Origin of the sequence: Lentzea pudingi (assembly GCF_014646255.1) — a bacterium.
Taxonomy (GTDB): Bacteria; Actinomycetota; Actinomycetes; order Mycobacteriales; family Pseudonocardiaceae; genus Lentzea; species Lentzea pudingi.
On the sequence record NZ_BMNC01000021.1, the window covers coordinates 1 to 57671 of the forward strand.

The following is a 57671-nucleotide window of genomic DNA, read 5'->3' on the forward strand; positions in this document are numbered from 1 at the left end:
TCATTCCAAGATCATCCGACTACGTGTCGAACCGTTCGCAACCTCAGTGGTCAGTACACCTAGTGCTCGGCCGGCTCTTCGATCTTGTAGGGCGGAGTGGAGATGCCGCCGACCCGGTAGCGGCCCCACGGGTCCTGGTCGGTGAGCGTCCCCTCCGCCTGTCCGGTGGGGGTGCGCAGCAACGCGGTCCGCGCGCCTCCCTCGACCCGGGTCGTGACGTCGTCGTTCTTCTTCACTCGGCCGTACCAGTGGTAGCGGCCGTCGATCGGCTGGAAGTAGCCGCGCAGGTCGACCTCGACGGCCACCTCGTCCTCCCCGAACACCAGGGTGGCGGCGCCGCGGTAGCCCTCTTCGTCGTGCTCGTGCTCGCTCATCAATCCACCAATCGGAGAGGGGTCAGGGGCGTTGCGGGATCGATCTCGACCCCTGCCGACCGCAGCAGTCCGTCGAGGGCGTGCCAGATGATCGTGGCGAGGTAGTCGCTCAGGTTCGCGCGGGACATGGTCTGGCGGTCGAGCCACCAGTCGCCCGCGTTCTGCACCATGCCGACGAGCGCGTGCGCCCACGGCTCGGCGCCGCCGGAGTCCATGTCGAACGCGCGCAGGTAGTCGCCGATGATGCGGGCCAGGGTCGCGGCGATGAGGTTCTTGTCCTCCGCCACGACGTCCTTCTCCACCGGGCGGTCCGCGAAGGACCCCTTCACGACGAACCGGTAGAGGTTCGGGTTCTCCTCGATGACGGACAGGTAGGCGTCCACGATCCGTTCGATCCGGTCGCGGATCGAGCCGTCCGCGGCGAGCGCGGGGCCCATCCGGTCCATCAGCACCTCGGTGGCCTTCTGGCCGACTGCCAGGTACAGGTCCGCCTTGTCGGTGAAGTGCCGGTACAGCACGGGTTTGCTGACGCCGGCCTCCGCCGCCACGTCGTCCATGCCGACGTCCGGGCCCTTCTTGGCCACGGCGGCGATCGTGGCGTCCACGAACTCCGCCCTGCGCTGCTCGCGGTGACCCTTCCACCGCTCACGTCGCGCGTCCGGCCCCTTGACAGTGCGTGCCATGTGACGCACGCTACCAGAAGTAACCGTTACCTCAAGTAACACTTACCGGGGAGGGCAACCGATGAGGGTCGCCGATCGGGAGAAGACCGCGGAACGGCTGCTCAAGTCGTCCGCCGAGAAGTTCTACGACCCCGAGGTGGACATCGACTGGTCCGCACCTCTGGTGGACGGGCTCTTCTACATCCCTGAGCAGCGCATCTCGCTCTACGGCACGCCGCTGTACGACTCGCTGACGCAGGAGCAGCGCATCGAGCTGTCGAAGCACGAGCTGGCGTCGATCGCGTCCGTCGGCCTGTGGTTCGAGCTGCTGCTCATGCAGATGCTGGTGAAGGTCGTCTACAACACCGACCCGACGTCGCGGCACGCCCAGTACGCGCTGACCGAGGTCGCCGACGAGTGCCGGCACTCGACGATGTTCGCGCGGCTGGTCGAACGGGTCGGCTGCCCGGCGTACGGGCCGAGGAAGCACACGCACCGCCTGGGCAAGCTGCTGCCGACCATCGGGTACGGCCCCGCGATGTACGGCTCGATCCTGGTCGCCGAGGAGATCCTCGACCGCCTGCAGCGCGAGGCGATGAACGACGAGACCGTGCAGCCGCTCGTGCGGATGGTGAACCGCATCCACGTGCTGGAGGAGGCCCGTCACGTCCGCTTCGCCCGCGAGGAGCTGACGCGCGGCATGGAAGGCCTGCGCGGGTTCGAGAAGCCGTACCAGAAGTGGCTCATCGCGACCGTGTCGATGATGATCACCCGCACGATCATCCACCCCGAGGTGTACGCGGCCGTCGGTCTCGACGTTCGCGAGGCCCACCGCCAGGCGCTGGGGAACCCCCGGTTCCAGGAGACCATCCGCTGGTCGGGCGAACGGATCATGTCGTTCCTGGAAGAGGCCGGACTCGTCGGGAAGCCGGGGATGCACGCATGGCGTCGCTCGTTCTTGATCGGCTGAACGTCGTCACGTCGGGGCCTTCGTCCGCCGGCGTGACCGCCGTTCTGCTGCACGGCTGGACCATGGACCTCACGACGTGGGACCGCGTCGCCGCCGCACTGCCCGGCCGGGTGGTGCGGTACGACGTGCGTGGCCACGGCCTGTCGTCGGGCACGGGCACCGGCACGATCTCGGACCTCGCCGACGACCTGGCGGCCGTGCTGGACAAGCACGTGCCCACCGGGCGGATCGTGCTGGCCGGCCACTCGCTGGGCGGCATGACGATCATGGCGCTGGCCGAGCAGCGGCCGGAGTTGTTCGCCCGCGTGTCCGGGGTGGCGCTGATCGCCACGTCGTGCGGGAACCTGCCCGGGCAGAGCGGTGTGGAGCGGCTCGCGGGGAAGTGGCTGGTGAACCGGCCGAAGGTCGGGTTCGGCCGGTTGATCGCGCCGGGGCTCAGGGTGACGTTCGGGCGTCGTCCGCGCTGGGCCGACGTGCGGGCCGCGGCGGCGATGGCCGGCAACACGTCCGGTGAGGCGTTCGTCGGGATCCGGGAGGAGCTCACGCTGCACCAGCGGCGGGAGGCCCTCGCGGTGCTCTCGGACATCCCCACCGTCGTCATGGCAGGGTCGTGGGACCTGCTCACGCCCATGCGGCACTCACGGGTGCTGGCGGAGGCGTTGCCGAGCGCGCAGTTCGTGATCTACCCGAAGACCGGGCACATGTTGCCGCTCGAACGCTCCGAGGACGTCGCCAGGCGGATAGCGGCGCTGATGCAGCAGTGTTGATCTCACGAAAAAGGGCCCGCACTCGCGGGCCCTTTTTCGTCGAGGTCAGTGCTGGAGCGGGAAACCGCCACCGATGCCGCGCCACGCCAGGTTCGAGATCAACGCGACCGCCTCCTCCTTCGGCACGCGGCGGTTGTCCGCGAGCCAGGAGCGCGCGGTCACCTGCGACAGCCCCACGAGGCCGACGGCCAGCAGGCGGGCGCGTTCCTCGTCGAGGCCGGCGTCCGCCGTGATGGTCTCGGTGATGGCGTCGACGGAGTCCGTGGTCGCGCGCTCGACGGCGGACTGCACGGACGGCTCGGAGCGCAGGTCCGACTCGAACACCATGCGGAACGCCTGGCCCTCGCCGTCCACGAAGTCGTAGAAGGCGGCCACGGCGGCGCGCACGCGGAGCTTGTTGTCGTTCGTGGAGCCGATGGCGGTGCGGACCCTGCCGACCAGCTCGTCCACATGGGACTCCAGCAGCGCCATGTACAGCTCGAGCTTGCCGGGGAAGTGTTGGTACAGCACCGGCTTGGACACGCCCGCGCGTTCGGCGATCTCGTCCATCGCCGCGGCGTGGTAGCCGTTGGAAACGAACACGTCCTGCGCCGCCGCCAGCAGTTGCGCACGTCGGGCGGTGCGCGGCAGTCGAACGCCCCTGCCTGCGGGTGCGCTCTGCGCCGTCTCCGTCATGGTGCCTCCAGCACGAGTGATCCGGCCGTCGGAGAGGGGTTGCCAGACCGAGGCTTGTGCGCAACCTTACTCGCTGGTAGCCCACATCCGGGAACCATCTTGACGTTCTTTCCCGCATCCTGGTCCGGTGAGCACGTTGAAAACCGCCCCGTTGTCCACCGTCGAACTGCCGCCCCTGGACAAGACCCAGACGCCGTGGCCCGGCGAGTTCTGCCAGGTGGACGGCCATGAGGTGCACGTCAGGGTCACGCCGGGAGACGGTCCGACGGCCGTCTACGTGCACGGTCTTGGCGGGTCCGCGACGAACTGGACAGATCTCGCGGCCCAGCTCCAGGGGCACGTGCGCGGCTACTCGATCGACCTGCCGGGGTTCGGGCGCTCGGAGCCTATTCCCGGCTACGACTTCAGTCTGGCCACGCACGCCCGCACAGTGATCAAGTACTTGGAAACGCTCTCACAGCCGGTGCACCTGTTCGGCAACTCCATGGGCGGCGCGATCTCGGTCATCGTCGCCGCGAGCAGGCCGGACCTCGTGAAGACGCTCACACTCGTCTCGCCCGCCGTGCCGGACCTGAGGCCGCGCCTCGACCGCATGTCCGACCCGCGGATGGCGCTCGCCGTCCTGCCGGTCATCGGGTCCAGGGTCCGCCGCGAGCTCGCGAAGCTGACCGCGCACGAACGCACCAAGCAGATGCTCACCCTCTGCTTCGCCGACCCGAGCGTGGTGCCCGACCACCGCATCGAGGAGTCGATCAAGGAGAACGAGGAACGAGCCCGGCAGAAGTGGGCGGGCTCGGCGCTCAACCGCAGCACGTTCGGCCTGATGCAGAGCTGGTTCACGCCCGGCCCGAAGTCGCTGTGGCGGCTGCTGCCGCTGGTCAAGGCGCCGACGCTGGTGCTCTGGGGCGAGAACGACCGGCTCGTCAGCGTGCGCAAGGGCCCCCGGACGGCGCGGCTGCTGCCGCAGGGGCGGCTGCTGGTGCTCCCCAGGACCGGCCACGTCGCCCAGATGGAGCGGCCCGCCACCGTGGCGAGGGCCGTCCTGGGCATGTGGGAGGCAGTCGACCGGCACTCATGGTGACGAACGACGGCCGTCCGAGGGATGTGGGACCCTGGAGCACGTGAATCGCGCCCCCGAGCGAGGACGTTCCGCACCGCCCTCCGACCGCTACCGCCGTGGCGAGCGGCGGACCAGCGCGGAACCGCTCGCGGCCGCCTGGGAACCGGACGCCACCCGGGCGATGCGCCGGCCCCGCAAGGCCCGCGGCGTGAAGAGGCTGGTCGGGAACTACGGGTGGCGGATCTACGCGATCCCGGTGCTGCTCGTGCTGACCGCGCTGGTGGTGCTCGACACGGTCCAGCCCAAGACGCCCGCGATCGGCGGCACCGGCGCGAACACGAACGCCGCCGAGACGCCGGTGAGCACGCCGGAGCCACCCGCGTCCGAGGTGCCCGGCAAGAAGCCGGTCCTGAACATCCCGACCGCCGAACTGCCGGGCGGCCCCGCCTTCTCCGAGGACGGCGTCGGCACGTTCAAGGCCATCCCCGGCGCCGGCGGGCGGATCGGTGACGCGGGTGCGCAGAAGTTCCGCAAGTACTCGATCGCGATCGAGGACGGTGTGAAGCCCGCCGACTACAACGACGACGCGACGGCGTTCGCGCGCACGATCGACGGAATCCTGGCCGACCCGCGCAGCTGGATCGGCACGAAGCAGGTCGCGTTGCAGCGCGTCGAGGCGAACCAGAACCCGGACTTCACCGTGACGCTGACCACGACGAAGACCACGCACACGCTCTGCGGCAAGGACATACCGTTCGAGACCTCCTGCTACAACCCCGGCCAGAAGCGCGTGATCATCAACGTCGCCCGCTGGATCCGCGGCGCCATGGTCTACGGCTCCGACCTGGCCGGATACCGGACCTACGTGATCAACCACGAGGTCGGCCACGCGCTGGGCAGCGGCCACGCGGCCTGCGCGGAGAACGGCGCGCCGGCCCCCGTGATGATGCAGCAGACGTTCGGCGTCTCGAACAACTTCGTCTCGCAGCTCAACGCGGGCCAGGACGTCGTCCCCGCGGACGGCAAGGTGTGCGTCCCGAACGCGTTTCCCGCAGGCTGAGACAGCTTTCCAACCGGGAAGAGTCGAGGCAGGGTAGACGTTGTCTCGGACACGGAGACATTCGTCGAGGAGGACCAGCATGGCGCTTCCGCCGCTCGTTGAGCCAGCCGCGGAGCTGACCAAGGAAGAAGTCGCGCGCTACAGCCGGCACCTGATCATCCCGGACGTGGGGGTGGACGGGCAGAAGCGGCTGAAGAACGCGAAGGTGCTCGTCGTCGGCGCGGGCGGCCTGGGCAGCCCGGCACTGCTGTACCTGGCCGCGGCCGGGGTCGGCACGCTCGGCGTCGTCGACTTCGACGTCGTGGACGAGTCGAACCTGCAGCGCCAGGTGATCCACGGCCAGTCCGACGTCGGCCGCCCGAAGGCGGAGTCCGCACGCGACTCGGTCGCCGAGATCAACCCGTTCGTCAAGGTGGTCCTGCACCAGACGCACCTCAACTCCGAGAACGCGCTGGAGATCTTCCGCGACTACGACCTGATCCTCGACGGCACCGACAACTTCGCCACCAGGTACCTGGTGAACGACGCCGCGGTGCTGCTGGGCAAGCCGTACGTGTGGGGTTCGATCTTCCGGTTCGAGGGGCAGGTCAGCGTCTTCTGGGAGGACGCCCCGAACGGCCAGGGCCTCAACTACCGCGACCTCTACCCGGAGCCGCCGCCTCCCGGCATGGTCCCGTCGTGCGCCGAGGGCGGCGTGCTGGGCGTGCTGTGCGCGTCGATCGGCTCGATCATGGTGACCGAGGCGATCAAGCTGCTCACGGGCATCGGCGACCCGCTGCTGGGCCGCCTGATGGTCTACGACGCGCTCGAGATGTCGTACCGGACCATCAAGATCCGCAAGGACCCGGAGTCGCCGAAGATCACCGAGCTGATCGACTACGAGGCGTTCTGCGGTGTCGTGTCCACGGACGCGCAGCAGGCGGCCGCGGGCAACACGATCACGCCGCTCGAGCTCAAGCACAAGCAGGAGTCCGGTGAGGACTTCCTGCTGGTGGACGTCCGCGAGCCGCACGAGTACGAGATCGTGAAGATCCCGGGTTCGGTGCTGATCCCGAAGGACAAGATCCTCTCGGGTGAGGCGTTCTCGGAGCTGCCGCAGGACAAGCCGCTCGTGCTGCACTGCAAGTCCGGCGCTCGCTCGGCGGAGGCCCTCGCGGCGCTGCACAAGGCGGGCTTCAAGGACGCCGTGCACGTGGGTGGCGGTGTGCTGGCGTGGGCCCGCGAAGTGGACCCGAGCCTGCCGACGTACTAGTGGTGGTGGGTGCGTTCGGTTGCTTCGGCACTCGAACGCACCCGTCACCCGCTCGGCTTTTCGGGTGGCGGCACGAATCACGCTGTGCCGCCTTCCACCACCCGGACGGCCCAAGCAGGTAGCGTGCCCGACCGTGACCCGGTCCCCCGAACCGCCCCCAGCGCACGTGCGTGCGGCGTTCGGGGCACGTGACGCCGAACCCGAGCTCATCGACGGTGGCCCGGCGTGGCGCTGTGGTGACGCCACGATCAGGCCCGCGCCCAAGCCCGCCGAGGCCACCTGGATCGCCAAGACCCTGGACGGCCTCGACGTCCACCACCTGCGCATCGGCAGACCGCTCAGATCGACCGACGGCCGGTACGTCGTCGGCGGCTGGTCCGCCACCAAGTTCCTCGCCGGACGGGCCGAGGCGCGCCACGACGAGGTCATCGCCGTCGCCCAGCGCCTGCACCAGGGCACCGCCGAGCTGGCCAAGCCCCGTTTCCTGGACACGCGCACGGACGTGTTCGCCGTCGCCGACCGCAAGGCGTGGGGCGAGGAGGACGTGCCGCTGGAGGCCGACCTCGGCGGGCGGCTGTTCGACCTCCTGAAGGAGCTGCGGAAGCCCCTCAACCTGAAGCCGCAGGTCGTGCACGGTGATCTGTTCGGCAACGTGCTGTTCGCGGGCAACGCGCCGCCGGCCGTGATCGACTTCACCGCCTACTGGCGTCCCGCCGAGTGGGCCGCCGCCGTCGTCGCGGTGGACGCCGTCGCGTGGGGCGGCGCGGACCCCGGGCTGTTCCACCGGTGGAGCCACCAGGCCGAGTGGGAGCAGGCGCTGTTGCGCGCGACGTTGTTCCGCGTGGCAGTGCACGCTCTTCACCCGTTGTCAACGCCACAGTCCTTTGCGGGCTTGGAAAGAGCTGCTCACTTCGTCACAGCGTTGCTCTGAGCGGGTCATTTTCCACCGACGAAACATTGCGTCGCTTTGGGTTAACGCTCGCTTCGCTAGCGTCGGACGCGTGACCCATTGCCCTTACTGCGCGCTGCAGTGCTCCATGAGCGTCATCGACGGCCAGGTGACCCCTGGTCCCGGTGGGCTGTGCCAGAAGGGCTGGACGGCGGGGGAGTTGCTGCGCCATCCCGGCCGGCTCACCACGCCACTTCTGCACGGTTCACCGGTGTCCTGGGACGAGGCGCTGGACTTCGTGGCGTCGCGGATCACCTCCTACGAGCCCGACGAGGTCGCCGTGTTCGGCGGCGGCGGGCTGACGAACGAGAAGGCTTACGCGCTCGGCAAGTTCGCACGCGTGGCGTTGAAGACCTCGCAGATCGACTACAACGGCCGGTTCTGCATGTCGTCGGCCGCCGCCGCGGGCAACAAGGCGTTCGGCCTGGACCGCGGGCTGCCGTTCCCGCTCACGGACCTCCGCGGCGCGGACACCGTGCTGCTGGCCGGCTCGAACCCGGCCGAGACCATGCCGCCGTTCCTGCGGCACCTGGAGGGCGCGCGGCTGATCGTCATCGACCCGCGGCGCACGCCGACCGCCGAGCGCGCGACGTTGCACCTGCAGCCCGCGCCCGGCACGGACCTGGCGCTGGCACTGGGACTGCTGCACACCGCAGTCATCGAGGGCGTGATCGACAAGGAGTACATCTCCTCGCGCACCTCGGGTTTCGACGACGCGTGGCGGGTGGCCGCGGCGTGGTGGCCCGAGCAGGTCGAACGCGTCACCGGTGTCTCCGCCGCTGACCAGCGCGCTGCCGTGCACATGCTGGCCGGGCGGTCGTACGTGCTGACCGGGCGCGGCACCGAGCAGCACGCGTCGGGCACCGACAACGTCTCGGCGTGGATCAACCTGGCGCTGGCGCTGGGACTGCCCGGCCGCGCGGGATCCGGTTACGGCTGCCTGACCGGGCAGGGCAACGGGCAGGGCGGGCGCGAGCACGGCCAGAAGGCCGACCAGCTGCCGGGCTACCGCAAGATCGACGATCCCGTTGCGCGGCAGCACATCATGGACGTCTGGGGTGTGTCGTCGTTACCCGGGCCGGGGCGCAGCGCGTACGAGCTGCTCGTCGCGGACGACATCAAGGCGATGCTCGTGTTCGGCAGCAACCCGGTGGTGTCGGCGCCGCGGGCGTCCGGTGTCGTCGACCGGTTCAAGGCGCTGGACCTGTTGGTGGTGGCGGACTTCGTGATGTCGGAGACCGCCGCGATGGCCGACGTCGTGTTCCCGGTCACGCAGTGGGCCGAGGAGGACGGCACGATGACCAACCTCGAAGGCCGGATCATCAGGCGCCGCAAGGCACTCGACCCACCAGACGGGGTGCGCAGCGACCTGGAGCTGTTGCAGGGCCTCGCTTCCCGGCTCGGCGTCGGCGAGAAGTTCCCGGTGCGGCCGGTCGAGGTCTTCGAGGAACTGCGCCGCGCGTCTGCGGGCGGTCTCTCCGACTACTCCGGCATCACCTACGAGCGGCTGGAGTCCGAGCAGCTGCACTGGCCGGTGCCGTCGGTCGACCACCCCGGTACGCCGAGGCTGTTCCTCGACGAGTTCGCGCACCCCGACGGCCTGGCGCGGTTCATCGCCGTCGACCACCGCGGCCCCGCCGAGCCGCCGGACGAGGAGTTCCCGTTGCAGGCCACCACCGGCCGCGTCCTGCAGCACTACCAGTCGGGGGCGCAGACGCGGCGGATCGACGAGCTGCTGAAGGCCGTCCCCGAGATGTACGTGGAGGTCCACCCGGACACGGCCGCGCGTTCCGGGCTTGCCCCCGGCGAGCCCGCGCACGTCGTGTCCCGGCGGGGAACGGTGACGGCGGTCGTGCGGTGCGTGCCGACCATGCGCGCCGACGCGGTGTTCCTGCCGTTCCACTTCCCCGGTGACGGGCGGGCCAACCTGCTCACCAACCCCGCGCTCGATCCCACGAGCCGGATGCCCGAGTTCAAGGTCTGCGCGGTTCGATTGGAGCGGGCATGAGACGAGTCGTGATCGTCGGGTACGGCATGGCGGGTGCGAGGCTGGCGGACGAGCTGCGCCGCCGTGACACCGGTATCTCCATCACCGTCGTGGGTGCGGAACCGCACGCCGCGTACAACAGGGTGCTGCTGTCGACCGTGGTGGCGGGCACGATGACGCCGGAGTCGACCCGGCTGCACGACGAGAAGTGGGCCGCGGAGCACGACATCGACCTGCACCTGGGCTGCGAGGTGCGGGAGGTCGACCGGGCCTCGCGGACCGTCGTGCTCGGCTCCGGCGAGTCCGTTCCCTACGACGCACTCGTCCTCGCCACCGGCAGCGTCCCCTGGGTCCCGCCGGCCGAGGGCCTCCTGGAGGACGGCGAGCTCGCGCCCGGCGTCGTCGCCTTCCGCACCCTCGACGACTGCGCCCGGATCGAGGCCAAGGCGCAGAAGGGCATGCCCGTGGCCGTCCTCGGCGGCGGCCTGCTCGGCATCGAGGCCGCTCGCGGCCTCGCCGGACGCGGCTGCCTGGTCACGGTCGTGCACCCCGTCGGCCACCTCATGGAACGCCAGCTCGACCCCGGCGCCGGCAGTGTCCTCGCCCGCACGCTCGGCAAGCTCGGCATCGAGTTCCGCCTGAACGCGCTGGCCGCCAAGTACCTCCCCGGCGACGGTCTCGTCCTCGACGACGGCAGCCACGTGCCCGCCGAGCTCGTCGTGGTCTCCGCCGGCGTGCGCGCCGAGACGTCGCTCGCGGTCGCGGCGGGCCTGACCGTCGACCGCGGCATCGTCGTGGACGACGCGTTGCGCACGAACGATCCGCGCATCCACGCGATCGGCGACTGCGCGCAGCACCCCGGCACGGTGTCCGGCCTGGTGCAGCCCGCGTGGGACCAGGCCGCCGTGCTCGCGGACCGCCTGACCGGCGTGAACCCGGCCGCGCGGTACAGCGGGACCTCCGTCGTGACGCGGTTGAAAGCGCGGGACGTCGACCTCGCGGCACTGGGTGACGTGCACACCGATGTGGACTGCCCGGACTCGGAAGTCCTGTGCTTCCAGGAACCTTCGCGCGGCCGGTACGCCAAGCTCGTGCTGCGCGACGACCGGGTGACGGGCGCGATCGTGCTCGGTGCGCCGGACGCGGCGGCCACGATCACCCAGCTCTACGACCGCGGGATTCCCGCACCGACCGACCGCCTGGCGTTGTTGCTGGGACGGGCGTTGCCCGCCGAGGCCGCGTCACCGGCGGATCTGCCGTCCAGCGCGGTGATCTGCCGGTGCAACACCGTCTCGAAGGGACAGATCGTGTCGGCCTGGCGGGCGGGCGCGGAGTCGTTGCCGCAGCTCGCGGAGGCGACGCGCGCGACCACCGGCTGCGGTGGTTGCAAGGACGCGGTGTGCGGGTTGCTCGACTGGCTCGGGGCCTCACAGCCCGCGTCGGCCTGATGTGCGGTGGAGTTGCCGTCACCGTCATAGGCCAGAACCCCCTGGTAACGCACGGTTTCTAGGTTTTTGACAACAGCCGAAGCCGCGGAGGACGTACATGAGCTGGATCGACCACTGGGAGCCGGAGAAGCCCGAGTTCTGGGAGTCCACCGGCAAGCGGATCGCCCGCAAGAACCTGGCACTCTCGATCTTCGCGGAGAACCTCGGGTTCAGCGTGTGGGTGCTGATGAGCATCGTGGTGGTGAGCCTCGGCTCGGTGGGCTTCGACTTCAGCGTCGGTCAGCAGTTCTGGCTGCTGATCGTGCCCAACCTCGTCGGCGCCGTGCTGCGGGTGCCGTACACGTTCGCGGTGCCCCGGTTCGGTGGCCGGCTGTGGACGACGATCAGCGCCGGGTTGCTGCTGATCCCGTGCACGATGCTGGCCTACGCCGTGTCGACGCCGGGCACGCCGTACTGGTTCTTCCTGCTCACCTCGGCCGCGATGGGCCTGGGCGGCGGCAACTTCTCGTCGTCGATGGCGAACATCTCGTTCTTCTACCCGGAGGGCAAGAAGGGCCTGGCGCTCGGCATGAACGCGGCCGGCGGCAACCTCGGCGTCGCGATCACGCAGCTCGTCGTGCCGTTCGTGATCACCTTCGGCACCGGGATCAACCTGGCCTACGCGGCGTTGATCTGGATGCCGTTCGTCGTCGTCGCCACGGCCCTCGCGTGGCTGTTCATGGACAGCCTGACGCAGGCCAAGCCGGACGGGCAGTCCTACAAGCTGGCGCTGTCGAACCAGCACACGTGGGTGATGTCGTTCCTGTACATCGGCACGTTCGGGTCGTTCATCGGGTACTCGTTCGCGTTCCCGTCGCTGATCAAGCTGAGCTTCGTGGACTACAAGGGCTGGGTGGCGCTCGCGTTCCTGGGCGCGCTGATCGGCTCGGTGGCCCGGCCGTTCGGTGGCTGGCTCGCGGACCGCGTCGGTGGCGCGAAGGTGACGCTCGGGACGTTCGTCGGGCTCGCCGTCGGCACGATCGGTGTGATGGTCAGCGTCGACTCGCGGAACTTCGCGTTGTTCTTCGGTTCGTTCATCGCGCTGTTCGTGCTGGCGGGCGTGGGCAACGGGTCGACGTACCGGATGATCCCGGCGATCTTCCGGACGCAGTCCGCCGACGACAAGTCCGCCAAGCGGCAGGCCGCCGCGGTGGTCGGCATCGCCGGTGCCATCGGCGCCGCCGGTGGTGTGCTGGTCAACCTGGTGTTCAAGTTCTCGCTCGAGGGGTCGAAGACGCTGACGCCCGCGCTGACCGCGATCCTCGTGTTCTACGGGCTCTGCCTGGGCACGACGTGGTGGTTCTACCTGCGGCGCAACGTGTTCGCGGCGCGTCCGTCGCTCGCGTACGCGGGCGTGTGACGCACACCGCTCTGATCTGCGGCGAGAGTTTCCTTTAACACCCGCGCAATGTCGCGGACCTTGGGATGACACGCCGCCCGGTGAGCATACGGGCGGAAGGAGGTATGCCCGATGACTTCGTTGAGCAGCAGGACCCTGGTCGTGATCGGCAACGGCATGGTCGGCCACCGGCTCGTCGAGATCCTCCGTGACTCGTCCTGGCGGATCGTCGTGTTCGGCGAGGAGTCCCGTCCCGCCTACGACCGCGTCGCCCTGTCGTCCTACGTGGACAGCTGGGACTCCGCGGACCTGGAGCTGCCCGCGCTGAGCGGATGTGAGCTCAGGCTCGGCGAGAAGGCCGTGTCCGTGGACCGCGACCGCAAGGTCGTCGTGGGCGCCTCCGGTGTCGAGATCTCCTACGACGCCCTGGTGCTGGCCACCGGCTCGGTACCGTTCGTACCGCCCGTACCCGGCCGTGACCTGCCCGGTTGCCACGTCTACCGGACAATCGACGACCTGGACGAGATCCGGGCGACGGTGGAGGCGGCCTCCCGCCCCGGCCGGCGTTCCGGGATGGTGCTCGGCGGCGGTCTGCTCGGGCTCGAGGCGGCCAACGCGTTGCGCGGCATGGGAGTCTCGCCGCACGTCGTCGAACTGGCGCCGCGGCTCATGCCGATCCAGGTCGACGACGGCGGTGCGGCGCTGCTCAAGCGGCTCGTCGAGAAGCTCGACCTGACCGTGCACACCGGTACGTCCGCCTCCTCGATCGAACGCGACGGGACGCGGTTGATCGCCAAGCTGGCCTCCGGTCTCGAGCTCGACCTGGACGTGGTGGTGTTCAGCGCCGGCATCCGGCCGCGCACCGACCTCGACCTGGGGCTGGAGCTGGGGCCGCGCGGCGGGTACCTGGTCGACGCGGCCTGCCGGACCTCCGATCCGCACGTGTTCGCGATCGGTGAGTGCGCCGCCGTCGAGGGTGTGACGTACGGGCTCGTCGCTCCCGGCTACTCGATGGCCGAGGTGGTCGCCGACCAGATCTCCGGTGGTGCGCGGGCGTTCCCCGGTGCCGACGTGTCCACGAAGCTGAAGCTGCTCGGGGTGGACGTCGCGTCGTTCGGCGATGCGCACGCCGCCACCGAGGGCGCGCTGGAAGTCGTCGTCAACAACGCCGTTGCCGGCACTTACAGCAAGCTCGTGGTGTCGGACGACGCGCGGATCCTGCTGGGTGGCGTGCTCGTCGGGGACGCCTCGTCCTACCTGTCGCTCCGGCCGTTGGTGGGCAAGGAAGTTCCGGCCGCACTGCTGCAGCCCGGTGGTGCTGTGGACGTGGAGATGCCTGCGGACGCACAGGTCTGCTCCTGCCTCGCGGTGACCAAGCAGACCATCACCGACGCGATCCAGTCCGGTGTGGCGTGCGACGTCGCCGAGCTGAAGGCGTGCACCAAGGCCGGCACGGGGTGCGGTTCGTGCGTGCCGATGTTGAAGAAGCTGCTGACCGAGTGCGGTGTCGAGCAGTCCAAGGCGTTGTGCGAGCACTTCACCTACTCCCGCGCGGAGCTGTTCGAGATCATCCGGGCGACGCGCGTGACGACGTTCTCCGCGTTGGTCGAGAAGCACGGCACCGGACGCGGGTGCGACATCTGCAAGCCCGCGGTGGCGTCGATCCTGGCGTCGCTGGGCAACGGGCACATCCTGGGCGAGGCGCAGGTCTCGTTGCAGGACACCAACGACAAGTTCCTGGCGAACCTCCAGCGCAACGGCACGTACTCGGTCGTGCCGCGCATCCCCGGCGGGGAGATCACGCCGGAGAAGCTGATCGTCATCGGCGAGGTGGCCCGCGACTACGGGCTCTACACGAAGATCACCGGCGGCCAGCGCATCGACCTGTTCGGCGCGACCGTCGACCAGTTGCCGGAGATCTGGCGGCGGCTCGTCGACGCGGGCTTCGAGTCCGGGCACGCGTACGGCAAGTCGTTGCGCACGGTGAAGTCCTGCGTCGGTACGACCTGGTGTCGTTACGGCGTGCAGGACTCCGTCGGTCTCGCGATCGAGCTGGAGCTGCGCTACCGGGGACTGCGGTCGCCGCACAAGCTCAAGTCGGCGGTCTCCGGGTGCGCGCGCGAGTGCGCCGAGGCGCGTGGCAAGGACTTCGGCGTGATCGCCACGGAGAACGGCTGGAACCTCTACGTGGGTGGCAACGGTGGCTTCACGCCTCGCCACGCCGATCTCCTGGTGTCCGATGTGGACACCGAGGAGCTGATCCGGATCATCGACCGGTTCCTGATGTTCTACATCCGCACGGCGGACCGGCTGCAGCGCACCTCGGTGTGGCTGGAAGGGCTCGACGGCGGGCTCGACCACCTGCGCGAGGTCGTCGTCGACGACAAGCTCGGCATCTGCGCGGAACTGGAGACCGCGATGGAGTCGCACGTCTCCGACTACGCCGACGAGTGGCGCGGAGTGCTGGAGGACCCGGAGAAGCTGGCCCGGTTCACGTCGTTCGTGAACGCTCCTGGCGTGCCGGACCCCTCGATCTCGTTCCGCGCTGAACGCGGTCAGCGCGTCCCCGTCTCCCTCGGCATCCCGGAGGTCGTCAGGTGATCGTCTGTGACTTCGACGTGTTGCGTCCGGAACAGGGCGTCGCGGCTTTGCTGCCCGACGGCTCGCAGGTGGCGGTGTTCCTGACCGCGGAGGGTTCTCTGCACGCCCTGGACAACATCGACCCGTTCAGCGGCGCCGCGGTGCTATCGCGCGGCATCGTGGGCGACCGCGGCGGCGTGCCGGTCGTGGTGTCACCGGTCTACAAGCAGGCGTTCGAGCTGGCGACGGGCAAGTGCCTGGAGGAGCCGTCCGTGTCCGTTGCGGTGCATCAGGTGCGCGTGCGTGACGGTGTTGTGGAGCTGACATGACGGGCCCGTTGGCGGGCTTCACGATCGGCGTCACCGCGGCTCGCCGCGCCGACGAGCTCATCGCGATGCTGGAGCGCAAGGGCGCGTCCGTCGTGCACGGGCCGGCTTTGCGGATCGTGCCGTTGCCCGACGACGCGACTCTGCACGCGGCGACGCTGGAGCTCGTGTCCTCTCCGGTGGACGTCGTCGTCGCCACCACCGCCATCGGGTTCCGCGGGTGGTTCGAGGCTGCCGAGGGGTGGGGGCTGGCCGCGCGGTTGCACCGTGCGTTGGAGGGCGCTGTCGTGTTGCCGCGCGGGCCCAAGGCGAAGGGTGCGGTTCGGGCCGCCGGACTGGTCGAGGCGTGGTCGCCCTCGTCCGAGTCGAACGCCGAGTTGTTGCAGTACCTGTTGCGGATGGGGGTGTCCGGGAAGCGGGTGGCCGTGCAGCTGCACGGGGAGCCGTTGCCGGACTTCGTGAACACCCTTGCCGCCGCTGGGGCCGATGTCGTCGAGATCCCTGTCTACCGGTGGGAGCCGCCGGCTGATGTCGGGCCGTTGTTGCGGTTGATCGACGCTGTGGTGGCCGGTCAGGTGGACGCCTTGACGTTCACCTCGGCGCCCGCCGCTTCCTCGGTGTTGCGGACGGCTCCGGATTCCGGCGCCCTGATTTCCTGTTTGCGGCGGGATGTCCTGGTTGTCGGCGTAGGCGCCATCACCGCTGGGCCGTTGGTCGCCGCTGGAATTCCTGTGGTGCAGCCCGCTCGGTCCCGGATCGGGTCGATGGTGCGGGAGTTGGCCGTGGAGCTGCCCGCTCGGGCGTTGCGGCTGCGGATTGCCTCGCGGGACATGGAGATGCGTGCTCAGGCCGTGGTGATCGACGGTGAGCTGCGGCCCGTCGCGCCTGCGCCGATGGCGGTGTTGCGGACGTTGGTCGCGGCTCGGGGGCGTGTGGTGTCACGGCAGGAACTGTTGGCTGCCTTGCCCTCTGGAGGGGAGGAGCACGCCGTCGAGACGGCCATCGGGCGGTTGCGGACCGCTTTGGGGTCGCCGCAGATGGTGTGCACGGTTGTGAAGCGTGGGTACCGGCTAGCTATGGAGCCTGCATGAAGCTCGTGTTGGCGTTTCACGGGACGCGGGATCCTCGTGGGCCTGTGGTGTGCGCGGAGATCGCTGCCGCGGTTCAGGCTTTGGTGGACGTGCCGGTGGTCGTGGCCTACGCGGATGTCCGGGAACCGTCCGTCCGGTCCGTTGTGGACGGACCTTGTGTCGTGGTGCCGGTGTTCCTGGCCGCCGGCTACCACGTCCGGGTGGACATTCCGGAGCAGATCGGTGGCCGTCCCGACGTCGTGCTGACCTCGCCGGTGGCGCTGGACGCGGTGCCGGCGGTGCGCGACAGGTTGCGGGAGGCAGGTTTCCGCCGCGGCGACGCAGTCGTGCTCGCCGCGGCGGGTTCGTCCGACGCCCGGGCTCTGGCCACGGTGCGGCGTGCGGCCGCGTTGCTCGGCGCGTCCGCGGTGGGGTACGTGGCCACCGCCACGCCTCGGGTGCCCGACGTGGTGGCCGGGATGCGCGGGCGCAGAGTGGCCGTCGCGTCGTGGTTGCTGGCACCCGGTGTGTTCCACGGCTCGCTCGCCGCCTGTGGCGCGGACGTCGTCGCCGAACCCGTCGGGGCGCATCCGCTCCTGGTCGACGTGCTGGTGCGCAGGTACTACGAGGCCCGGTTGTCGCGCACCGCGTGACGGCTACCAGAGACCGGGTGGCTCGGCCGCCTCGTCCTTGCGGACGTCCTCCCAGCGGTGGTCCCGCAGGTTCACCTTGCCGTCGAGGTTGGGAACGCCCTCCTCGTGCAGGAGCTGCAGCTGGGTCTCGCGCAGGTGCGGGGCGCAGGTGCCGTCGGCCTTCAGCACCCGTTGCCACGGCAGGTCTCGGCCGTCCTCGTTGAGGATTCGGCCCACCAGCCGTGGCGACGGGGCCTTCGCCAGATCCGCGATGTCGCCGTAGGTGGCGACTCGTCCGCGAGGGATGGCCTTGATCATGTCGCGGATTCGCTCGTGGATCTCTTCGTCCATGCGGTGATTCTAGTGGCGTGACTCAGAACGCTGGCGGCGTATCCGCGCTCAGCAGGGCGCCTCGCGGCACCGCCCCCACACCCCCGTACAACCAGTACGAGGACGTGGGGGCGGCACCACGATGCACCCGTCTGACCACGAATACACCGGCAACGTTCTGAGCCACACCACTAGCTAGATCGTCCTCGCCCACTGGGCGACGGCGGCGTGGTAGTCGGGGGCGTTCGGCGCGTAGTTGATCGAGTGGCCGTAACCGTTGAGGACGTAGGTGTCGAGGCGCGGGACCGCGGGGAAGAACGGGGCCTCGTCCGCCTTCAACGCGGCGGGGCTGGAGCAGTCGCTGCCCATCAGGGGGAGGCCCGAGCTGCAGAAGTGGGTGTCGTTGCCCACCACCAGGAAGACCGGCACCCTGATCTGGCGCGAGATCGGGATGATCACCGTGTTGAGCAGGATCGTGTCGACCGCCTCGGTCACGGCGAAGACGTCCTTGGTGGCCTCGTCGAACGAGATCGAGCCCGGGATCAGGGGACCCGGTTTGTGGAACGAGTTGTAGCGGGTGTTCGGCATCGTGGTGAGGTAGCCGAGGTCCAGGCCCGCCGGGATCATGTTGGCCAGCACCGGGACGACGGTCACGTAGTTCATCTTGTGCGTGAAGCCGGTGACCAGGACGCCGTCGACGTCGCGGTAGGTGCCCGCCTCGATCATCGCCATCGCCGAGCCGATGGAGTGGCCCGCGACGATCACCTTGGTGAAGCGGGGTTTCAGGGTATTGATGACCTGGTGGACCGCGCTCGCCTGGGTGGAGGCGGTGACCAGGGCGCTCAGGGGTTTGCTGCTCTTGCCCGTGCCCAGGCGGTCCAGTGCGAGGGTGGCGAAGCCCGCCTGGTTCTGGGCCTTGGTGAACGAGTGGGTCGACGGTTCGAAGCCCACGTCCCAGTACGTGCGGTCGTAGGTGCCGCCGGGGATCAGGACCTGCACGGTCTTCGCGCCGTCGGGGACGCAGAGCCTGCCCGCCATCGTCTCCTGCGTGGTGACCAGTGGGGTCAGGCCGATGCGCACCGGGTAGGTGACGTCCCGGCAGGAGGTGGCGGCGGAGGCCGGGTGCGGGGCTAAGAGGATTCCGGTGGCGAGCAGCGCTACGGCGCAGAGCCGGCGGAAGCGCATGGGGGTACTACCTCCAACTAGTTGCGGGGGACGGCCTTCATGAGCAGGCCGTGGGGGTACGGCGCCGACGTGAACTTCACGCGTGCCGGACGGGTGGGGACCAGTCGCCAGCGGGCGGCGATCGTGGCGAGGGTGATGACGATCTCGGTCTGGGCGAAGGTGTTGCCCAGGCACTGGCGGTTGCCGCCGCCGAACGGGATGAACGCGCCGCGCGGCAGGCCCGCGCTGAACTCAGGGGTCCAGCGGTCGGGCCAGAAGCGGTGCGGCGACGGGAAGTAGCGCTCGTCGTGGTGCAGGGCGTGGGGGCTGACGATCACCTCGGCGCCCGCCGGCAACGAGACGTCGCCGAGCTGGACCTCGGTCAGCGTCCGGCGCATCACGAACCAGATGGGGTACTTCCGCAGGGTCTCCTGCACGATCCGCGCCGTGCAGGTGAGGGACGGGACGTCAGCGAACGTCACCGGGCGGTCGCCCACCACCGAGTCGACCTCGGCGTGCAGCCGTTGTTCGACCTCCGGGTCGCTGCCCACCTCGTAGAGGGCCCAGGCCAGCGCGATCGCCGTGGTCTCGATGCCCGCGGTGAGCAGGGTCAGGACCTCGTCGTAGGTCTGCTGGTCGGTCATGCCGACGCCGTCCTCCTGCGCCAGCAGCAGCATGGACAGGACGTCGCCGGTGTCGCGGCCGTCCGCTCGCCAGCTCTCGATCACCTGCAGCACCACGGCTTTCATGCGCGCGATGGCCGCGTCGAACCGCCGGTTGCCCGGCAGCGGGAGCTTCTCGATGAACGACGGGGAGAGCGCGCGGATCATCCCCTGCTGGATGACCGTGAAGATGGACCGGCGGACCTCCTCGACCGCGCGCCTGCCGATCTCCGTCGAGAAGAGCGTCTCGCCGACGATGGTGACCGCGAGCTCCTGCATGTCGTTCTCGATGGTGCGGATCTCGCCTGCCTGCCAGCGCGAAGCCAGCGAAGCAGCAGCACGAGCCATCGTCGAGGCATAGGCTTCAATCCGTTCCCGATGGAACGCCGGTTGCATCATCCGGCGCTGGCGCAGGTGGTACTCGCCGTTCGACAGCAGCAGTCCCGTCCCCAGGTAGGGCTGGAACTTGTCGAACATGGCGCCCTTGCGGAACTTCGACCCCTGCGACACGAGAACTTCGTGTGCCAGCGCAGGGCTGGTGACGAAGTGCGCGTGCAGCGGGCCGAGGTCGAGGCGCACGACGTCGCCGTGTTCGTGCAGCGCGTCGGTGAACCTGGCGCGCCGCGCGAGCATCGACGGGGTGTGCCCGAGCAACGGCCATCGGTGGGGAGCCACCGGGACGGGCATCCGGACTCCTGAGGAGTTGGGCCGAATGGGGATGGACCACCCTAGGAGCCGTTTGGGGTAAGACGACAGTGCCTGAACGGGTGGTTCGGCGTCACTCTGATGGTGCAGTGCGCGCGGCGCGCGGGTGACTAAGCTCGTGCGTCTTCCCCGACGAGCCACGCACGACCTAAGAGGTGTTTCCCGTGGCAGAGACCCAGAACTGGGTTCCGCTCGGCATCGACACGAACGTCCCGAGCATGGCCCGCGTCTACGACTACATCCTCGGCGGCGCCCACAACTTCGCCGCGGACCGGCAGGTCGGCGGCCAGATCGAGAAGCTGGTGCCGGGCCTGCCCAGCGTCGCCAGACTCAACCGCCGGTTCCTCGGCAGGGCGGTGAACTTCCTCATGGACCAGGGGATTCGCCAGTTCCTCGACATCGGGTCCGGCATCCCGACCGTCGCGAACGTGCACGAGGTCGCCCAGGAACGCGACCCCGCCGCGCGCGTCGTCTACGTCGACAAGGACCCGGTCGCCGTCGCCCACAGCCAGTTGTTGTTGGCTGACAACGAAAACGCCGCCATCGTGCAGGCCGACATGCGCGAACCGGAGGTCGTGCTGTCGAGCCCCGAGGTCGCGAGGTTGCTGCGCCTCGACGAACCGGTGGGGCTGTTGATGCTGCTCATGATGCATTGGGTGCCCGATGAGGACGGTCCGGAGAAGCTCGTCGCGCACTACCGCGACGCGCTGCCCGCCGGCAGCTTCCTCGTGATGACGCACGTGGCCAAGGACCAGATCGACGACAGCGTCGACGAGGCCGCCGCGGTCGTGAACCGGAGCAGGAGCGCCGACCAGATGCACATGCGCGACCACGCGCGGGTCAGTGCGCTGTTCGACGGATTTTCGCTGGTGGAGCCCGGTTTGGTCGGCTGCGGGGAGTGGCGGCCGGACGGACCTGGGGATTTCGCTGACGAGGCGTCGATGAACATGTTCTTGTACGCTGGGGTCGGTCGTAAGGACTGAAACCACGCTGTAGTGTCGGAGGATCACACGGTTGGCGCAATGGGCGTCGACTGCCGGTGGGTAAACTGCCGGACACTCTCCAACCCATACAGGGCAACGGGAATGACGAAACCGAGCCGAAGACCCGATGCCGCTCCACCCGAGGACACCACCGCCGTCCGTGCGCGAGAAGCCTTGTCGCGCAAGTGGAGCTACCTGCTCAGCAGCGTCGTCGTAGTCGCGCTGAGCAGAGAGGAGCTGGACGCCGAACTGGGCGCCCAGCTCGACGCATTGTGCGCGGCGCTGCACAGCGAACCGTTCGACCCTGCTCCGTTCGAGGAGGTCGGCGAACGGCTCGTCGCTCTCGGCTACGTCAACGAGCCCGGGCTGAAGCGCACGGTCGACGTGCTCGGCAAAGGCTTGCTGGCGCTGGAGGAGTTCCGCTCGAGCGACCAGCACACGGTCCGCGTGGTGGGCGGGATCGGCGCGCTGACGTGCGGCTTCACCGCCGCGAGAGCACGCGCGATCCTGGACCAGCAGGAGAGCATGCAGCGCTCGCTGCTCAAGGCCGCCCACGACGCGCAACGGGACCAGCGCCAGAGCGAGGCGAAGTTCGAGGGCATCGCGTCCTCGTCCACCAACGGCGTCCTGATCGTCGGCCTCGACGGAAGACTGGCCTGGGGCAACGAGTCGATCGGCGTGATCATCGGACGTCCGCCCGAGCCGGGCACCCGTCTCGTCGAGCTCATCGCACCGACCTCGATCGTCGTGTTCCGCGAGATGATGGAGACGGTCCTCTCCGAGCGCGGCGAGTTCGAGCGCGAACCGATGCAACTCGTGCGCGGTGACGGCGAGTTCGCCAAGGTGACGCTCACGGCGTCGCTGCTCAGGGACGACGAGGGCCAGGCCAGCCACGTCCTCGTGATGGCGGACGACGACACGGAACTTGCTCTGTTGCAAGGAGAACTGCGTCGTCAGTCGCTGCACGACGTGCTGACCGGGCTGCCGAACAGGCAGTTCTTCACCACCCACCTCGAGACGGTGCTGCGCAGGGCCGATCCCGAGTTCGGGGTGACGGTCCTCCACCTCGACCTCGACGCGTTCGGCCTGGTGTGCAACAGCCTCGGCGCACGGGTCGGCGAGCACCTGCTCCAGCACGTCGCCCGCAGGCTGCGGGCCGTGATGTCGCACGAGAAGTCCATGGTCGCGCGGTTCGACGGCGACGAGTTCGGCATCGTCGTGGAGAACACGGCGCGCACGCCGGACGTCGCGACCACGATGGCGAACATCAACGCCGACCTGGGCGAACCGACCTATGTGGACGGTCACGGCCTGGCGGTGTCGGTGAGCGCGGGCGTGGTGCACCGTCCGCCGGCCGACGTCGACCCGGTCGAACTGCTGCGCACGGCCGACCTGGCGCTGCGGCAGGCCAAGCGCGACCGCCGCGGCCAGTGGGAGTTGTTCCACGCCAGCGAGGACGCCACCGGACGTCGTGACGCGGCTCTGGCCGTCGTGATGCCGGGAGCGTGGGAACAGGGCGACATCGGCGTCGTCTACCAGCCCGTGCGCGACCTGGCGACCGGCGGCCTCGCCGGCGTGGAGGCGTTGCTGCACTGGGATCTCTCGGACAGGTGTGCCGTGCTCGCGGACGAGAGCGGGCTCATCCTGCCGATGGGCGAGTGGCTGATCAGGATCGCCACCGGCCAGGCCCAGTGGTGGCGCCAGCGCGGCGAGCTCGACCAGCAGTTCGGCGTGCGGCTCACGCACCACCAGTCGACCGACGCGGACCTGGTGTCACGGGTGTCGAAGGTGCTGGAGGAAACGGCGATGCCGGCCGCCAGGCTGACGCTGAGCATGCCGGTCGGCGTGCTGGGCGTGGCCGTCGCGGCGGACAACCTGGGCACGCTCGCGGACATGGGCGTCCGGATCGCCCTCGACGACTTCGGGCTCGGCCCGCGCGACCTGGCCTGGCTCTCGGCGCTGCCGGTGGTGTCCGTGCTGGTGCCGGAGGACCTGGTGCGCAGGCAGGATCCCCGCTCCGCCGCGCTGGTCCCGGCCGTCCACGAGCTGGGCGTGAACCTCTGCGTGGACGGCATCGAGTCCGCCGAGCAGGAGAAGTGGTGGACGGAAGTGGGCGCCGACCTCGCGACCGGCGCCCACTACGGCTCCCCGCTCGACGCGGGGGCGTTCCTGCGGAAGATCAGTTAGTGGTGGCCCGGAAGGGTGCCGGGCCACACCACTAGATCCCGCGCTGCCACTCGATCATGGCCGAGTGGTAGCGGCCGGCCGTCCTGGTGTCGAAGTTGAAGACGTGCCCGTACCCGTTGACGACGAAGCCGTCGACGCGCGGTGCCTTGGGGTAGAACGGCTTCTCGGACCTGACCAGCGCCGCGGCGGACGAGCAGTCGGCACCGAGCGGCGGGGTGCCGCAGAAGTAGTCGGCCGAGGTCTGGACGGTCATCACCGGCACGTTGATGAGGGCGCTCACCGGCAGCACGAGGTTCGACATCAGCGCGGTGGTGACGAACTCGCTCGCCGAGACGACGTCCTTCGTGGCCTCGTCGAGGGCGTTCACGGCGGGGATGCTCGGGCCCGGCGCGTGGAACATGGTGTAGCGCGAGCCCGGCGCCGTCGTCAGGTAGCCGACGTCGAGACCTCGCAGGCTGAGCTTCGGGTCGATCACCGCGGGGATCAGGTTCGTCAGCGCGGGCACGGCCCTGACGTAGTCCCACTGGTGGGTCATGCCGGTGACCAGCACGCCGTCGACGTCGCGGTACCGGCCCGCCTCCGCCATCGCGATGGCCGAGCCGATGGAGTGCCCGCCGACGAGGACCTTCGAGAACCGCGGGCGCAGCTTCTGGATGATCTGGTGCACCGCCTCGGCCTGGTTCGGCACGTCGACGAGGATGCTCAACGGCTTGGAGCTCTTGCCGGAGCCGATCCGGTCGACCGCCATCGTGGCGATGCCCGCGCTGTTCATCGCGCGCGTGACCGACCGGGTCTCGCCCTCGACCGGGATGTCCCAGTAGCCACTGGTGTACGTGCCACCGGGAACGAGCACCTGAACGGTCTTGGCTCCCTGCGGGACGCACAGCCTGCCGTACATCGTCTGCCGGATGAGCCCGAACTGAACGGGCGTGTACACGTCCTCGCAGGTGGTCGGGGCAGCGCTGGCCGGCGCGGGAACCGGCAGGAGGGCAGCGAGCAGCACGGCGGCACAGAGCCGGCGGAAACGCATGGGGGAACAACCTCCAGCTAGCGGGGGACGACCTTCATCATCAGGTCGTTGGGGTAGGCCGCGTTCGTGAACTTGGTGCGCACGGGCCGGTCGGGGACCAGCCGGTAGCGGGCGCAGACCGTCGCCACGACGACGGCGATCTCGGTCAGCGCGAAGTGGTTTCCGATGCACTGGTGGATGCCGCCGCCGAACGGCACGAACGCGCCCTTGGGCAGCCGCTTCGCGCGTTCGGGGGTCCAGCGGTCCGGGTCGAAGCGTTCGGGGTCCGGGAAGTTCTCCGGGTCGTGGTGCATGGTGTGCGGGCTGAGGATCACCTCGGTGCCGGCCGGCAGCACGGCGCCACCGAGCACGACCTCCTCGGCGGTGCGGCGCATGACGAGCCAGAGCGGGTACTTGCGCAGGACCTCCTGTGCGACCTGGCCCAGGTACGTCAGCCTCGGCACGTCGTCGATCGTCACCGCGCGCCCGGCCAGCACCTCGTCGACCTCCGCCACCACCCGTCGTTCGACCTCGGGGTTCGCGGCGATCTCGTGGAAGATCCAGGCCAGCGCGAGCGCGGTGGTCTCGATGCCCGCGGTGAGCAGCGTGATGACCTCGTCGAAGACCTGCTCGCCGGTCATCGGTTCGCCGGTGTCGGAGTCCTTGGCCCGCAACAGGGTCGACAGCAGGTCGCCGTGGTCGGTGTCGTCGTCGCGGCGGCTCTCGATGACCTCGGTCACGATGGCCCGCATCCGGGCGATGGCCTCGTCGAATTCGCGGTTGGCCGGGATGGGCAGCTTCTCGACGAACCCCGGCGAGAGCGCGCGCAGGATGCCGTTCCTGATGATCACGAAGACCGAGCGGCGGGACTCGTCGATCGCCTTCCTGCCGATCTCGGCGGAGAACAGCGCCTCGCCGACGATCGTGACCGCCAGGCCCTGCATGTCGGCCTCGAGCTGCCTGATGTCGCCGGGACGCCACCCGTCCAGCAGGTCGAGCGTCGCGCGGAGCATGGTGTTCGCGTAACCGGCGATCCGGTCGCGGTGGAACGCCGGCTGCACCATCCGGCGCTGGCGCAGGTGGAAGGCCCCGCTCGACACCGCCAGGCCGTTGCCGACGAACGGGCGGAACTTGTCGTACATCCGGCCTTTGTGGAACTTCGGCGCGTCGGTGACCAGCACCTGGTGCGTCAAAGCCGGACTGGCGACGAAATAGGCGCGCATCGGCCCGAGGTGTACTTCGACCAGATCACCCTGGTCGCGTAAATTCCCGGTGAATGCGAATCTTTTCCTGAGCATTGGCAACGAATGCCCGAGAAATGGCAGCCGACCGGGTGCCACCGGGACGGACATCATCGCTCCTCGCGAGGTGGTGAAGAGATCGGGCCACCCTATGAGTCGTTCGGTCGAGAGTGACAGTGCCCGATCGGGTGGAGTGTGTTCACACTTGCGGCCTAGTCGCTAGCGCTTTGTGCATGACTAAGCTAGTGCGTCCGCAACGCGGTTGCGTCCGGAAACCTGGAGAGGGTGGGTCGTCGTGTCCGACGTGCAGAACTGGGTTCCGCAGAGCGTGGACGTCTCCGTGCCCAGTGCGGCACGGGTGTACGACTACCTGCTCGGGGGCGCGCACAACTTCGCGGTCGACCGCCTGATGGGCGACAAGGCCGAGGAGATGATGCCGAACTCCCGCAGCGCGGCCAGGCTCAACCGGGCCTTCCTGCGCCGGGCGGTGCGGTACATGACCGACCAGGGCGTCCGCCAGTTCCTGGACATCGGCTCCGGCATCCCGACCGTGGCCAACGTGCACGAGGTCGCGCAGGACGAGGCCCCGTCCAGCCGCGTCGTGTACGTGGACCGCGACCCCGTGGCCGTGGCGCACGGCGAGCTGATCGTCGCCGGCAACGACCGCGTCGGCGTGCTGCAGGCCGACATGCGCGACCCCGACAGCATCCTCGGCAGCGCCGAGGTCAAGCGGTTGCTGGACTTCGACCAGCCGATCGGTCTGCTGATGCTGTTCATGGTCCACTGGGTGCCGGACGACGCGGACCCGCAGAGCCTGCTCAAGCGGTACCGCGAGGCCCTGCCCAGCGGGAGCTTCCTCGCGATTTCGCACATGGCGGGCGACCACGTCAACGAGGACGCCAGGTCCGTGACCGACCGGATGGCCAAGTCGGGCGGCGGTGCCGTCGCCTATCGCGACCGCGCGGAAATCGAGTCCTTCTTCGGCGATTTCGAGCTGGTCGAGCCCGGACTCGTCAAGTTCGCCGAATGGCGGCCCACCGGTCCCGGTGACATCTCCGATGATCCAGCGGTGAACAGGATCGCGTTCGCCGGCGTCGGCCGAAAGCCATAACCATTCTCGATGGTGTGAACTCGATTCACGCGGCCGGTTGAGGCGGCGCCGACTCTGCGTGGGTAAACTGCCGGACCTCAGAGCCCACTGCGAGGCGGCCCTCCGAATGTCCAACCCGAGTCGAATACCTGATGTAACGCCCTCGCCTCAGGACAATGAGCGGGCGCGGGTCACGCTCGCCCACAAATGGTCGTATCGCCTGCTCGGAGCAGTCGCGATTCCCCTGGGCCGAGACGATCTCGACGACGAACTGCGCGTCCGGCTGGACGCGTTGTGCTCGATGCTGCACGCCGAACCGTTCGCCACCGCGCCGATCGAGGCGGCGGGCGCGGACCTCGCGACGCTGGGCCATCTGGGTAAATTCGGTCTGCGCTGCACGACCGAGGTGCTCGGCAAGGGCCTGCTCGCGCTGCCGGAGTTCCAGCCGGTCTCGCGGTACGCCGAACGGATTGCGCTCGCGATGGGTGCGCTCGGCACCGGCTTCACCGGGGCGAACGCGGAGTCCGTGCTGGTGCAGCAGGAGAGCATGCAGCGGTCGCTGCTCAAGGCCGTCCGCGACGCGAACTGGAACCTCAAGGAGAGCCAGGCCCGGTTCAACGAGGTCGTCACGTCGTCCACCAACGGTGTGCTGATCGTCGGGCTCGACGGCCGGCTGCTCCAGGTGAACGCGGCCATCGGCCAGATCCTCGGCCGCACCTCCGAAGAGCTCACCGGCACCCCGTTGCTCGACCTGATCGAGCCCTCCTTCGTCGAGACGCTGCGGGAGTCGATGACCGACCTCGCCGCCGGCAGGACCGAACGCTTCCGGCAGTCGCAGCGGTTGCTGCGCGAGGACGGCGACTCCGCGCCGGTGACGCTGGCCGCGTCGCTGCTGCGCGGCGCCGACGACAAGCCGATGCACTTCGTCGTGGTGGTCGAGGACGGCACGGAACTGGCGCTGCTGCAGAGCGAACTCCAGCGGCAGGCGTTGCACGACCCGCTGACGGGCCTGCCGAACCGCCAGTTCTTCACGACCCAGCTGGAGATCGCGCTGCGCAAGGCCGATCCCGAGCACGGCATCACCGTGTTCCACCTCGACCTCGACGCGTTCGGCATGCTGCGCGACAGCTTCGGCGGCCGGGTCGTCGAGCGGTACCTGCAGCACGTGACCGGGCGCCTGAAAGCGTTGCTGGCGGCCGAGAAGGTCATGATCGCCCGCTTCGGCGGCGACGAGTTCGGCGTCCTCGTGGAGAACACGGCGAACACGCCGGGCATCGACACGATCATGAAGAGCATCAACGAGGACCTGACGGCCGAGCCGACCTTCGTGGACGGCCACGGGGTCTCGGCGTCGATGAGCGCGGGTGTCGTGCACCGTCCCGGCAGCGACGAGGAACCGCTCGACGTGCTGCGCTCGGCGGAGAGGTCGTTGCGCCGGGCCAAGAAGGGCAGGCGCGGGCAGTGGGAGCTGTTCCACGCCGGTCAGGACGCCGAGGAACGCCGTGACGACGCGCTGGCCGTGGAGATGCCGGCCGCGTGGGAGAACGGCGAGATCACCGTGCGGTACCGCCCGGTCGTCAGGCTGTCGGACGGCGCGGTCACCGGTGTCGAGGCGGAGTTCCACTGGGACAGGCCGGAATCCGGTGCGCTGGACCACGACCGGTGCGCGGACCTCGCCGAGCAGACCGGGTTGATCCTGCCGCTCGGCGGGTGGCTGCTGCGGGTCGCGGGCGGCCAGTCGACGTGGTGGCGGCAGCGCGGCCAATTCGACCAGCCGCTGGCCGTGCGCCTCACCGCGCACCAGGCGTCCGACGCGGACCTGGTCTCGCGGGTGGTGGAGGTGCTCGACCAGATCGGGGTGCCGCCCGAGCAGTTGATGATCAGCGTGCCCGGCGGCGTGCTGTCCGTGCCCGACGCGGCGGACAACGTGGCCGTGCTGGCCCGCATGGGCGTGCTGACGGCGATAGACGACTTCGGCATGGGACCGCTGGACTTCGGCCTGCTCGCGGCGGACCTGCCGGTGCGCGCGGTGCGGGTGGCGCGCGGCCTGGTGAAGTCGCGGTCCCCGTACGTGGTGGCGCTGCTGCCGTTGCTGCAGGAGCGGGGCGTGTCGGTCGCCGTGGAGGGGATCGACAGCGCGGAGCAGGCGCAGTGGTGGTTCGACGCCGGTGCGGACTTCGCGACCGGTGACCACTTCGGCGTGGCGCGCACGCCGGGAGACTTCTTGCAGGAGCTGGAACTCCGGTGACCGGACGGGGTCGGGGTCACGTCCGGCCACCGGAGAAGCACTAGCCGGCGAACTTCGCCAGCGCCTTGGTGAACTCGTAGGTCTGCTGGTTGATGCCGCTGCACGACGAGCTGATCGCGCCGCGGCACCGCGTCACCGCCGGCCGCGCGGATGTCGGTGATGAGCGTTTTGTCCGACCCCATGAGCGAGCGGCTGCCGTTCATGCTTCTGAACTGCGGTGTTCCGGCGCTCCGAGTGGGTCTGAACGATCTTGTCGGTGTCGCGTGGTGCAATCGATGCGTGGCACTTCCACCCCAGCTGGTCCGCCGGAAGCCGGAGACGCGCCCGCGTCCCCGGTGGGACGCCGCTGCCCAGCGGGTCTTCGAGCACGAGGGTTTCGTCCGCGTGCTCGGTGGCCCCGGCACCGGCAAGACGACGCTGCTCGCCGAAATGGCCGCGCACGTCGTGCTGGAGCACGGCGCCGATCCCGAGAACGTGCTCGTGCTGACGGCGAACAGGCGCGCGTCGGTGGCGTTGCGCGCGCAGATCACGCAGTTGCTCACGGGGCGGCTGTCGGCGATTCGCGAGCCGTTGGTGCGGACGGTGCACTCCTACGCGTTCGCGGTGCTGCGCAACCAGGCGGTGCTGCTGGGCGAGCCGCCGCCGCGGTTGCTGTCCGGGCCAGACCAGGACGCGATGGTGCGTGAGCTGCTCGCCGGCGACGTGGAGCTGGGCGCGTTGAAGTGGCCGGAGCGGTTGCGGCCGGCGTTGGAGCTGCCGGGCTTCGCGCACGAGCTGCGGGACCTGCTGCTGCGGGCGGCGGAACGCGGGCTCGGGCCGGAGGACCTGATCGAGCTCGGCGAGCAGCACGGGCGTGACGAGTGGGTGGCGGCCGGGCGGTTCGGGGCGCAGTACGAGGCGGTGAACCTGCTGTCCGGGATGGACTCCGCGACGGCGTACGCCCCCGCCTACGACGCGGCCGAGCTGGTGTCGTCGGCCTACGCGGCGTTCGTCAACGACGAGGACCTGCTGTTCGCCGAACGGCGGCGGGTGCGGTACCTGCTGGTCGACGACGCGCAGCACCTCGACCCGATGCAGTACTCGCTGATCCGCTCACTCGGGTCGGGCGCTGCGCGGTTCGTCCTGGCCGGTGATCCGGACCAGGCGATCTTCACGTTCCGCGGCGCCGATCCGGAGATCCTGCGGGACGCGGACGGCGAGACGGTCGTGCTGCGGCAGTCGCACCGGATGATGCCGGAGGTCCGGGACGCGGTGGCGCGGCTCGCGGCCCGGCTGCCCGGCGCCTCTCCCGCGCGGGTGGTGGACCCCGTGGACGGCGAGGGGTCCGTGCAGGTGCGGTTGCTCGCGTCGTCCGCGCAGGAGGCGACGTGGGTGGCGGACCAGCTGAGGCGCTCGCACCTGGCCGACGAGGTGCCGTGGTCGCAGATGGCCGTGGTGGTGCGGTCGGCGACGTTGTCCCTGCCGGTGTTGCAACGGGCGTTGCTCGCGGCCGGGGTGCCGGTGTCCGTCGCGTCGGACGAGTTGCCGCTGGCGCAGCAGCCCGCTGTGCGTCCGTTGCTGGCGTTGGTTCGTGCGGCCGCCGCGCCGGGGTCGTTGGACGAGGACACGGCGGCGATGCTGCTCTCGTCCTCGTACGGTGGCGCGGATCCGTTGGCGCTGCGGCGGTTGCGGCGTGGTCTGCGGCGGCTGGAGATGGCCGCCGGCGGTGACCGGCCGAGCGGCGACCTGCTGGTCGAGGTCGTGGAGACGGCCGACCGGCTGGCGGCGCTGGAGTACGCGGAGTCGTTGCCCGCGCGGCGGATCGGACACCTGCTGTCGTTGGCGCGCAAGGCGATCGAGGCGGGGAAGTCGGTCGAGGTCGTGCTGTGGGACCTGTGGACGGCCACGGGCCTGCAGGACCGCTGGGTGGCGCAGTCGGCCCGGCGCGGCATGCCGGGCATGCAGGCGGACCGGGATCTCGACGCGATCGTGGCGTTGTTCGAGGCGGCCGCGAAGTACGTCGACCGGCTGCCCGGTTCGGGGGTCGCCGGGTTCGCGGACTACCTGGAGTCGCAACGGATCGTCGGCGACACGCTGGCCGCCTCGGCCCCGACCGGGGAGGCGGTGTCCGTGCTGACGGCGCACTCCGCGGCCGGGCGCGAGTGGGAGGTCGTCGCGGTCCCCGGCGTCCAGGAGGGCAGCTGGCCCGACCTGAGGCTGCGCGGCACCGTCCTGGGCGTCGAACGCATGGTGGACGTGCTGGCCGGCTTGGAGCCGTCGGTGTCGGCGGTGGCGCCGATCCTCGCGGAGGAACGCCGGCTGCTGCTGGTCGCCGCGTCGCGGGCGCGGTCGAAGCTGCTGATCAGCGCCGTGCGCGGGGAGGACGAGCAGCCGTCGCGGTTCCTGGACGAGATCGAGTCGTCCGCCGAGGACGAACGCAAGCTGCACCGCCCGCAGCGCGGCCTGGTGCTGGGCGAGCTGGTGGGCGAGCTGCGCCGGGTGGTGTGCTCGGACTCGGAAGGTGTCGATCGTCGGGCGCGGGCCGCGGAGCAGCTGGCCCGGCTGGCCGAGGCAGGCGTGCCCGGAGCGCACCCGGAGTCCTGGTACGGGCTGGCGGAGGTCTCCGTCGACGCTCCACTGTGGACGGAGGAGCAGAAGGTCAGCGTCACGCCGTCGACCATCGAGGTGATCACGAAGTGCCCGCTGCGGTGGGTCGTCGAACGGCACGGCGGGCAGGACCCGGCCGAGCTCGCCTCGGTGACGGGCACGCTGGTCCACGCGCTGGCGCAGGCCGCGTCGTCCGGCGCCGACTCGGCCCAGCTGCGGGTGAAGCTGGACGAGGCGTGGGCCGCGGTGGACGCCGGAGCACCGTGGTTCTCCCGCCGCGAACGCCTGCGCGTGGAGAAGATGCTCGACACGTTCCTCGCCTGGCTCGCCATGAGCCGCAGCCAGCTCACCCAGGTCGCGGTCGAGGAGGAGATGGTCGTCGACGTGCCGAAGCGCGACGGCGGCCCGTGGCTGCAGGTCCGCGGCAGGGTCGACCGCCTCGAACACGACGAGGACGGCCGCCCGGTCGTGATCGACCTCAAGACGGGCAAGAGCCCCGTGTCGCGCGAGGCCTCGCAAGAACACCCGCAGCTGGCCGTCTACCAGCTGGCGTCGTCACTAGGCGGCTTCACCCACATCGGCCTCGGAACGGAGCCGGGCGGCGCCCGCCTGCTCTACGTGGCGAAGGAGGACAAGAAGACAGGAGCCGTCGAACGCACCCAGGCGCCACTCGACGAACAGGGCGTGCGGGCGTGGCTGGAGGTCGTGCAGGGCGCCGCGGAGTCGGTGCTCGGCCCGCAGTACACGGCCCGGGAGAACGCGGACTGCGACCGCTGCCCGGCGCGCACGACGTGCCCGGTGCACCCCTCCGGGCGGCAGGTCAGCGAGTAAGCACTGTTGATCTGTCAGCTTCCAGCGGGTGAGCACGGTGCCGGGCGAGCGTGCGGCGGGCGAGTGTGCGGCGGGCGAGCGTGCGGTGGGCGAGTGTGCGGCGGGCGAGCGTGCCGGGCAGGGATCTGTCGGGCGGGGATCTGTCGGGCGGGGATCTGTCGGGCGGGGATCGCCGGGCGAGCTTGTGTCGGACGGGGATCTGCAGGGCGGACCCGCGTCTGGCGGCCTCCCGCGGGGCGGACCCGCGTCTGGCGAACACCCAGCCGGCGGGCACGCGCCGGCAGCGCCCAGTCACGGCTGCTCGGTGTGGCGTCGGCGCGCTCGATCTCCTCAGTCGGCGGCCCGCCAGGCCCGCGTGGTTTGGGGTTGAGACGGCCGCCAGGCGCGCCACCGGACGCGCGTCTCCAGCCCAGCTTCCTGACCTGCACGTTTCCCGCGCCGGAACTGTCGGCGAACACACCGTCCCGGGTGGTGCGGACCCGTTCGGCCCAGGTAGGAAGATGTACTGGTGACCGTCAGCCCGTTTGAGATCGCTGAGGCGCTCGGGCTGAACAGGCCGACCCCCGAGCAGGCCGAGGTGATCGCCGCACCCGCGCGCCCCGCGCTGGTCGTCGCGGGCGCCGGTGCCGGCAAGACCGAGACCATGGCCGCACGTGTCGTGTGGCTGGTGGCGAACGGCCTCGTGCTGCCCGACCACGTGCTCGGCCTGACGTTCACGCGCAAGGCCGCGCGTCAGCTCGCGGACCGCGTGCGGGCGAGGCTGCGCAGGCTCGCGGGGTCGTCCCTGCTGGACGAGCTCGACCCCAGCGGTGAGCGCAAGATGGCCGTGCTGACCGGGGAGCCCGTGGTGCTGACGTACCACGCCTACGCGGGGCGCCTGGTGACCGAGCACGGGCTGCGGTTGCCGGTGGAGCCCGGCGTGCGGTTGCTGACGCAGACGGCGTCGTGGCAGCTCGCGCACCGGGTGGTGTCGACGTGGGCGAAGGACCTGGACACCGACAAGGTGCCGGCGACGGTCACCGGGTACCTGCTGTCGCTGGCCGGTGAGCTGGGCGAGCACCTGGTGACGCCCGAACAGCTGGAGGCGCACGCGCTCGAGTTCTGCGCGTTGGTCGAGAACGCTCCGCGCGCGCCCCGGCAGCGGGACGCGTTGCCGGAGAAGTTGAAGGAAATCGTTGCGGCGCAACGGCTGCGGATCGCGATGCTGCCGTTGCTCGATGCGTACCAGCAGCGCAAGCGCAAGGAGGCGGCGCTGGACTTCGCGGACCAGATGTCGCTGGCCGCGCAGCTCGCCGCGTTCGACGAGGTGTCCGCCGGGGAACGTGAGCGGTACGGCGCCGTCCTGCTCGACGAGTACCAGGACACGGGGCACGCGCAACGCGTGCTGCTGCGGTCGTTGTTCGGTGAGGGCACGCCGATGCCGGTGACGTCGGTGGGCGACCCGGCGCAGGCCATCTACGGCTGGCGCGGGGCGTCGGCCGCGAACCTGCCTCGCTTCGTCGACGACTTCCCGCCGGCGACGAAGTTCGGGCTGCTGACCAGCTTCCGCAACCCGCCCGAGGTCCTCGAGCTCGCGAACGCCGTGTCGTTGCCGTTGCGCGAGGCAGGTCTCGACGTCGAGGAGCTGCGTGCCAGGCCAGGGGCGGGACCGGGTGACGTCCGGCTCGCGCTGCACACCGACATCCGCGCCGAGCTCGACTGGATGGCGGACAACTTCGCGGCGCAGTGGGAAGCGCACCTCGACACCGAGGGGGTGCCGCCGACGGCGGCCGTGCTGGTGCGCCGCCGTTCGGACATGGCCGCCATCGCCGCGGCCCTGCGTGAGCGCGGCCTGCCGGTCGAGGTCGTCGGTCTCGGCGGCCTGCTCAACGAACCCGAGGTGCGCGACCTGGTGTCGGCGCTGCGGGTTCTGGTGGACCCGCTGGCGGGCACGGCCGCGGCCCGTCTGCTGACCGGCTCGCGCTGGCGCCTCGCCGCAGTGGACCTGGCCGCGCTGTGGTCGCGGGCGCGCGAACTGGCGGGCGTCGCGCCACGACAGTCCGTCGTGGACGATCCGCTGATGGTCCTCGCGGACGCGCTGCCCGGCGAACACGCCGAACAGGCGGGCCTCGCCGACGCACTGGACGACCCCGGCGACCCCGACTCGTACTCCCAGGACGGCTACCGGCGGATCCGGCGGCTCGGCGGCGAGCTCGCGGCGTTGCGGCGCAGGCTCGACCAGCCGCTGTCCGAACTGGTCGCCGACGTCGAACGCACGCTGCTGCTCGACATCGAGTCGATGTCCCGGCCCGGCATGGTCGGCAGGGCACACCTCGACGCCTTCTCCGACGTCGTGACGGACTTCGCCGCGGCCTCCCCGTCCGCGACGCTCCCGTCGTTGCTCGACTACCTCTACACGGCCGAGCACGCCGAGGACGGTCTCGAACCCGGCGAGGTCGAGGTCTCCGAGGACCGGGTGCAGATCCTCACCGTCCACTCGGCGAAGGGCCTGGAGTGGCGGATCGTCGCGCTGCCGCACCTGGTCCGCGACGTGTTCCCGGGGCGCAAGAAGTCCTCGTGCTGGCTCAAGAACGTCACCGACCTCCCCGCCTCCCTGCGCGGCGACTCGGCCGACCTGCCGACGCTGAAGCTGTCCGCCGGCTACAACCGCAAGGAGGTCGACGAGGCCCTGACCATCCACGCCGAGGAGTTCGAGGAGCGTCGGCTGGTCGAGGAACGCCGCCTCTTCTACGTGGGCGTGACCCGGGCCGAGCACAGCCTGCTGATGTCGGGCCACTGGTGGGCCGAGGCCGGCGACAAGCCGAAGGGCCCGTCCGTCTTCCTGCAGGAGATGCACGAGGTCCTGCAACGGGAGGACGCGCCGGGGGACATCTCCGCCTGGGCCCCGGAACCCGACGCGGACGCCCCGAACCCGCTGGCCGAGGACGTGAAGTCCTCGGTCTGGCCGTCGGACCCCCTCGGCAAGCGCCGTGACGCCGTGGTCGAGGGCGCCGAGATGGTCCTCGCCGCCCTGGACACCCTGCGCAACACGCCGCCGGAGCCGCTGGCCCTGATCTTCGACGAACCCGAGCCCGAACTGCTCGACGAGGACTACCCGCCCCCGGACGACGAGCCCCCGGACGACGACTTCCCGCCGGAGCCGGAGCCGCTGCCGGACGACGTGGTCCCGGACGACCCCGAGATGCCGGAGGACGGCGACCCGGAAGGCTGGGCGCGCGACGTCGACGTGCTGCTGGCCGAACGGGCGGCGTCCCAGAACCGCCGTGAGCAGGTGGTCCTCCCGGACCACCTCTCGGTCTCACAGCTGGTGGAACTGGCCAAGGACCCGGACCAGCTGGCACGGCGCCTGCGCCGCCCGCTCCCGTTCCCGCCGAACCCGCTCGCCAGGAGGGGCACGGCCTTCCACACGTGGCTCGAGAACCGCTTCGGCGCCACCCGCCTGCTCGACCTCGACGACCTCCCGGGCGCGGGCGACGCCGACGCCTCCCCGGACTCCGATCTGGAGAGGCTGAAGGAGTCGTTCCTCGCCAGCACCTGGGCCGACCGCACCCCGCACGACGTGGAGGTGCCGTTCGAGGCGGAGTTCGACGGGATCTCGGTCCGCGGCCGCATGGACGCCGTGTACCGCGACGCCGACGGCTGGACCGTGGTCGACTGGAAGACCGGCGCGGTGCCCGACGCCGAGGCTCTACCCGCACTCTCGGTGCAGCTCGCGGCCTACCGGCTGGCTTGGGCGGCCCTGGTGGGCGCGCCGCTGGAGACGGTGCGGGCGGCGTTCCACTACGTGCGGCACGACCACACGGTGCGGCCGGCGGACCTGCTGGAGGAGCAGGGCCTGAAGGACCTGATCCGGTCCGTGGAGTCCTAGGACACGCCTTAGCCCTGAGAGCTGCTGCTCGCCGGCGCGTGCGAGGCCTTCAACACCCGCTCGTAGAGCACCTCGAGCAGCCAACGCCCGAACAGCGACGGCCCGAACTCCGGCGAGCGGTCCTCCGGCGGCACCATGAGGTCGACGGTGGTGTCGTCGCCGACCACCACACCGATGCCGTAGTAGTCGAGCTCGATGAACGACCAGGCCTGGGACTCATCGGTGCGGGGGAGCATCACCGCGCACGGGGCCAGGGTCAGGAGGGTGCCGCACGACTGGAGGGCCCGGTCCGTCGTGGACTCGCTCACCAGGACGCCCACGAGTTCCACGGCGGCGACGGGGAGGCGGTCGTGGGCCTCGGGCTCGAACCAGGAGCGGAACCACGAGGGGTCGGCCCGAGGGGGCCAGCCGTTCTGGGTTCTCCACTCGTGCACGTCGGGCAGCAAACGCACGACCGCGGACACCTGCTGGCCCAGGACGGCGACGTCGGGAACGACGGCACCTTCCCAGCCGAGTGCGGTTGCGGCGCGCTCGAGAAGCGTTTGCACAGGGCGCATCCTAAGGTTCCTCGCGCAGAAAATGACAGCGTTTGCGGGATACTTGGTTAAGGATTACCCAGGGTGGTCATGGGGCTGCTTTCGCCACTTTCCACGCCCATGCGACGAGCGGGATCTGCAGTGGCAGGCGGCCGTACGCGATGGCACGGGCTTTGGGGGATTTGTCCCGGAAATCCAGAGCCATTTTCACGTTCGCCGGGAACACGGCCACGAACAGCGCGACCGCGGCGAAAGCGCCGAGGCGGCGGGTTCGAGGTGCGGCGACGGCTGCGGCGACGGCCAGTTCGGCCGCCCCGGACACGTACGTCCACTGCCTCGGGGTGCCGGGCAGCGCGCGCGGGACGATCGCGTCGTAGTACTTCGGCCTGGTGAAGTGGGTCGCTCCGGCCAGGCCCAGCAGTGCGGCGAGCGCCAGCGCCGACCGCGCTCGGGAACGGGTTGGTTCCATGGCGTCACCCTGTCATGCCTACGCCGCGTAGGCGAGACGGGACTGCCCTAGTCTCCACGAGCGTGGCAGGTGATTCTCGTCATTCCGACCGTGCTGAACGCGCCGCTGTCGCCGCGCTGGCCGACTCCTTCGTGGCCGGGCTCTGCGACTGGATCAGGATCCCGGGCATCGGGGTCGACCCCGCCCACCGCGGTGACGTGCGCAGATCCGCTGAATGGCTGGCGGACGAGCTCCGGCGCGACGGCTGGCCGCAGGTCGAGATCTGGGACGACGGACCAGCGCTCCCGGCGGTGTTCGCGTGCTGGCCGGCGAACGATCCGGACGCCCCCACGGTGGTCGTCTACGGGCACCACGACGTGCAGCCGGTCGATCCGCTCGACCGCTGGGAGCACCCGCCGTTCGAGCCCGTGATCAGCGAGGACGAGATCCGGGGCCGGGGTGCGAGCGACGACAAGGGGCAGGTCGCGATGCACCTGCTCGCGGTCAAGGCACACCTGGCCGCCACGAATCAGAACGCTCCGAGCGTCACGCTGAAGCTCTTCGTCGAGGGCGAGGAGGAATCGGGATCACCGCACCTGCGAAAGCTCCTCGATGATCACGAGAATCAGCTCGCCTGTGATCTTGTGGTGTTCACCGACACGGCATTGCACGAACGCGACGCACCGACGGTCAACACCGGGCAGCGCGGTGTTCTCGGTGCCGAGATCACGTTCGACGGCGGAACCGACGACGTCCATTCCGGACGTGCGGGCGGCGCCATTCCGAACCCCGCGACGGCTCTCGCGAAACTGGTCGCCGCGCTGCACGACGATGATCACCGAATCCGGCTCGAAGGCTTCTACGACGACGTCCGGGAGCCGTCCGCGCAGGAACGCGAGGACTACGCCGCCCTGCCGTTCGACGAGCAGGACTGGCTGAAGCGCAACGGGGGTGGCGCCCAGGTCACCCTGGGCGAGCCCGGTTACTCCACGTTCGAACGGCTCTGGGTGCGCCCCACCGCCGAGGTCAACGGGATCAGCGCCGGCTACACCGGCCCCGGCTTCAAGACGATCATCCCGGCGCGGGCCGTCGCGAAGATCAGCTTCCGGCTCGTCCCCGACCAGCACCCCGACAAGGTCAAGCTCCAGTTGGAGCGGTTCGTCGCCGAGCACACCCCGGACGGCATCACGGCGAGCGTCGCCATCAGGGGCGAGGGCGTGCCGCCGTACGCGATCAGTCCGGACGACCCGGCCAACGCCGCCGTCCACGAGGCCATGAAGCTCGCCTTCGACCAGCACGTCCGGTTCGCCAGGGCCGGCGGATCGGGGCCCGCCGCGGTGCTCCAGCAACGGCTGGGGGTGCCCCTCGTCTACCTCGGTGCGACCTTGCCGGATGATCGCGTGCACGCGCCGAACGAGCGCGTAGTGGTGCCGTTGCTCCTCAAAGGCGCGGAGGCGGCCGCTCACCTGTGGCGGATGCTTGCCCAAGCGGAGATCGCGAAGAGGTTGTCCCGATGAGCCTGTCTGATGAAGCGTCGCACTCGCTCGTCGGCGTGGTCAGGATGCCGGACAAGGTGGAGAGCCCTGTCCGCGCGATCCTGAAGCGCGTCGTCGGCGCGATGGCGGCGCTGCTGCTCGCGGTGATGATCGTGTACCTGGACCGTGACGGCTACCGCGACGTGAACGAGGACGGCGTCTCTCTGCTCGACGCCTTCTACTACGCCACGGTGTCTCTCTCGACGACCGGCTACGGCGACATCACGCCCGCGTCGTCGACGGCGCGTCTCGTCAACGTCCTGGTCATCACGCCGTTGCGAGTCCTGTTCCTGATCGTGCTGGTCGGCACGACACTCGAAGTTCTCACCGAGCGCTCCCGTCAGGCGTTGCGCATTCAGAAGTGGAGGCGGGTCGTGCGGGACCACGTTGTGGTCGTCGGGTACGGCACCAAGGGGCGGTCCGCGGTCGCGGCGCTGCTCGGCGACGGTGTCGACCCCGGCTCGATCGTCGTCGTCGACACCGTGCAGGAGTCGCTCGACGCGGCCACCGCCAAGGGGCTCGTCGTCGTGCACGGATCCGGTACGCGCAACGACGTGCTGAGGGTCGCCGGTGCGGCCCGTGCGCGCGCGATCGTCGTGGCGCCGAACCGGGACGACACGGCCGTGCTGGTGACGTTGACGGCCCGTGAACTCGCCCCCAAGGCGCAGATCGTGGCGTCGGTGCGGGAACGGGAGAACGAGCACCTGCTCAAGCAGTCCGGCGCCGACTCGGTGGTCGTGTCGTCCGAGACGGCCGGTCGCCTGCTCGGCATGGCCACCGCGACGCCGTCCGTCGTGGCGATGGTCGAGGACCTGCTCACGCCCGACGCGGGGCTCGCGATCGCCGAACGCGACGTCGAGAAGGGCGAGATCGGCGGCTCACCGCGGCACCTGCCCGACATAGTGCTCGGCGTGGTGCGGAACGGGAAGCTCTACCGGGTCGACGCCCCGGAGGCCGACGCGATCGAGCCCGGCGACCGCCTGCTCTACGTCAAGAAGGTGACTCCGCCCGGAGAAGAGTGAAACGGCGCTGCCCGCGTAGTCCAATGAGGGGCTCCCCAACCACCGGGGAGCCGTGCCCCTCGGAGGACGTGTGGATCCGCTGCTGGTCGTGTTCCTGATCAGCCTCGTCGTGCTGGGCGTGGTCGTGGTGCTCTCGATCGTGTCCACCGGGGAGGAGGACGGGAGGATCCGCTCCGCCACCACGGCGATCCGTTCGCTCGAGCGCCGGGCGGCCACACCGGGGTGGACGAAGGCGTCCGACCAGGACGACATGCCGGCCGGGCGGATGAGCGGCCTGCCCGGGCCGGGGCGGGGCGGCACCGTGGCGGGAGTCCACGAGGGGCGTGCCTTCCGGGTCGCCGTCTTCTCCTCGACGACGTCCGTCGGGCTGACGTCCACCGGTTACTCCCACGTCGAGCGAACCGTCCCGGCGCTCGTGGTGGTGGTGGTGGACGCACCGGAGCTCACCGGAGACCTGCGGATGGACCCGCCGCGACCCGGAACGGCCTACGAGATCTCGGGCGACCTGGCACCGGATGCGGAACGCAGGGTCGTCGCCCAGCTCAAGTCGTACCAGCCACCCGCCGTGGACATCGCCGGCGGTGTCGCCTGCTTCACCTTCACCGACCTGGACCTCGTCGAGCAGATCGACGACGTGGCCGCCATGGCGTGCGACGTGGTCGAGATCCTCGCGAACGCTAAGAAGCCGGCTCCGCCCGCCGTGGAGTAGGCAGCACGGCCGGCGCGCGCAGCGGCGCGTAGCGGAAGAGGAACGCGTAGAAGCCGCCCGCCAGCGCTGCCATGCACAGCAGCAACGCGGTGAGGCGGCGCCCGACCGGGAGTCCGACCGGGACGGCCGCGGCGGACGACACCATCTCGCCGCCGGTGTTCACGATCTCCACGGTCTCGCCCTTGGTGTGACCGCAGCCGTCGAGCTTCGCCTGCTTCTTCTGGCCGTCGGCGTCCCACTCGACCGTGTCCATGCCGGAGCCGCAGGAGCCGCTCTCGACGACCGTCGCCATCACGGGTCTAGGGGGTTCCTCGGCGCCCAACACCTTGGCGGGCAAGAAGAGCGCGAGCGCGACCCCGATCCCGACCAGTCCGACGACCAGCAGGATGAACACCCATCTGTCCGGGCTTCGCGGAACCGCCACACTGCGATGTTCGCAGACGCGGCGGCCCGCGTGGAGCCCAGGTTTACTTCGGCAGCTGGCGCAGCTGCTCGACCTTGATGGTCTTGCCGTCGGTCACCGAACCGGTCACCGCGACGAGGTCGCCGTTCTTCGGCTTCTCGGTCACCGAGGCCAGGTCCAGCGGCGTCTGCAGGCCGTCGACCTGGACCAGCGTGGCGTTGTTGCCGTTGACGTCCTTGACGGTGCCGCGCGCCTGGGCCTTCGCCAGCGCCACGTTCAGCGCCTTGCCGTCCTTCACGCGCACGGTCACGCGCTGGTCGGCCTTGAGACCGGCGAGGTCACCGCCACGCAGCTTCGTGGCACCGTCAGTGGTCAACGACACCTCGCTGCCGTCGTCCTTGGTGATCGTGAGCTTGCCGGACTCGACCGACTTGACCCGCCCGACGACGAGCGTGCTGTCCTTGAGCTTGGCCTTGTCCGGACGTCCCGGCTTGTTCTGGCCGGGACCACCGAGGTGGCGTTCCGCGAACGCCACGTTCGGCGGGCGGTCGGGACCCTCGGCCGCCGTCGCGACCGCGATGCCGCCGACGGTGAGGCCGACGGCCGCGACGATGGCACCGGCCCACGCAGATTTCTTCGACATGCGCCTCAGCGTGCGCGTGCATGCTGAGGACGAGCTGAAGGCGAGTCGCCCGAAGTCCCGATGATCAGCAGAATGGTGAGGTGTCCGCCAGGGTGTTGGTGATCGAGGACGCCGAGGCGATCGGCGCCGCGGTGTCGTCCGCGTTGCGCGAGTCCGGGTACGAGGTGCAGCACCGCCTGGACGGGCGCCAGCTGGAGGCCGACCTCGGCCGCTTCCGCCCCGACCTGGTCGTCCTCGACGTGATGTTGCCCGGCCGCGACGGCTTCCAGCTGCTCGAGGTCATCCGCCGCGCGTCCGGAGCCGGTGTGGTCATGCTGACCGCGCGCGACAGCGTGCCGGACCGGCTGCGCGGCCTCTCCGGCGGTGCCGACGACTACGTGGGCAAGCCGTTCGTGCTGGCAGAGCTCGTGGCACGGGTGTCGGCGGTGCTGCGGCGCCTCGGTCGCACCCCGTCGACCGTGCAGGTCGGCGACCTGGTCGTGGACGCCGACGCCGGTGTCGTCATGCGCGCCGACCAGCCCATCGATCTGACCGCGACCGAACTGCGGCTGCTCGTCTACCTGGCCGCTCAGCGCGGGCGCGTGGTGTCCAAGACGCAGATCCTCACGGCCGTGTGGGGCTACGAGGACTACGACCCGAACCTGGTCGAGGTCCACGTCAGCGCCGTGCGTCGCAAGATCGAGGAACACGGCACACGGCTTGTGCACACCGTTCGTGGCCTTGGGTACGTGCTGCGAGCCGAAGAATGAACCTCCGCACGGTCTCGTTGCGCCGGCGGGTCGCGGTGTCCGTGCTGCTGGTGCTGTTCCTGGTGCTCGTGACGCTGGTCATCTCCGTCGACCGGACGTTCGCCGGGCAGTCCTCCAAGGACGTCGACGGCGTGCTGAACAGCGCCGAGGCGCGTGCCGTGGAGCTGCTGAAGAACGGCAGGCGGCCGGCCGAGGTCGTCGGCGTGCTGACGAAGCGGAACATCCACGTCACCATCGAGCTCCCCAACGGCACCACCGTCGGCAACGCGCCCGAGGAGGGGCAGTTCCAGCGCCAGGTCCGCAACGTCGGCCGCAACAAGATCACCCTCTACGCCGACACCGAGGCGATCTCCCAGGCGCAGCACCGGTTGCGCAAGCTCCTGCTGATCCTCGGACTGGTGGCCATCGGCGTCACCGGACTGCTGATCGTCGTGGTGGTGCGCAGGGCGCTGGCGCCTCTGGACGCCATGACGTCGCTGGCCCAGGCCATCGCGGCCGGGCACCGCGGCGGGCGGCTCAACCCGTCCAGGACGGACACCGAGCTGGGACGGACCGCGGCCGCGTTCGACGGCATGCTCGACTCGCTGGAGGGCTCCGAGCAACGCACCCGGCGGTTCGTCGCGGACGCCGCGCACGAGCTGCGGACGCCGATCACGGGCGTGCAGGCCGTGGCCGAGGCGCTCGTGCAGGCCCCCGTCGACTCACCTGACCGCGACCAGATGTCGTTCCTACTGGTCAGGGAGGCTCGCCGGGCCGGGCGGCTGGTCGACGACCTGCTCGCGCTCGCCCAGCTCGACGCGGGGTACGAGATGCAGCGCGAGTCGGTTGACCTGCTGGGCCTCGCCGAGGCGGAGGTCGCGCGGACCAGGTTCGTGGCGCCGGACTTCGACATCACCGCCGAGGGCGTCCCGGCCGCCGTGGTCGGGGACGGGCAACGGCTCGCGCAGGTGCTGGCGAACCTCGTCGACAACGCCCGCCAGGCGACCGGGCCGTCGGGGACCGTGCGGATCCGGGTCGACCTGACGGGGTTCACCGTGTCCGACAACGGGCCGGGCGTGCCCGAGGCCGAACGGGAGCGGATCTTCGACCGGCTGGTGCGGCTCGACGACGCCCGCGACCGGCGTTCCGGCGGGTCCGGACTGGGGCTGGCCATCGCGCGCGGCGTGGTCCGCGCGCACGGGGGAGACCTGACGTGCGAGCCGTCCGAGCAGCAGGGAGCCGTGTTCCGGGTGAGGCTGCCCGCGGTGAATCCGGTCGCCCAGCCGAGCCACGTCTGATTCCATCGGTGCGTGGACGCGTACGTGGTGGTGCAGTGGGTGAAGACCGAGTGGACCAAGCAGTCCCGCGGTGAGCCCGGAGCGACCCGCCGCAACGCCGTGCCGGCCGGGTTCGCGTTGCCGCACCTGAGGCCCGCCGTGCACGAGGTCCGGCTGCTCGAGTGGGAGGACTTCGCACCCGTGTGGTCGAAGGAGAGCAGCGAGATCGACCGGATCGCGCTCACCCTCCGCGAGGACGACGACGTGTTGTCCGTGCAGCTGCAGGACACCATGTACGCCTCGCCGCGGCGGTCGAACAGGCCCTCTCCGGTGCGGCTCCAGCGCGGCGAGTGGGTGCGCTGGCAGCTGAACCACCGGTGGGCCAGGCCTCGGGACGGCGGGTGGAACTACCTGCTGACCACGCTGAACCTGGCGTACGGCTCACCGCGTGACGCGAAGGTGTTCCTGGGGACGCCCACGCGTCACGTCGACGAGCGGACGCACCTCCGTTAGGAGACCTGGGCCGCGGGGGCCGAGAAGGTGTTGCAGGCGTCCGTCGAGTTCGCCTTGAAGCCCGCGCCCGCCCACTGCGCCTGGTTCTTCGCGGAACCGTGCGCGTTGTCCTCGGGCTTCTCCTCGATCGCGAACCGGAAGTCCTCCTGCGCCTGCCGCGCGAGGCCCGCGGTCAGCGAACCCCGGCCGGCCGCCGCGCTCAGGAACATGCCCGCGAAGCAGTTGGCCTGCAGTTCGATCCGGCGGGACATCTCCAGGCCCGCCGGGGTCTTCTCGCCCGCGTCGGTGATCTTCAGGTCGGCCGCGCGCAGCAGGCCCGTCAGCACCTGCACGTGGTGGCCGTACTCGTGCGACAGCGTGGCCAGGTGGGTCGCCGGGGTGTCACCGCCGCCGTTGTCGCGCAGGCGGGCCGTCGGCATGTAGATCGTGCGGTTGCGGCCGCAGTAGTACGCCACCGCGTGGTCGGACTCCGGGGCCGCGCCGCACGGACCGTCCCGCAGCACCGGCGAGGCGTCGAGGGCCGGCCGGTCGAACGGCAGGTTCGCGCCCGCCAGCACCGGGCCCCAGGCGGCGTCCAGGCACTCGACGCCCGCCGCGTAGTAGGCGGCCAGCTGGGCGTCCGCCGTGCCGAACGGCGGCAACGAGCACGTCACCGGGGTCAGCGAGACCGGCTTCACCAGGATCGGGTGGTCGGCCAGCCGGAACACGGCGCGCGGCCGGATCGGCGCCGACGGCTCGGTCTGCGGGGTCGACGCCGGGCGCGAACCGGCCAGGGCGTGGCCGGTGACCACTCTGGGACGGCTCAGTTGACCGATCCCGAGGACGAACGCGACCACCAGCACGAACACTCCCGCGAGCAGGACCGGGTTGTTCTTGGCTGGTTGGGTCACGTTCTCCCCTTCCTAGGAGACGGAGCCTGGGTCCGCTGCCCAGGTGTTGCACTCGGACGCCTTGTTCGACTTGTAACCGCGGTCCACCCAGCTCGCGTTGTTCTGCGGTGTGCCGTGGTCCTTCGTCGGGTAGATGTCGTAGTCACCCCGGTTGCCCGCGTCGGTCAGGGCCACCCGGATCACCTCGATCGGAATCGCGCCGTGCGACAACGGGGCCAGCGACATGCCTCCGAAGCACGTCGCCTGCAGCTCCATCCGGCGGTTCAGGTCGAGGCCCTTCGGAGTATCCCACCCTCCCGCGTCGTACTGCGCGCGGTCCGAGGCTTTGAGCATCCCGGTGAGCCATTGGAGGTGGTGGCCGTACTCGTGGGCGAGCTGGCCCAGGTACTTGCCGGGGTGGTTCGGGTTGTTCGGGTTGCGCTCGGCGGCGTAGGCGTTCGCCGTCCAGTAGATGCCGCCCTGGCAGTACCGCGCCGTCTGGTCCGGGCGGACCGTGCCGCACGGGTACTGCGCCGTCTCCGTGATGACGTGCAGCTCGACGGGCTGGTACGGCAGGTTCGCGGCCTGCAGCGCCGGCTTCCACATGTTCTCGATGCACGGCAGCGCGGCGCGCAGGAAGCGGTCCTGGCCCGCCGGCGAGTAGTCCATCGGCGGGAGCGCACAGCCCGGGAGCGAGTTCGCGCCGAAGCCCGGCTTGAGGAACGGGTGGTCGGCGAGCGCGTAGACGGCCTTCGGGCCCGCCGGGGTCGCCGGCGCGGACGGGGTGCGCGACGCGGAGGGACGCGGCGCGCTCGTCGTCGCCGCGGGCTCCCCCGTCGTGGTCGGGACGGTGAACGTCGGGCTGTACGTCGTGTAGTTCGAGTAGCCCGAGTCCTTCACCTTGTTGTTCAGGGTCGCCGCGAAGACGCCGACCGCTCCGAGGCCGAGGATCACGACACCGCCCAGGATCAGGGCGATCATCGGGCCGTTGCCCCTGCGGGGCGGCGGCATCGGCGGGTAGTGGCCGTAGCCGGGCGGAGGCGGGCCCCACGACGGCTGCGGTGGCGGCATGACCGGCCTGGGAGGCGGCGGGCCGTAATACCCCGGCGGTGGGCCCTGCGGGGGCGCGCCGTAGGGAGGAGGCGGGCCCTGGGGCGGACGCTGCCCGAGCGGTGCGGGCATCGGTGGCGGGCCGACCGGACGCGGCGGCGGCCAGTTGCCCGGTGGCGGTGGTTGCGTCATCGCCGGAGGTCCCCCCAATGGTCATCCTGGGTCGGGTACGAGCATAGGCGGACCGGGATCACGCGTCCCCCGACCGGGCTAACACGTCCGGTCCACAGTGATGAGACGCGCGGGTCGGACGATCGGTTCACGAGACCTCCCCGGCCGGCGCCGCCCAGGTGTTGCACGCGCTGGCCCTGTTCTGCCGATGGCCGTCCATCACCCAGCGCACGTTGTTCGGCCCGCTGCCGTGGTCGGGCTTGCCCGCGTGGTCGCCGCGCTCGCCCGCGTCCCGCAGCCCGGTGTCCACGACGTCCAGCGGCACGACGCCGTTGTGCGCGAACGGCGCGAGGGTCATCCCGCCGAAACAGGTGGCCTGGATGTGCGGAGGGTGAGGCGCACCCGCGGAGAACGGCTGACCGTGGGGAGAAGTCGAACGGTACGTCGGTGACACGGTCACGAGATAGGCCGCGCCACGCTGGGGAGGCGCGGGCTCGGCGGGTGGGTCCGCCGGGCGTGGCGGTGACCCGCCGCCCTGCGACGGTGGCTGCGTCATCGCCGAAGATCCCCCAGATGGCGTCCGTTCGAAAGTCCGCCGGAGCATATGAGGACTCCGCTATTGTCCGCAGCCGTGTTGAAGAACTGGGGTGCGGCGATCTCCGTCGCCGTCGCGCTGACGTCCGTCACGTCTCCCGGGACGGCCGCCGGCGCACTCGCGCAGCCGCTTCCCGGCACCGTCAGCACCGAGGTCCGGATGAAGCTGGAGCGCGACGCCCGGCTCTCCGTCACCGAGACCGTCCAGGTGCCCGAGGGCAAGACCGTCAGGCGGACCGTCCCCTTGCGACTCGCGGTCGGCAACGACCTGGAGCGCCAGTACGAGGTCACCGACGCGAAGGTCGAGGGCAAGGGCAGCGCCTCGGCGAGTGACGACAGCTTCACCGTCACCCTCGAAGGCAACTCCACGCTGACGTACACGGTCGTCGGCGCCGTCGCCCCCGTCGGTGACGCGCTGGAGGTCCGCTGGCAGGTCGCGGGCGGTTGGGACGCCGAACTGGACAAGGTCGCCGTCTCCTTCTCCGCGCCCGACTCCCCGACGTCGGTCAACTGCCTCGCCGGGCCGGTCGGGTCCTCGCAGCCGTGCACCAGCGCCGACCTCGCGGACGGCAAGGGCGTGCGCGCGCAGGAGATCAAGCTCGGCGCCGGTGAACGCGTCGACGTCGCGATCGGACTGTCCGCCGGGGTCGTGCCGCCCAACGCCGTCGTGGTCGAGCAGTCGGGGCTGGCGGCGGCGTTCGCGCTGACGCTGGTCAGCGGTGCCGCGCTCGGCGGGCTGCTCCTGCTGCTGCTCGGCGGCGTCGCGCTGCTGTGGTACCTGCGCGGCCGGGACGCGAGGGCGCTCGCGAGCGAGGTCGGCGCGGTGTCCGTGCTGGTCCGCGACGGCGACAGGGTCGCGTTCGCCTCGCCCGACGGCGTGCTGCCGGGCCAGGTCGGCACGGTCGTCGACGAGCACGTGGACGTGGTCGACGTGACCGCCACGGTCATCGACCTCGCCGTCCGCAACTACCTGTGGATCACCGAGACGGACGGCCACGACTGGCGGATCGTGCGCCGCAACCCGGTGGACGCCTCGCTGTCCGGTTACGAGAAGGCCGTCTGCGAAGCCCTTCTGCCCCAGGGCGTGGACGCGGTGAGCGTGTCCGAGCTGCGCGGCCGGCAGATCGACCTCGCGCACGTCCGCGACCGGCTCTACGCCGACGTAGTCGAGAAGCGCTGGTTCGTGCGCCGCCCGGACGCCGAGCGGAACCTGTTCTGGTGGGTGGGAATCGTGGTCGCGGTGCTCGGCGTGGCCGCCACGGTCGTGCTGGCGCTGACGATCGGCAACGCCCTGTTCGGGCTCGTCGTCGCGGTCGGCGGCGTCGCGCTGGCGTTCGGCGCGCGGTCGATGCCCGCCCGCACCAAGCGCGGCAGCGAGTTGCTCGAGCACGTCCGGGGCCTGCGCGGTTATCTCGCCGGGGTGACGCGGGACGACGTCCCGGAGGCCGACCGCGAGCTCGTGTTCTCCCGCTCGCTGCCCTACGCCGTGGTGCTCGGCGAGACCGAGCGCTGGCTCTCCACGTTCAGTCAGCAGGACCTCTACTGGTATGGCGGCGCGAGTGATTTCCGGCGCAGCTTCCCGGCGTTCCTCGGGGCGCTCGACGGCGTGCTCGCCCAGGCGGGCCACCTGCGATCGCTCCGGACGCCGAACCCGTAGGCTTGCCGCATGGCCTCACCCGAACTGCACAGGTTCACGTTGCCCAACGGCCTGCGGGTGGTGCTCGCCCCCGACGCCGGCGCTCCGGTCGTCGGCGTCAGCGTGCACTACGACGTCGGCTTCCGTTCCGAGCCGGAGGGGCGCACCGGGTTCGCGCACCTCTTCGAGCACCTGATGTTCCAGGGCAGCGAGAGCCTGGAGAAGCTGGCCCACTTCCGGCACGTGCAGTCGTCGGGCGGCACGTTCAACGGGTCCACGCACCCCGACTACACCGACTACTACCAGGTGCTGCCGAGCGCGGCCCTGGAGCGGGCGCTGTTCCTCGAAGCCGACCGCATGCGCGCGCCGAAGCTCACCGAGGAGAACCTCCGCAACCAGATCGACGTGGTGAAGGAGGAGATCCGGCTCAACGTGCTGAACCGCCCGTACGGCGGGTTCCCCTGGATCCTCCTGCCCGCGGTGCTGTTCAAGACGTTCGCCAACGCGCACAACGGCTACGGCGACTTCGTCGACCTGGAGAGCGCGACGGTCGACGACTGCGCGGAGTTCTTCGACACCTACTACAGCCCGGCGAACGCGGTGCTGACGGTGGCGGGCGACCTCGACGTCGAGACCACGAAGACGTTGGTGGAGAAGCACTTCGGCGACGTGCCCGCGCGGCCGAAGCCCGAGCGCCCCTCGTTCGCCGAGCCCGGCCCGCAGGGTGAGGTGCGGCACGAGCACGGCGACGCGCTGGCCCCGCTGCCCGCGATCGCGATCGGCTACCGCGTGCCGGACCCGACCACGGACATCGACGGCTACCTGTCCTACCTCGTGCTCGCCGGCGTGCTGGCGGACGGCGACGGCTCGCGCCTGCAGCAGCGCCTGGTGCACCAGGAGGGCATCGTGATCGACCTGAACGCCGGCTGCGGCCTGTTCGGCCCGCTCGAGGCCCGCGACCCCGACACGTTCAGCATCACCGCGATCCACGCGGCCGAGGTCTCGGCCGAGCAGGTCGTCGCGGCCATCGACGAGGAACTGCAGAAGCTCGCGCAGGAGCCGCCGTCGGCCGAGGAACTCGCGAAGGTCACCGCCCGCTGGGCGTCGACCATGCACAAGGAGCACGACCGGCTCACGAACCGCACGCTGGGCCTCGGCTCGGCCGAGTTGCTGTTCGGCCGCGCCGAGCTGATCTACGAACTCCCCCGCCGGATCGCCTCGGTGACCGTCGACGAGGTGTCCGCCGCGGCCAAGGCGCTGCGTCCCGACTCCCGCGCCCTTCTCTTCGTCAAGCCCACCGGAGGATCTCAGTGACCGCGGCCAAGACCCATCGTTCGGCTGACGAGATCGGCCGCACCGAGACGGGCCCGCGTCCGCTTCCGGAGCTGGGCTCGCAGAAGGCGGCCGCCGAGCTGTCCACTGTGGACACCACGCTGCCGAACGGCCTGCGCGTGATCGCGGTCCGCCGCGCCACCGTGCCGATGGTCGAGGTGCGGCTGCGCGTCCCGTTCGCGGACCCGGCCGGCACCAGCACCGGCTCCCGGCACTCCGCGGTGGCCGAGATCCTCGCGAACACCGTGCTCACGGGCACCGAGAAGCGCTCGCGCGTGCAGATCGACACCGAACTGGCCCTGGTCGGCGGCGAGCTCGACGCCGTGGTCGACCCGGAGCGCCTGAGCTTCACCGGCAACGCCCTGGCCACCGGCCTCGGCACCGTGCTGGAGGTGCTCGCCGACGTCCTGACGAACGCGTCGTACCCGGCCGACGAGGTGGAGCGCGAGCGCGTCCGTCTCGTCGAGCGCATCACGATCGCCCGGTCGCAGCCGAGCGTCATCGCGCGCGAGGCGCTGCAGAAGGTGCTGTACGGCGACCACCCGTACGCGAAGGAGATGCCGCAGGCCGACGAGGTCGCCGGCGTCACTCGCGAAGACGTGGTGGCGTTGCACGGCAAGGCACTGCTGCCGCGCGGCTCGGTGCTGGTCGTCGTCGGCGACGTCGACCCGTCCGACGCCGTGGCCCAGATCGGCGAGGCGCTCGCGGCGTGGCAGGGCGACGGCGAGGCCGTCCAGCTGCCGCCGCTGCCGCGGGTGTCCGGTGGCGACGTGGTGCTCGTGCACCGCGCCGGTGCCGTGCAGTCGCAGATCCGCCTGGCGGCGCAGGCCATCCCGCGCACCGACGAGCGCTACCCGGCGCTGCAGCTCGCGAACCTGGTCTACGGCGGGTTCTTCTCGTCGCGCCTGGTCGAGAACATCCGCGAGGACAAGGGCTACACCTACAGCGCGCGCTCGCACCCCGAGTTCACCGTGCACGGCGCGACGCTGATGGTCGACGCGGACACGGCGTCCGACGTGACGGCGGCGGCGTTGCTGGAGACGCGCTACGAGCTGGCGCGCCTCGGCCTCGTGCCGCCGTCGGAGTCCGAAGTGGACACCGCGCGCAGCTACGCGATCGGCACGCTGCTCACCAGCACGTCCTCGCAGGGCGGTCTGGCGTCTTTCCTGGTGAACCTCGTCGCGCTGGGCCTCGGCCTCGACTGGCTCGTCGCGCACCCGCAGCGCCTGCAGGCCGTCACGCCCGAGCAGGTGGCCGCGGCCGCGCTGGAGTTCTTCGCGCCGGGCAACTTCACCGGTGTGCTCGTCGGTGACGCCGAGCAGCTCAAGCCGAAGCTGTCGGCGCTGGGCGGGGTCTCGTTCCAGTGAGTTTCGACCTAGCCGGTCTGCCCGCGCTGTCGCGGTCCACGGTCGACCGGTCCGAGCCGTTGCGCGGCGACGAGGAGAAGCTCGCCGCGCTCTGGCCCAAGGCCCGGATGATCGTCGTGGACACGCGCGGCCGCACCCTGGTCGCCGATCGCGGCACGCGGCTGGCCGACCGGCCGGCGCTCGAGTTCGGCGACCAGCCGCCCGTGAACGCCGTCCTGCTCGGTGAGCAGGACGGCGTGGCGTACTTCGCCGTGCTGATGCCCGCGCAGGACGGCGAGGCGGTGCCCGCCAGCAGGGCGTGGGGCCCGCCGGAGCTCACGGACGAGCCGCAGTGGCTCGACCTGCGGCAGGCCGGCGCGACCCTGGACGACACGTCGGCCGGGCTGTTCACGACGGCCGCCGCGCTGTTCCAGTGGCACCGGATCGGCAAGTACTGCGCCAAGTGCGGCGCCAGGACGGTGCTGGAGAAGTCCGGCTGGACGTCGGTCTGCTCCGGCTGTGAGCGCGAGGAGTACCCGCGTACCGACTCGGCTGTGATCTGCCTCGTGCACGACGGCGCGGAGCAGGTGCTCGTCGCACGCGGACCGGAGTGGCCGGAGGGCAGGTTCTCCGTGCTGGCCGGGTTCGTCGAGGCCGGCGAGTCGCTCGAGGCCTGCGTGGCGCGCGAGATCTTCGAGGAGGTCGGCATCGCCGTCCGGGACATCCGGTACCTCGGGTCCCAGCCGTGGCCGTTCCCGCGGTCGCTGATGATCGGGTTCGAGGCCGTGGCCGACCCCGCGGAGCCGTTGCGGCTCGCCGAGGGGGAGATCGCGGAGGCCAAGTGGGTGTCGCGGGCCGACGTCCGCAAGGCCATCGACGAGCCGGGAAGCGTGCCGGGGCTCGGGCTCGCCGGTGGCGCGTCGATCGCGTTCCGGATGCTGGAGAGCTGGTCCCACCAGGCGTAGGGCCTGTGTCGAAGTCTGGTCCGCGATAGCCGGGCCAGACTTCGACACAGGCCCTAGCCGGGTTGCGCCGAACGGCCGCATCCGGGTGTGGTCTGAGGATGAACAACCCGGAGCTCGAAGCGCGCAACGCTGCTTTGCGCGGCCAGGTCGACACGATGCTGGCGAACCTCGAACAGCAGACCGCCCAGCTCAGGCAGGCGCAGGCCGAGGCGATGGCCGAGGTCGGCCGCGCGCGTTCGCAGGACGGTCTGGTCGAGGTGACGGTCAACGCCGGTGGCCTCATCCCCGCGCCGCCGCCGATCGTGCAGCCGGCGCCGAGACCGTCGGGCGACGACGAGCCGCCGGAGTCCTTCATGGACCGTCGCGGGGGTCGGTGGTGACGGGCTTCGAGGTGGACCCGACGGCGTTGCGCTCGCAGTCGCCGAAGTTCTCTGCGGCGGGCGACAAGCTGCAGACCGCCTGGGAGGCGTTGCGGGCCGTGCTCGACGCCAACAACGGTTGCTGGGGCGGCGACGAGGCGGGCCAGGAGTTCGCGAAATCCTACCTGCCCATCGCGGACCAGGCGCGGCAGGCGTTCCCGGCGCTGACCGAGGGCATCCACTCGATCCGCGAGGGCCTCGACGCCTCCGCGGACACCTGGGAGGCCGTCGACCAGGCCAATCGCAGGTCGCTCGGGGGCAGGTGAGTCATGGGCATCGAGATTCCCGGCGCCGTCCAGTGGCTGACGCCGATCGTGGTCGGCGCGAAGTGGCCCGAGGGCGACGAGGACAGGCTGCGCCTGATGCGCGACGCGTGGCAGGCCGCCGAGAAAGCGGTCGGCGAGGTCCTCGGCGACGGCAACAGCGCCTCGACGGCCGCACTGGGCTGCATGAGCGGGCAGACGGCGGAGAAGTTCGAGGAGTACTGGAAGTCCTACACCGAGGGCGACGCCTACCTCGTCAACCTGCAGCAGATCTGCGCCGACCTCGCGAAGGGCTGCGACAACGCGGCGCTGGGCGTCGAGTACACGAAGCTCAGCATCATCGCCGCCCTGATCATCCTGGCCGCGCAGATCGCCGCGATGATCGCCTCGGCGGTGGCCACGTTCGGCACCTCGACCGCGGGCATCCCGATCGCGCAGGCGGCGACCCGCATCACCATCCAGACGATCTTCCAGCAGTTGCTGCGGCAGATCATCATCAACGTCGCGATCAACGTCGGCGTCGACGCGGCCGTCCAGGGTCTCCAGTTCGCCACGGGCGAGCGGAAGTCGTGGGACGTCGGCAAGACCGTCGACGCGGGCATCGCGGGCGTCGCCGCCGGTGTCGCGTCGGGAGCGGTCGGCGTCGGCAGCGGTGCGCTCGGCAACGCGAGCGGCAACTTCGTGCAGGCGGCCGGCCGTGGCGCGGTGGAGGGTGCCGTCGCGGGTGCGGGTGGCAACGTGCTGAACAACCTCGCGCACGGCAAGGTCAGCGCGGAGGACTTCGGTTCCGCGATCCTCTCCGGCGGTGTGTCGGGAGGCGTCGGTGGTGCGGTCGGTGGCATGAGCGGCAGGCACGAGGGGCTCAGCCAGACCTGGGAGACCGGGACGTCACCGGACGGCCAGTACACGGCGGGCGCGAACACCCAGGGCCACACCTTCCAGACCCCGGACGGGTCGACCACGCGCGCCAACATCGACGGCAACCCGTACGAGGGCGGCTGGCGGTCGGACAACGCGAGCACGTACATCCCGGCCGAGGGTGGCCCGAACAACGTCAACGACCCCGAGGACAGCGACTACCAGGTCAGGTCCTCGGCGAACCCGCCGCGGATGGTGGGCCGGCTCGACCTGCCCGACCCGCCGGCGCAGTAGTCACCGCCAGGGCTGCCAGCCCGGGATCGGGGCGTGGTCCGCACGGATCTCGCCCCAGTCCGAGCTGTCCGGCGGCAGCACGGCGTGCTCGGCCAGCCGCATCCGGCCACGCACCCGCCACCAGTCGAGCAGCAGCCCGGCGGTCAGCGGCACCGTCACCAGGATCCCGACGGTGAGCCCGATGGTCAGGAACATCCAGGCGAAACTGCCGCTGACGGCCGCGGCGACCAGCCGCCAGCCGATGCCGGCGGTCGCGTAGTTGCCTCGCCGGTTGGCGGTCGTCCGCCGGACCGCCCACCGGTGCAGGTCGCGCCACTCCTCGACGGACATCCGTTCGACCCGGCCCGGCGTTCCCCGGCGCGACCGGATGAGCTCGGCGAGCTCACCGGCCTGCTCCACCGGCAGGATCCACTGCTGCGGCCGCGCCACCAGGCGCAGCATCGGACCGTTGCCGACCGGTGTCCGGACGCCACCGGGCACCGGCCACGCGTGCAGGTCCGGCGAGGTGCCCGGTTGCACCAGCGTGAGGTCGCCGAGCCACAGCGCCTGAGGGTGGACGCCGCCGTCGTGCGACCTGTTCAGCTTGTGCACCAACCGATCCCGCTGCACGTACAGCGACGCGCCGTCGCGCAGCGGGACGCGCACCTCGACGGTGCGTCCGAGACCCGCGCCCAGCCGGAACATCCGCCCGCCGAGGTACCCCAGCAGCGGGCACAGCACCAGAACCACGGGGATCCAGGCGTAGCCACCCTTGCCCACCAACCAGAACACGGTCGCCGGCACCGCGAGGAACGCCACCCGGCCCCAGGTCCGCGGCACGGTGCGGTTCAGCACCCACACCACACCGGCGATCGCGGGCGCGACCCATGCCACACCGGGTGTCGTGATCAACGCGACCGCCGGCAGCACCACGGTTCCGGCCAGGGCGAGCGTCGCACCGGCCAGCCACCGGACGGCGAGCGACGGCCCGGTAAGCGACACGACCGGCCCCTCGACCGGCGTGGTCCGCGCCCCACCGGGAGGCGGCGCCTGACCGACCTCCTGGTTTGCGGCAGGCGTGGCACCGGAATGCACCTCGGCCAGCCCGGACACCTTGGACCGCACCAGAGAGACGAACTCCTGCGGCTCCTCGACCGGCAGCACCTGCTCGCCCGAGGTGGTCCGCAGCACCACGACGTCGCCCGCCGGCACCGGCACCCCGCGCCCGTCCGTCAGCGTGATCCACGGCGCCTCGCCGGGCACCGCCGGCCGAGTGCTGATGCCGAGCAGGTCGCCGAAGCCGTAGAACACCTTGGTGGGCCCGCTGGACGCGATCCGCCCACCACCGGACACCGCCGTGATCTCCAGGCCACCGTCCTTGACCTCGACCGCGTCGGTGTACCAACTCGGCCGCGGGTCCACCCGGAACTCGAACAGCACCTTGCCCGCCGCGCGCCGCGACACCAGATGCGCGAGGTACATCACCACGAGCGGCACCCCGACCAGGACCGCCATGTTGACCGCAGGCATCTCGCTACCCGCGACGACCACGAACGTGATCGCGGCGGCGGCCGCCACGCCCAGCGCGACGAAGGGCCAGTGGTGCGGTTTCATTCGCCCATCTTGGCGCAAGTCGCTGCGCCGTGCGGACGAGCCGGCCGTCAGAGCAGTGACGGCAGCAGGTGCTCCTCGGTGACCATCAACCCCGTGGTGGCCATGGTGTCCGCCAGGTCGGGATCCCAGCTCGCGGTCTCCGGGCGGCTGTTCAGCGTCGGCAGCTCCACACCGCGCGCGATCAACGTGGCCACGGCCTCGCGGTAGTCGGCCGCGGACATCCGCCACGCCGTCCCGCCCGTCCAGGCGAGGACCTCGTTGGCCGTGCGGATGCCGTCGGGCGTGAAGTCGTTGTGGCACCGGACCGTCTTGCCGTCGAGGTGGTGCCGGGCCTGCGTCGTCAGCCCGTCCGGCAGCACCATCAACGGTCCGGGCACACCGGATTCGAGCAGGCGAGGTGACCGGACAACCGTGATCTCCTGTGCTGCCAGCGAGTCGTTGAGCGTCAGGTAACCCTGCGAGGTGAGGACGGGATTGCTGTACGCGTCCGGCAGCACCCCGGCACGTTCCCAGTTCAAGCCGGCCAGCTGGAGCGCCTTCGCGACAACGCGGGCCAGCGGACGGCCGTCGTCCAGGTCGTTGCCCGCCAAGGCGAACCGCGTGGTCCACTGCCGCGGCTCGGTGCCGAGCCGGGCCAGAATCGCCGCAGCCTGGTTCGCGATCATCGGCAACGCGGGCTGCGGGATCTTGCCGTACCGGCGGACGTGCTCGACCCACTCGGCGGCCCACGGGCGGGACAGCAACCCGTGCTCGCGCAACGCGAACTTCAGCACGGCGTCCGCGGTCGACGACTCCTGCGACGTCGACATGCCGAGTGGCTTGCCGTGCACCGATTCCAGCACCTCGGGCAACGAGCTGCCGTGCGCGCGGATGTGTTCGTCCAGGCGTGCCAACGAGATCTGGCGACGGGCCGGGTGGTCGATCGGCTTGCGCAGCAACTCACCCAGGACGGTGGCGGTGCTCGCGTCCTCGACGCGGAAGCTGAACGCGGAACGGCCGCCGCCTTCCGCCGTCTCCCGTGCGAGACGCCAGAACTCCGCGAGCTCGGGCTGGTCCATGTTCACGCCACCACCCTAGTTTCCTGGTTCGCCGTGCGCCGATGCCGGTACGACCGCTGGACTCCGCCGCGTTCAGCTAGCTCAAGGCCTTGACAGGAGGAGTCCCGAAGCGGACTCTTCCTAACCATGAGCGTTCTGCCTAATCGTGATAGGCAAGCCGAACGGCGTGAGGCAACTCGGCAGGAGATCGTCGACGCCGCGTGGGAGATCGCGCGGCGCGACGGGCTGGGTGCCGTGACGTTGCGCGAGGTCGCGGCCATGATCGGCATGCGGTCGCCGTCGCTGTACTCGCACTTCGACTCGAAGAACGCGATCTACGACGCGATGTTCGGGCAGGCCTGGACGCTCTACCTCGCCGAGATGCGCGAGCGCCGGCTGCCGGAGGAGCCGCGCCGGGCGGTGCTGGTCATCGCCGAGCACTTCTTCGCGTTCTCGCTCGCCGACGCCGCCCGCTACCAGCTGCTCAACCAGCACGCCATCCCCGGCTTCACGCCCTCGGATGCGGCCTACGCGCCGTCCGTCGAAGTGATGGGCCTGCTGCAGGAGACGTTGCGCGGCCTCGGTGTCACCGACACCGCGGATGCCGACCTCCTCCTGGCCCTGTGCGGTGGCCTGCTCGACCGGCAACTCGCCAACGAGCCCGGCGGGGACCGCTGGGTGCGTCAGCTGCCGCGCGTGATCGACATGTTCGCCGACGAAGTCGGCCTGCCCGGACCGTCACTGAGGAGCCCGAGATGACCTCCGCCCTTGCCGCCAGACCCCGCACACCCGCACTCGACCGCGACGTCGCGTTGCGGCTGGCCGAGACCGAGTACGACCGCGTCGCCGCACTGCTCGCCAGTCTGTCCACACAGGACTGGAGCAGGCCCACGGACTGTCCCGCGTGGGACGTCCGCGCGATGGCCGCGCACATGCTCGGGATGGCCGAGATGTCCGCGTCGATGCGCGAGAGCATGCGGCAGGTCAAGGCCGCGCAGGCGCGTGGCGGGGTGTTCATCGACGAGCTGACCGGCCTGCAGGTGGACGAGCGCGCGGACATGGCTCCCGCCGCCATCGCCGCCCGCTACGCCGAGGTGGCGCCGAAAGCGGTCAAGGCGCGGCGGCGCATGCCGTGGATCTTGCGCAGGCAGAAGATGCCAGCCGCCCAGCTCGTCAACGGGCGTGAGGAGGCGTGGACGCTCGGGTTCCTGTCCGACGTGATCATGACCCGCGACCCGTGGATGCACCGCACCGACATCGCGCGGGCCACCGGTGCGCCCATGGTGCTGACCGCCGAGCACGACGGTGTGCTGGTCGACGACGTCGTGCGCGAGTG

51 protein-coding genes (1 of these 51 running past the window's edge) are annotated in these 57671 nt (G+C 70.5%); 34 read left to right on the plus strand and 17 right to left on the minus strand.

Translation table 11 applies throughout. The features are described 5' to 3' along the window. Window positions 1-59: 59 nt before the first annotated feature. Window positions 60-374, minus strand: coding sequence for a DUF4873 domain-containing protein (locus tag IEY88_RS39205; RefSeq protein WP_189159992.1), 315 nt, complete (start codon window positions 372-374; stop codon window positions 60-62). After that, window positions 374-1057, minus strand: a complete 684-nt coding sequence (locus tag IEY88_RS39210) for a TetR/AcrR family transcriptional regulator (RefSeq protein ID WP_189159993.1) — start codon at window positions 1055-1057, stop codon at window positions 374-376. Before IEY88_RS39210 ends, IEY88_RS39205 begins: the two co-directional genes overlap by 1 nt. Window positions 1058-1118: 61 nt before the next feature. Between IEY88_RS39210 and IEY88_RS39215 the strand changes: the two genes are divergently transcribed. Then, window positions 1119-2006 carry an AurF N-oxygenase family protein gene (locus IEY88_RS39215; RefSeq protein WP_189159994.1) on the plus strand — a complete coding sequence of 296 codons (888 nt, stop codon included), beginning with the start codon at window positions 1119-1121 and terminating at the stop codon, window positions 2004-2006. Next, complete coding sequence (locus tag IEY88_RS39220; RefSeq protein ID WP_189159995.1) at window positions 1979-2773, plus strand: alpha/beta fold hydrolase; 795 nt, start codon at window positions 1979-1981, stop codon at window positions 2771-2773. The genes IEY88_RS39215 and IEY88_RS39220 overlap by 28 nt, the downstream gene beginning before the upstream one ends. 45 nt (window positions 2774-2818) lie before the next feature. Here the strand turns inward: IEY88_RS39220 and IEY88_RS39225 are convergent, their stop codons facing one another. Next, window positions 2819-3448 carry a TetR/AcrR family transcriptional regulator gene (locus tag IEY88_RS39225; protein WP_189159996.1) on the minus strand — a complete coding sequence of 210 codons (630 nt, stop codon included), beginning with the start codon at window positions 3446-3448 and terminating at the stop codon, window positions 2819-2821. Between the two features lie 127 nt (window positions 3449-3575). On the opposite strand from IEY88_RS39225, the gene IEY88_RS39230 reads away from it, so the two are divergent. The 11 genes from IEY88_RS39230 to IEY88_RS39280 all read left to right on the plus strand — a co-directional run bounded on the left by IEY88_RS39230 (window position 3576) and on the right by IEY88_RS39280 (window position 17211). After that, a complete protein-coding gene (locus tag IEY88_RS39230; protein WP_189159997.1) occupies window positions 3576-4529 on the plus strand; it encodes an alpha/beta fold hydrolase in 954 nt (317 codons plus the stop codon). Window positions 4530-4569: 40 nt separating this feature from the next. Then, window positions 4570-5568 carry a DUF3152 domain-containing protein gene (locus tag IEY88_RS39235; protein ID WP_229694178.1) on the plus strand — a complete coding sequence of 333 codons (999 nt, stop codon included), beginning with the start codon at window positions 4570-4572 and terminating at the stop codon, window positions 5566-5568. A 79-nt stretch (window positions 5569-5647) separates the two neighbouring features. Continuing rightward, window positions 5648-6820: an adenylyltransferase/sulfurtransferase MoeZ gene (moeZ, locus tag IEY88_RS39240; RefSeq protein ID WP_065914603.1), complete on the plus strand. Its 1173-nt coding sequence runs from the start codon at window positions 5648-5650 to the stop codon at window positions 6818-6820. Between the two features lie 133 nt (window positions 6821-6953). Continuing rightward, entirely contained in the window at window positions 6954-7751 is a 798-nt protein-coding gene (locus tag IEY88_RS39245) for a TIGR02569 family protein (protein ID WP_189159998.1), read from the plus strand. 106 nt (window positions 7752-7857) lie between these two features. Beyond that, on the plus strand, window positions 7858-9777 hold the full coding sequence (locus IEY88_RS39250; RefSeq protein WP_189159999.1) for a molybdopterin oxidoreductase family protein: 1920 nt from the start codon (window positions 7858-7860) through the stop codon (window positions 9775-9777). After that, entirely contained in the window at window positions 9774-11204 is a 1431-nt protein-coding gene (locus IEY88_RS39255; RefSeq protein ID WP_189160000.1) for an FAD-dependent oxidoreductase, read from the plus strand. Before IEY88_RS39250 ends, IEY88_RS39255 begins: the two co-directional genes overlap by 4 nt. 97 nt (window positions 11205-11301) lie before the next feature. Next, window positions 11302-12603, plus strand: a complete 1302-nt coding sequence (locus tag IEY88_RS39260) for an MFS transporter (RefSeq protein WP_189160001.1) — start codon at window positions 11302-11304, stop codon at window positions 12601-12603. Window positions 12604-12714: 111 nt separating this feature from the next. Beyond that, window positions 12715-15183 carry a nitrite reductase large subunit NirB gene (nirB, locus tag IEY88_RS39265; protein WP_189160002.1) on the plus strand — a complete coding sequence of 823 codons (2469 nt, stop codon included), beginning with the start codon at window positions 12715-12717 and terminating at the stop codon, window positions 15181-15183. Then, complete coding sequence (nirD, locus tag IEY88_RS39270; RefSeq protein ID WP_189160003.1) at window positions 15180-15491, plus strand: nitrite reductase small subunit NirD; 312 nt, start codon at window positions 15180-15182, stop codon at window positions 15489-15491. Before nirB ends, nirD begins: the two co-directional genes overlap by 4 nt. Next, window positions 15488-16579 carry a uroporphyrinogen-III synthase gene (locus IEY88_RS39275; protein ID WP_189160004.1) on the plus strand — a complete coding sequence of 364 codons (1092 nt, stop codon included), beginning with the start codon at window positions 15488-15490 and terminating at the stop codon, window positions 16577-16579. Before nirD ends, IEY88_RS39275 begins: the two co-directional genes overlap by 4 nt. Beyond that, window positions 16576-17211, plus strand: a complete 636-nt coding sequence (locus tag IEY88_RS39280; RefSeq protein WP_189160005.1) for a sirohydrochlorin chelatase — start codon at window positions 16576-16578, stop codon at window positions 17209-17211. Before IEY88_RS39275 ends, IEY88_RS39280 begins: the two co-directional genes overlap by 4 nt. A 3-nt stretch (window positions 17212-17214) precedes the next feature. Here IEY88_RS39280 and IEY88_RS39285 read toward each other — a convergent pair whose 3' ends face one another. The 3 genes from IEY88_RS39285 to IEY88_RS39295 all read right to left on the minus strand — a co-directional run bounded on the left by IEY88_RS39285 (window position 17215) and on the right by IEY88_RS39295 (window position 20033). Further along, window positions 17215-17541 (minus strand): MGMT family protein, encoded by a 327-nt coding sequence (locus IEY88_RS39285; RefSeq protein ID WP_189160006.1) that lies wholly within the window; start codon window positions 17539-17541, stop codon window positions 17215-17217. Window positions 17542-17715: 174 nt separating this feature from the next. Then, window positions 17716-18705: an alpha/beta hydrolase gene (locus IEY88_RS39290; protein WP_189160007.1), complete on the minus strand. Its 990-nt coding sequence runs from the start codon at window positions 18703-18705 to the stop codon at window positions 17716-17718. A 17-nt stretch (window positions 18706-18722) separates the two neighbouring features. Continuing rightward, a complete protein-coding gene (locus IEY88_RS39295) occupies window positions 18723-20033 on the minus strand; it encodes a cytochrome P450 (RefSeq protein ID WP_189160008.1) in 1311 nt (436 codons plus the stop codon). A gap of 182 nt (window positions 20034-20215) precedes the next feature. Between IEY88_RS39295 and IEY88_RS39300 the strand changes: the two genes are divergently transcribed. Together IEY88_RS39300 and IEY88_RS39305 are read left to right on the plus strand one after the other, a co-directional pair. Further along, window positions 20216-21034 (plus strand): SAM-dependent methyltransferase, encoded by an 819-nt coding sequence (locus IEY88_RS39300; protein WP_189160009.1) that lies wholly within the window; start codon window positions 20216-20218, stop codon window positions 21032-21034. A gap of 174 nt (window positions 21035-21208) precedes the next feature. After that, window positions 21209-23221 (plus strand): putative bifunctional diguanylate cyclase/phosphodiesterase, encoded by a 2013-nt coding sequence (locus tag IEY88_RS39305; RefSeq protein ID WP_229694179.1) that lies wholly within the window; start codon window positions 21209-21211, stop codon window positions 23219-23221. Between the two features lie 31 nt (window positions 23222-23252). On the opposite strand, the gene IEY88_RS39310 is transcribed toward IEY88_RS39305, so the two are convergent. Both IEY88_RS39310 and IEY88_RS39315 read right to left on the minus strand, forming a co-directional pair. Continuing rightward, a complete protein-coding gene (locus IEY88_RS39310) occupies window positions 23253-24251 on the minus strand; it encodes an alpha/beta hydrolase (RefSeq protein WP_189160011.1) in 999 nt (332 codons plus the stop codon). Between the two features lie 17 nt (window positions 24252-24268). After that, window positions 24269-25582, minus strand: a complete 1314-nt coding sequence (locus tag IEY88_RS39315) for a cytochrome P450 (protein WP_189160012.1) — start codon at window positions 25580-25582, stop codon at window positions 24269-24271. Between the two features lie 184 nt (window positions 25583-25766). On the opposite strand from IEY88_RS39315, the gene IEY88_RS39320 reads away from it, so the two are divergent. From IEY88_RS39320 to IEY88_RS39335, 4 genes are all read left to right on the plus strand, one after another. Continuing rightward, entirely contained in the window at window positions 25767-26582 is an 816-nt protein-coding gene (locus IEY88_RS39320; protein WP_189160013.1) for an SAM-dependent methyltransferase, read from the plus strand. A 106-nt stretch (window positions 26583-26688) separates the two neighbouring features. Next, window positions 26689-28809, plus strand: a complete 2121-nt coding sequence (locus IEY88_RS39325; protein ID WP_189160014.1) for a putative bifunctional diguanylate cyclase/phosphodiesterase — start codon at window positions 26689-26691, stop codon at window positions 28807-28809. Between the two features lie 201 nt (window positions 28810-29010). After that, window positions 29011-32226: an ATP-dependent helicase gene (locus IEY88_RS39330; protein WP_189160085.1), complete on the plus strand. Its 3216-nt coding sequence runs from the start codon at window positions 29011-29013 to the stop codon at window positions 32224-32226. Between the two features lie 508 nt (window positions 32227-32734). Next, window positions 32735-36094 (plus strand): ATP-dependent helicase, encoded by a 3360-nt coding sequence (locus IEY88_RS39335; RefSeq protein ID WP_229694181.1) that lies wholly within the window; start codon window positions 32735-32737, stop codon window positions 36092-36094. A gap of 8 nt (window positions 36095-36102) precedes the next feature. Here IEY88_RS39335 and IEY88_RS39340 read toward each other — a convergent pair whose 3' ends face one another. Further along, window positions 36103-36642, minus strand: coding sequence for a hypothetical protein (locus IEY88_RS39340; protein ID WP_189160015.1), 540 nt, complete (start codon window positions 36640-36642; stop codon window positions 36103-36105). Window positions 36643-36718: 76 nt separating this feature from the next. Continuing rightward, complete coding sequence (locus IEY88_RS39345; RefSeq protein WP_189160016.1) at window positions 36719-37099, minus strand: DoxX-related protein; 381 nt, start codon at window positions 37097-37099, stop codon at window positions 36719-36721. Window positions 37100-37161: 62 nt separating this feature from the next. Here IEY88_RS39345 and IEY88_RS39350 point away from each other — a divergent pair, with 62 nt between their 5' ends. From IEY88_RS39350 to IEY88_RS39360, 3 genes are all read left to right on the plus strand, one after another. Continuing rightward, the gene (locus tag IEY88_RS39350) at window positions 37162-38595 is read left to right on the plus strand and encodes a M20/M25/M40 family metallo-hydrolase (protein ID WP_229694182.1); all 1434 of its coding nucleotides are present in this window, start codon (window positions 37162-37164) and stop codon (window positions 38593-38595) included. Beyond that, window positions 38592-39635, plus strand: coding sequence for a potassium channel family protein (locus tag IEY88_RS39355; protein WP_189160018.1), 1044 nt, complete (start codon window positions 38592-38594; stop codon window positions 39633-39635). Before IEY88_RS39350 ends, IEY88_RS39355 begins: the two co-directional genes overlap by 4 nt. A 70-nt stretch (window positions 39636-39705) precedes the next feature. Next, a complete protein-coding gene (locus tag IEY88_RS39360; protein ID WP_189160019.1) occupies window positions 39706-40344 on the plus strand; it encodes a hypothetical protein in 639 nt (212 codons plus the stop codon). On the opposite strand, the gene IEY88_RS39365 is transcribed toward IEY88_RS39360, so the two are convergent. Next, window positions 40313-40768 (minus strand): hypothetical protein, encoded by a 456-nt coding sequence (locus tag IEY88_RS39365; RefSeq protein WP_189160020.1) that lies wholly within the window; start codon window positions 40766-40768, stop codon window positions 40313-40315. The genes IEY88_RS39360 and IEY88_RS39365 overlap by 32 nt on opposite strands. A gap of 43 nt (window positions 40769-40811) precedes the next feature. Continuing rightward, window positions 40812-41390 carry a single stranded DNA-binding domain-containing protein gene (locus IEY88_RS39370; RefSeq protein ID WP_189160021.1) on the minus strand — a complete coding sequence of 193 codons (579 nt, stop codon included), beginning with the start codon at window positions 41388-41390 and terminating at the stop codon, window positions 40812-40814. Between the two features lie 80 nt (window positions 41391-41470). Here IEY88_RS39370 and IEY88_RS39375 point away from each other — a divergent pair, with 80 nt between their 5' ends. Genes IEY88_RS39375 through IEY88_RS39385 form a run of 3 tightly spaced genes read left to right on the plus strand, consistent with a single transcriptional unit; the run spans window position 41471 to window position 43908 of the window. Then, window positions 41471-42139 carry a response regulator transcription factor gene (locus IEY88_RS39375; protein WP_189160022.1) on the plus strand — a complete coding sequence of 223 codons (669 nt, stop codon included), beginning with the start codon at window positions 41471-41473 and terminating at the stop codon, window positions 42137-42139. Continuing rightward, window positions 42136-43416, plus strand: a complete 1281-nt coding sequence (locus IEY88_RS39380) for a sensor histidine kinase (protein ID WP_189160023.1) — start codon at window positions 42136-42138, stop codon at window positions 43414-43416. Before IEY88_RS39375 ends, IEY88_RS39380 begins: the two co-directional genes overlap by 4 nt. A 12-nt stretch (window positions 43417-43428) precedes the next feature. Further along, window positions 43429-43908 (plus strand): hypothetical protein, encoded by a 480-nt coding sequence (locus IEY88_RS39385; protein WP_189160024.1) that lies wholly within the window; start codon window positions 43429-43431, stop codon window positions 43906-43908. Here IEY88_RS39385 and IEY88_RS39390 read toward each other — a convergent pair. The 3 genes from IEY88_RS39390 to IEY88_RS39400 form a co-directional block, all read right to left on the minus strand. Continuing rightward, window positions 43905-44798 carry a neutral zinc metallopeptidase gene (locus tag IEY88_RS39390; protein WP_189160025.1) on the minus strand — a complete coding sequence of 298 codons (894 nt, stop codon included), beginning with the start codon at window positions 44796-44798 and terminating at the stop codon, window positions 43905-43907. The two genes, IEY88_RS39385 and IEY88_RS39390, sit on opposite strands and share 4 nt — an antisense overlap. Window positions 44799-44810: 12 nt before the next feature. After that, complete coding sequence (locus tag IEY88_RS39395) at window positions 44811-46019, minus strand: neutral zinc metallopeptidase (RefSeq protein WP_268241288.1); 1209 nt, start codon at window positions 46017-46019, stop codon at window positions 44811-44813. A gap of 127 nt (window positions 46020-46146) precedes the next feature. After that, complete coding sequence (locus IEY88_RS39400) at window positions 46147-46554, minus strand: neutral zinc metallopeptidase (RefSeq protein ID WP_189160026.1); 408 nt, start codon at window positions 46552-46554, stop codon at window positions 46147-46149. 75 nt (window positions 46555-46629) lie between these two features. On the opposite strand from IEY88_RS39400, the gene IEY88_RS39405 reads away from it, so the two are divergent. From IEY88_RS39405 to IEY88_RS39435, 7 genes are all read left to right on the plus strand, one after another. Beyond that, on the plus strand, window positions 46630-48249 hold the full coding sequence (locus tag IEY88_RS39405) for a DUF2207 domain-containing protein (protein ID WP_229694183.1): 1620 nt from the start codon (window positions 46630-46632) through the stop codon (window positions 48247-48249). Between the two features lie 9 nt (window positions 48250-48258). Beyond that, window positions 48259-49542 (plus strand): M16 family metallopeptidase, encoded by a 1284-nt coding sequence (locus IEY88_RS39410; RefSeq protein ID WP_189160028.1) that lies wholly within the window; start codon window positions 48259-48261, stop codon window positions 49540-49542. Further along, entirely contained in the window at window positions 49539-50927 is a 1389-nt protein-coding gene (locus IEY88_RS39415; protein ID WP_189160029.1) for a M16 family metallopeptidase, read from the plus strand. Before IEY88_RS39410 ends, IEY88_RS39415 begins: the two co-directional genes overlap by 4 nt. Further along, a complete protein-coding gene (gene nudC, locus IEY88_RS39420) occupies window positions 50924-51871 on the plus strand; it encodes an NAD(+) diphosphatase (RefSeq protein ID WP_189160030.1) in 948 nt (315 codons plus the stop codon). The genes IEY88_RS39415 and nudC overlap by 4 nt, the downstream gene beginning before the upstream one ends. Window positions 51872-51969: 98 nt before the next feature. After that, window positions 51970-52251 carry a YbaB/EbfC family nucleoid-associated protein gene (locus tag IEY88_RS39425; RefSeq protein WP_189160031.1) on the plus strand — a complete coding sequence of 94 codons (282 nt, stop codon included), beginning with the start codon at window positions 51970-51972 and terminating at the stop codon, window positions 52249-52251. After that, window positions 52248-52556 (plus strand): WXG100 family type VII secretion target, encoded by a 309-nt coding sequence (locus IEY88_RS39430; RefSeq protein ID WP_189160032.1) that lies wholly within the window; start codon window positions 52248-52250, stop codon window positions 52554-52556. The genes IEY88_RS39425 and IEY88_RS39430 overlap by 4 nt, the downstream gene beginning before the upstream one ends. A 3-nt stretch (window positions 52557-52559) precedes the next feature. Next, complete coding sequence (locus IEY88_RS39435; protein WP_189160033.1) at window positions 52560-53705, plus strand: WXG100-like domain-containing protein; 1146 nt, start codon at window positions 52560-52562, stop codon at window positions 53703-53705. On the opposite strand, the gene IEY88_RS39440 is transcribed toward IEY88_RS39435, so the two are convergent. After that, complete coding sequence (locus IEY88_RS39440) at window positions 53706-55298, minus strand: hypothetical protein (RefSeq protein ID WP_189160034.1); 1593 nt, start codon at window positions 55296-55298, stop codon at window positions 53706-53708. It abuts the gene before it with no gap. Between the two features lie 47 nt (window positions 55299-55345). Next, window positions 55346-56356 (minus strand): DUF2399 domain-containing protein, encoded by a 1011-nt coding sequence (locus tag IEY88_RS39445; RefSeq protein WP_229694192.1) that lies wholly within the window; start codon window positions 56354-56356, stop codon window positions 55346-55348. A 126-nt stretch (window positions 56357-56482) separates the two neighbouring features. Between IEY88_RS39445 and IEY88_RS39450 the strand changes: the two genes are divergently transcribed. Both IEY88_RS39450 and IEY88_RS39455 read left to right on the plus strand, forming a co-directional pair. After that, window positions 56483-57094, plus strand: coding sequence for a TetR/AcrR family transcriptional regulator (locus IEY88_RS39450; RefSeq protein WP_189160036.1), 612 nt, complete (start codon window positions 56483-56485; stop codon window positions 57092-57094). Further along, a protein-coding gene (locus IEY88_RS39455) for a maleylpyruvate isomerase family mycothiol-dependent enzyme (protein ID WP_189160037.1) crosses the window boundary here: on the plus strand, window positions 57091-57671 show its 5' portion. Its footprint extends 160 nt past the window's final position; only the first 581 of its 741 coding nucleotides appear in the window; it begins with the start codon at window positions 57091-57093; its stop codon lies off the right edge, out of view. Before IEY88_RS39450 ends, IEY88_RS39455 begins: the two co-directional genes overlap by 4 nt.

Bases quoted from the DNA above. Each gene is read 5' to 3' on its own strand.
- IEY88_RS39345 (WP_189160016.1), bottom strand. From the start codon at position 37,099: ATGGAACCAACCCGTTCCCGAGCGCGGTCGGCGCTGGCGCTCGCCGCA.
- moeZ (WP_065914603.1), top strand. From the start codon at position 5,648: ATGGCGCTTCCGCCGCTCGTTGAGCCAGCCGCGGAGCTGACCAAGGAA.
- IEY88_RS39435 (WP_189160033.1), top strand. From the start codon at position 52,560: ATGGGCATCGAGATTCCCGGCGCCGTCCAGTGGCTGACGCCGATCGTG.
- IEY88_RS39330 (WP_189160085.1), top strand. From the start codon at position 29,011: ATGCTTCTGAACTGCGGTGTTCCGGCGCTCCGAGTGGGTCTGAACGAT.
- IEY88_RS39425 (WP_189160031.1), top strand. From the start codon at position 51,970: ATGAACAACCCGGAGCTCGAAGCGCGCAACGCTGCTTTGCGCGGCCAG.
- IEY88_RS39255 (WP_189160000.1), top strand. From the start codon at position 9,774: ATGAGACGAGTCGTGATCGTCGGGTACGGCATGGCGGGTGCGAGGCTG.
- nirB (WP_189160002.1), top strand. From the start codon at position 12,715: ATGACTTCGTTGAGCAGCAGGACCCTGGTCGTGATCGGCAACGGCATG.
- IEY88_RS39220 (WP_189159995.1), top strand. From the start codon at position 1,979: ATGGCGTCGCTCGTTCTTGATCGGCTGAACGTCGTCACGTCGGGGCCT.
- IEY88_RS39210 (WP_189159993.1), bottom strand. From the start codon at position 1,057: ATGGCACGCACTGTCAAGGGGCCGGACGCGCGACGTGAGCGGTGGAAG.
- IEY88_RS39215 (WP_189159994.1), top strand. From the start codon at position 1,119: ATGAGGGTCGCCGATCGGGAGAAGACCGCGGAACGGCTGCTCAAGTCG.
- IEY88_RS39315 (WP_189160012.1), bottom strand. From the start codon at position 25,582: ATGTCCGTCCCGGTGGCACCCGGTCGGCTGCCATTTCTCGGGCATTCG.
- IEY88_RS39440 (WP_189160034.1), bottom strand. From the start codon at position 55,298: ATGAAACCGCACCACTGGCCCTTCGTCGCGCTGGGCGTGGCGGCCGCC.
- IEY88_RS39410 (WP_189160028.1), top strand. From the start codon at position 48,259: ATGGCCTCACCCGAACTGCACAGGTTCACGTTGCCCAACGGCCTGCGG.
- IEY88_RS39325 (WP_189160014.1), top strand. From the start codon at position 26,689: ATGTCCAACCCGAGTCGAATACCTGATGTAACGCCCTCGCCTCAGGAC.
- IEY88_RS39355 (WP_189160018.1), top strand. From the start codon at position 38,592: ATGAGCCTGTCTGATGAAGCGTCGCACTCGCTCGTCGGCGTGGTCAGG.
- IEY88_RS39225 (WP_189159996.1), bottom strand. From the start codon at position 3,448: ATGACGGAGACGGCGCAGAGCGCACCCGCAGGCAGGGGCGTTCGACTG.
- IEY88_RS39205 (WP_189159992.1), bottom strand. From the start codon at position 374: ATGAGCGAGCACGAGCACGACGAAGAGGGCTACCGCGGCGCCGCCACC.
- IEY88_RS39260 (WP_189160001.1), top strand. From the start codon at position 11,302: ATGAGCTGGATCGACCACTGGGAGCCGGAGAAGCCCGAGTTCTGGGAG.
- IEY88_RS39380 (WP_189160023.1), top strand. From the start codon at position 42,136: ATGAACCTCCGCACGGTCTCGTTGCGCCGGCGGGTCGCGGTGTCCGTG.
- IEY88_RS39400 (WP_189160026.1), bottom strand. From the start codon at position 46,554: ATGACGCAGCCACCGTCGCAGGGCGGCGGGTCACCGCCACGCCCGGCG.
- IEY88_RS39295 (WP_189160008.1), bottom strand. From the start codon at position 20,033: ATGCCCGTCCCGGTGGCTCCCCACCGATGGCCGTTGCTCGGGCACACC.
- IEY88_RS39275 (WP_189160004.1), top strand. From the start codon at position 15,488: ATGACGGGCCCGTTGGCGGGCTTCACGATCGGCGTCACCGCGGCTCGC.
- IEY88_RS39445 (WP_229694192.1), bottom strand. From the start codon at position 56,356: ATGGACCAGCCCGAGCTCGCGGAGTTCTGGCGTCTCGCACGGGAGACG.
- IEY88_RS39450 (WP_189160036.1), top strand. From the start codon at position 56,483: ATGAGCGTTCTGCCTAATCGTGATAGGCAAGCCGAACGGCGTGAGGCA.
- IEY88_RS39395 (WP_268241288.1), bottom strand. From the start codon at position 46,019: ATGACGCAACCACCGCCACCGGGCAACTGGCCGCCGCCGCGTCCGGTC.
- IEY88_RS39250 (WP_189159999.1), top strand. From the start codon at position 7,858: ATGAGCGTCATCGACGGCCAGGTGACCCCTGGTCCCGGTGGGCTGTGC.
- IEY88_RS39285 (WP_189160006.1), bottom strand. From the start codon at position 17,541: ATGGACGAAGAGATCCACGAGCGAATCCGCGACATGATCAAGGCCATC.
- IEY88_RS39280 (WP_189160005.1), top strand. From the start codon at position 16,576: ATGAAGCTCGTGTTGGCGTTTCACGGGACGCGGGATCCTCGTGGGCCT.
- IEY88_RS39370 (WP_189160021.1), bottom strand. From the start codon at position 41,390: ATGTCGAAGAAATCTGCGTGGGCCGGTGCCATCGTCGCGGCCGTCGGC.
- IEY88_RS39290 (WP_189160007.1), bottom strand. From the start codon at position 18,705: ATGCGCTTCCGCCGGCTCTGCGCCGTAGCGCTGCTCGCCACCGGAATC.
- IEY88_RS39310 (WP_189160011.1), bottom strand. From the start codon at position 24,251: ATGCGTTTCCGCCGGCTCTGTGCCGCCGTGCTGCTCGCTGCCCTCCTG.